This is a genomic window from Paraburkholderia sp. BL18I3N2 (assembly GCF_003001875.1).
Lineage (GTDB): Bacteria > Pseudomonadota > Gammaproteobacteria > Burkholderiales > Burkholderiaceae > Paraburkholderia > Paraburkholderia phytofirmans.
The window spans coordinates 1-42,013 of record NZ_PVNC01000032.1; the positions used below are offsets into that span (position 1 = coordinate 1).

Sequence of the window (42,013 nt, forward strand, 5' to 3'; positions counted from 1 at the left end):
CATACACGCAACAATCCCGCGCGATCAGCCGCCTTCGCAGCCGCCTTCACTCCCCGCCCAGCCGCAACGCGTTCGCGTAGCCCGTCAGTTCCAGACAGGGCCGGCCGACATCTACACCTTCGCGGCTTACCTGCACTGCGCGTCGATTGCCAGAAACTCGTCGACGAGGTTTCCCTCGCCGCCCCACATCGAGAAATCCGGCTAAGCCCGCTTACGGACCGGAGTCTGGTACGGCACACCAGCGGTAAATCGATCGAGTCGTTCACTCGCATCAGTGATCGCCCAAAGGGGCGCGCTATGCAGCTGCCGGTCGTAATTCGTTGCGATCGTCGCAAAAAGCGCGAAGCCCGTACTGTCCAATACCCACTTGCCGGTCTCACGGCCGATGTCGAACACTGTCGACACCGCGCGCTCCGCCACGGCCAGTTGTTCACCGGTCGCCGAGCCGAACCCCGATTCCGCAAGAAAGCCGGTCAGCAGCATAATTTGCGTGAGCGTTTGCGCGTCGCTCATGCTGCCGGCGCCGCGGCGCAAGACGTCTAGCGCTAGATGGGCCCGCAGCGCGAGGTCGTCGGCGGTTTGCCGGGGAATCGGCAGCAGCATGGCCTTGGCATGCCGCGCGCGAGCAGCGCCAGTGTGGCGGGATAACGGAATAGGTTGTGCCATGAAGGTCCAATGTTTATGCCTGTGCAGATGCAATAACGGCGCGGCCCGTAAAAGATTGAGCGCCTCGTGTGCACGCCACAGGCGGACAGCCTGGAAGGCCGTCTGGCGGCCTTCGCCACCACCCTTACGCGGAGTCCGGCGCATATGTCCTTCGGACCTGAGGGCGCGATGTCTTTCAAGCTTCCCTTCATGCGGGAGGCATTTCACCCGCCAGACCCTCGAACCTCGAACCTCGAACCTCGCGGCGCCGATACTGCGACCGCGTCGCAACTTTGGCTGTATGCCATACGCATCAAACCATTTGCGTCTCTTCATCAAAGAAGATGGCCTCTATCCGCGAGGCAACACACCTACCGAAACGAAACCGCCCTCGACCCTCAACCCACGCACAGCCCCGTCACCCCCACGTCACCTCACCCAATCTCACCCCCCACCTCACCCTCATCCGAAACCGGCGCCACACTTCGCGCCCGCACCCGCCGACGAATCTCCGAATCCAAAATCAAACGTCCACGCAGCTTTCCCTTCATCCGCTTCACATAGCGCGGCGCCTCGGTCATGTGGATCACCATCAACTCCCGCACCTTCTCCACATCACGCTCACGCGCGGCCTTCGTAATCGCTTTGTGAATCTTGACGTTCGCCTGACCGAACCGCTCATGCTCCGCTTGCGGCGTGTCGTTACGAAACTCGATGAGCTGCCGGATCATTTCATTGATCAACTCGCAACTGAAGCGCAGGAACGGATTCGGATTTGCCGCCGCGAGGATGTCGTGGAAATTCACGTCTTCCTGCCGCTGCCGCACGATGTCCTTTCCGCCATGTGACGACGCCGGTTGATCACAACACGCAATGCTTGCGTCGAGCGCTTCGAAGTCCTGCTCCGTCAGGTGCGGCACGGCCCCCGCCGCGAGTTCGGGCTCCAGCAGTTTGCGCACGGTATAGATGTCGTCGATCGAAACGTCCTTGAAGAACAGATAATTCTGCAAAAGTTGCAAAGTACGATCGAGCGGCACCTCGACCACCATACCGCCGCCGCTCGGCCCGGTGGTCACTTTGATCAGCCCTTGCACCTCGAGCGATTTCAACGCCTCGCGGATCGTGCTCTTGCTCACCGAAAAGAGCTGCTGCAACTCCACCTCGCGCGGCAGCCGGTCGCCTGGCTTCAGGTCTTTCTCGGTGATGAGCCGCTTGATTTCCTCCGCGACCAGATCGCCGCGTTTCTGCTGCTTGATCTCAATCGCAGCGCCAGCCTTGGCGCGGTCCATGGCCATATTCGATGCTCCCAATTTGTCCTGCACGATCTTCGATCGATTCGTCGGCGCCGTCGCAGCCAGGAAGGCCGTTCAATGCCGCCAGGAATTTTGCCTTATTGACACCAGAATTTATTGTACCTACGATCAAGTCCAACCTATTTATCATGATAAATAGAACAAAGCCGATGAGGTGGAAAACTTCACGGCGGCCAGCAAGTTCAAGTAGTGGTTCGCGCAATGCGTGCAGTTTCGTAGTCGGTCAGTGCGTGTCTCTTTCCTAAGGAGCGTCATTTTGAATCGCCGAAATATGTTGAAGCTGGCCGCGTTGTCGGCCGTTCCGGGGACATTGGGCTCGCTGGTCGCGCGAAGCGCGTTCGCGCAGGCCGGTGCCTTGCAGTTTGCCTGTCCAGTGCCGATGTCGGGTCCATTCGCGGCGAACGGCAAATACGCCGACCTCGGCATGAAGCTCGCTATCGAGCAATACGGCAAAGTGCTGGGTCAGCCGCTCGCATACACGGTGCTCGACACGGAGGGCAAGCCCGCAACCGCTGTGCGCCGAGTGCAGGAAATCGCGCAACAGAAGAATGCGCGCTTCTTTGCCGGCGGTATTTTGTCGTCCGAAGCATTGGCAATGGGCAAGGAAGTCGAGAAAGCAGGCGGCATTTTCATCACGACGGCCGGCGCGGACGAAATCACCGGCAAGGACTGCAACGACGCCACATTCCGCTGGTCGGTGCCGACCTACGGTGCGATCGAGCAGACGGTGCGTCCGCTGATCCAGATGATGCCCAAAGCCAAACGCTGGTACACCATCACGCCGCAATACGTGTTCGGCGACGGTTTGCTCTCGGCCGCGAAGACGATCTTCAAAGAGAAGGGCATCGAACATGTAGGCAATAGCTACCACTCGCTCAATGAGAAAGAGTTCAGCGGCTATCTGATGAATGCGGTCGCCGCGAAGCCTGACGTGCTGCTGATTCTCAACTTCGGCTCGCAATCGTCCGATACATTGCGCCAGGCCGTGAGCTTCGGTATGAAGAATAATTGCACGATTCTGATGGCCTGGGCGTCGGGACTCGAGCAATTCGAATCGCTCGGTGCGGACCTGTGCGAAGGCGTCTATTTCGGCGCACAGTATTGGCACGGCATCGATTCGCCGCTGAACCGCGATCTCGTCAAACGCGCGAATACCGCATTCAAAGCAAACCCTAACTACAGCCTCGCAGGTTCGTATATCTGCACGAAGATCCTGCTCGACGGCATCGTGAAAGCAGGCAACGTCGACCCGAAGAAAGTGGTCGCCGCACTCGAAGGCTTGAAATACGATGGTTTGACCGGCCCGGAAGAAGTCCGCAAAGGCGATCATCAGGTGCTGAAGAACTATTATCTGTTGAAGGGCAAGGCGAAGAACAAGATGAAAAACGCCGACGACTACGCGGATATCGTGAGCTCCGGCCAATCGTTCCTGCCGCTCGACAAAACCGGCTGCAAGATGGCCTGACGCCCGAGTGCCGCACGCCGGCGCGGCGCGCAGATCGCAGCACTGCATCGCGATTTCCCTTCGCACCACCCTTTAGACGGACGCCATGAACGTTTATCTCCTGCAGATCGTCAACGGCATCGGAGTGGGAATGCTGTATTTCCTGCTCGCGGTCGGCTTGTCGATCGTGTTCGGCCTGCTGCGCTTCGTGAATTTCGCGCACGGCGCGTTCTATTTGCTCGGCGCGTACTTCTGCTATCAGGCGATGCAATGGTCCATGAGTTTCTGGACCGCGCTTGTAGTCGTGCCGATCGTCGTGGGCGCACTTGCGTGGGTCGTCGAGAAACTGATTCTGCGGCACGTGTATGCGCAGCAACATGAGTTTCATATTCTCGTGACCGTCGGTCTCGCGCTCGTCGTGCAGGAATGCGCGATCCTGATCTGGGGACCGCTCGGTGATAACGTGGCCGTGCCCGACGTGCTGAACGGTGTGGTGATCTGGGGCAGCTTCGTGTATCCGAAGTACCGTCTCTTCGTGATCGGCTTCACGGCGGTACTGGCCGCGCTTTTGTGGTGGGTGCTGGAAGGTACGCGGCTCGGCAGCGCGGTGCGTGCGGGCAGCGAATCGACGGAGATGGTCTCGCTGCTCGGCATCAACGTGTTGCGCGTTTTCAGCCTCGTGTTCGCGCTCGGCGCCGCAACGGCGGCGTTGGCGGGCGTGCTTGCCGCGCCGATTCGCGGCGTCGATCCGTTCATGGGCATCGAGGCGCTGAGCGTCGCATTCGTCGTAGTGGTGGTGGGCGGAATGGGTAATTTCCTTGGCGCGCTGGTGGGCGGACTGCTGGTGGGCATCGTCCAAAGCGTGATGAGCACCTTGTGGCCGGAAGGCGCGCGATTGATGATCTACGTCGCAATGGCCGCCGTGCTATTGCTGCGACCGAACGGTCTGCTCGGGAGAGCGGCATGATCGATACATCGAAACCTATCGTGCAAAGCGCCGTTTCTACGAAGACGCAAGCCGGCCTGAAGCATTCATTACATCGTTATCGCTTCCTGTTGCTGGCGCTGCTTGTCGTGTGCATTTTGCCGCTCACGTTACGCTCGGGATCGCTGGCCACTGAAGTGCTGGTGTTCGCACTCGCCGCACTCGGTTGCAATTTGCTGTTGGGCCACACAGGTTTGCTCTCGTTCGGGCAGGGCATTTTCTTCGGGTTGGGCAGCTATTGCGCGGGACTGGTCCTGACCAGGACAGGATTGCCAGTGCCCGCGGCATTGCTTGCGTCGGCTCTCATCGGCGCGGCGGCCGCGGCGCTGGTCGGCTGGTTTTCGATTCGCCAGCGCGGCACGTACTTCGTCATGTTGACGCTCGCATTCGGCCAACTGTTCTACTTCCTCGCCTACACCACGCCCGATCTGACCGGAGGCGATAACGGCTTGCTCGACATTCCACGCCCGGCGTTGGGCTTGTTCGGCAAAGCGCTCGTGCCGTTGACCTCGCCCTGGCAATACTACGGCTTCGTCGCGGTGTTGTTCCTCGTGGTGTTCTGGCTGTTGATGCGCGTCTCGCACTCCGTATTCGGCCGTACGTTGCTCGCGATTCGCGACAACGAAGCACGCGCGGCGGCGGTCGGTTACGACGTCAAGCGCTTCAAACTGATGGCGTTCGTGATCTCCGGCGCGGTCACGGGTCTCGCGGGCGCGCTGCACGCGCTGATGACCGGCATCGCGCCGCTCTCCAACATCGACTATCACACGAGCGAAATGATCCTCGTGATGACGGTAATCGGCGGCACAGGCAATCTGTTCGCCTCTGTATTGGGCGCTGCGTTCTACGTGCTGTTCGCCGACTGGCTCTCCACATTGTGGCCGCGTTGGCTCTTGCTGCTCGGTATCGTACTGATCGCGGTCAGCCTATACATGCAGCGCGGTCTGTGGGGATTGGGCGAACGCATCTGGCAATCGCTGCGCCGTAAATCATCCGCCGATGCAGGCAATGACGCAGACAAGGAGTCCGTATGAGCGAAGCCATTCTGCAAGCGAGCGGCGTGGTGAAGCGCTACGGCAAATTCACCGCGCTCTCCGACGTCACCTTGAATATCATGCCGCGCACGGTGCATTCCGTGATCGGACCGAACGGCGCGGGCAAAACCACGCTCTTTCACGTGTTGACCGGCACGCTGCCTATCACCGAAGGCAAGATTGTTTTCGACGGCCATGATGTCACGCGCGAGCCGGATCATAAACGCGTACGGCGCGGCGTCGCGCGTTCGTTCCAGGTGACGAGCCTGTTCGCCAACCTGAGCGTGCGAGAAAATCTGCGGCTTGCCGCGCAAGGTGTCGACGCAGTGCGCGCGTTGAATGCGTGGACGCCGCCGCACGGCGCGCTCACGCATGCGGACATCGTCGATAGCGTGCTCGAACGGCTCGCGTTGCAGCGTTTCAGCGAGGTATCGGCAGGCGCGCTTTCGCACGGCCAGCAGCGGCGGCTCGAAGTCGGCATGGCGCTCGCCGCGCGGCCCAAGGCGATCTTTCTCGACGAGCCGACTTCGGGCATGGGTATCGACGACCTCGACGACATGAAGCAGCTGATCCGCGGTCTGCGCGACGATTACACAGTCGTGCTTATTGAACACAACATGGGCATCGTGATGGACATCTCCGACACGATCACCGTCATGCAGCAAGGGCGCGTGCTGGTGGAAGGGCGCCCCGACGACATTCGCGGCGACGAGCGCGTACGCAGCGCCTATCTCGGCAACATGATCACCGGAGGCCGCGCATGATTCTCGACGTGCAGCAGATTCACGGTTTCTACGGCAAGAGCCACATTCTGCAAGGCGTTTCCCTACAGATCAACGATGGTGAAACGGTGACGCTATTGGGCCGCAACGGCGCCGGCAAATCGACCACGCTGAAAGCGATTGCAGGCGTCGTCACGCCGCAGCGCGGCACCGTCACGTTCAACGGCGCCAGGATCAGCGGCATGCCACCGCACAAGATCGCATCGCGGGGTGTTTGTTTCGTGCCCGAGCATCGCGGCATCTTTCGTCTGCTCACGGTCGAAGAAAACTTGCGGCTCGGTGCGCGCAAAGATTCGCCGTGGCAACTCGACGACATCCACCGCATTTTTCCGCGCTTAAAGGAACGGCGCACGAACGGGGGCGCACAGCTATCCGGCGGCGAACAGCAGATGCTTGCAATCGGCCGCGCGCTGATGAATCACCCGCGTTTGCTGATGCTCGATGAACCCGTCGAAGGCCTCGCGCCGGTGATCGTCGAAGAAATCGTCGCGCAGCTCAAGCTGATCCGCGAGGCGGGCGTGGCGATTCTGCTGGTCGAGCAAAATCTCGAAGTGTGCACGCAACTCGCGGATCGCCACTACATCATCGAGCAGGGCGTGATCGTCTATTCGGGCGACAACGCGTCGTTTGCGGCGGACGACTCGATCAAGGACCGTTATCTCGGCGTCGGCGTGGTCTGACGCGCACTCAGTCTTCAACACGAGGAAGCATCGATGCAAGTTCATGAATCAACAACCGTCGCGACGTTTGCCGATCTGCGAGTCGACGGCGCGCGGCTTTGGGACAGTCTCATGCAACTCGCGCGAATCGGCGCCACGGAGAAAGGCGGTGTGTGCCGGCTCGCACTCACGGAACTGGATCGCGAAGCACGTGACCTCTTTATCGCGTGGGCGAAGGAGATCGGCTGCAGCGTGCGGGTGGACGCAATCGGCAACATCTTCGCGCGCCGCGCCGGTTTGCGCGACGATCTGCCGCCGGTGATGACCGGCAGTCACATCGACACCCAGCCGACAGGTGGCAAATTCGATGGCAACTACGGCGTGCTCGCGGGACTCGAAGTGCTGCGCACGCTAACCGACGCCAACGTGCAGACGCTTGCACCGCTGGAAGTCGCTGCGTGGACCAATGAAGAGGGATCGCGTTTCGTGCCGGTGATGATGGGTTCCGGTGTCTTCGCCGGTGCATTTACTCTTGAGCATGCGCTCGAACAACATGATCGTGAGGGCATCACGGTACGCGACGCGCTGTCTCGGATCGGATATGCCGGTGAAATCGCAAAACCGCATGCGGTAGGCGCTTATTTCGAAGCCCATATCGAACAAGGCCCCGTGCTGGAAGCACACGACAAAACAATCGGCGTGGTGCAAGGCGCGCTAGGTCAACGCTGGTACGACGTGACGGTGCACGGCATGGAGGCGCACGCCGGCCCGACGCCGATGGAATTGCGCCGCGACGCGCTGCTCGTCGCGGCCGATCTGATTCATGCCGTCAACCGCATTGCGATGGATCACGCGCCTCACGGTCGCGGCACGGTCGGCTGGCTCGACGTGCATCCGAACTCACGCAATGTGATTCCAGGCCGCGTGACACTCACCGTCGATCTGCGCGCCGCCGACGATGCCACGCTCACGGCAATGGATAGCGCATTGCGCGCCGCATGCGCAGTGGCGAGCGAGAAAACCGGCATCACGGTGGACGTCGAACAGGTGGTGTATTTCCCACCGCAACCGTTCGCGGCTGAACTGGTCGGCGCCGTGAAGCAGGGCGCGGACACGCTCGGCTTTTCGTCGATGGACGTGATCAGCGGCGCCGGCCACGATGCCGTCTATCTCGCGAGAGTTGCGCCCGCAGCGATGATCTTCGTGCCGTGCAAAGACGGTATCAGTCACAACGAAATCGAAGACGCGCGAGCGGATCATCTCGAAGCTGGTTGCAACGTACTGCTGCAGGCCATGCTGAACGCCGCGCAGAAAGCGGGGAGCGCGGACGCATGAAGATCCTCATCGCGCGGATGAATCACGAGACCAACACGTTTTCTCCGGTGGCCACGCCGTTGGCGGCATTCGGCCGTAACGGGCCCAGCTATGGCGAAGACGCGTTCAACGACAACAAAGGCATGCAGACAGCGATGGCCGCGTTCATCGACGCAGCCGAACGTGAGCATGCCGACATCGTGACGCCTGTGTCGGCGTCGGCGAATCCGAGCGGGCCGGTCGAGGCCGCTGCTTACGATGCGATATGCGAGGCGATCGTGTCGGCCGCCGTGGGTTGCGACGCCGTCATGCTCGATCTGCACGGCGCGATGGTCGCCGAGAATTCGAACGACGGCGAGGGCGATTTGCTCGAACGCGTGCGCGCGCTGCTGCCGGATGCGCCGATCGCGGTCGCGCTCGACTTGCACGGCAACGTCACGCAAAAGATGATCGACAACGCCGACGTGATCGTCAGCTTCAAGACCTATCCGCACGTCGATATGTACGAGACCGGCGCGCACGCCGCGCGTTTGATGTTCGACCTGATTCACGGTAAGGCGAAGCCTGTGATCGCCTGGCGCCAGCCGCCGTTGCTCACGCACACGCTGCGCAGCGCGACTGCCGAAGGCGCGATGAAGCGCGCCGTCGACGCCGCGCGCGCGGCCGAGACCGACGGCATGCTGGCGGTGTCGGTGCTGTCCGGCTTCTCGCTCGCCGATATCGAGGCACCATGCATCAGCGTCGTGGTGGTGGGCGACGGCGATCCGGAGCAAGCCGAAGCGGTAGCGGAACGCATCGCGCGGCAGATCTGGAACGAGCGCGAAGATTTCGTATATCGCAGCGCGCCGCTCGTTGAATCTGTCGCGCAAGCCGCCGCGCTCGCAGTGGACGCCGACAAGCCCGTGCTCCTCCTCGATCACGGCGACAACTGCATGTCGGGCGGCACGTGCGACACGATGGATCTGCTCGAGGAAGCCTTGAAGCAGAAGCTCGAAGGCATCGTGAGTGGGCCGTTATGCGATCCGCAAGCGGTCGCGGCGTTGATGTCGGCGGGCGTCGGCAGCACGGTGACGGTGACCATCGGCAACAAGGTCGCGAGCGATGCGCTCAAGCCGCGTCCGCCGCTCTCCGTGACCGGCGTGGTGCGCGCGCTGACCGACGGCGAGTACGTGATCAGCGGCCCGACCTACACCGGCCAGCGCGCCTTCATGGGACGCGCCGCGGTCCTCGACACGGGCACCGTCAAACTCGTGATGACCGAGCGCACGCACGAGCCGTGGGACCTCGGCGTGTTCGAGAGTGTCGGCATCGATCCGCGTCGCGCGCGTTTCCTGTTGCTCAAATCGCGCATGTACTGCCGCCCGGTGTTCGTGCCGATTGCGGCGGCGCTGGTGGAATGCGATAGCCGCGGTGTGACGAGTTCGGATTACGGCCTGTTCGCTTTCAAGCAGGTGAAGCGGCCGGTTTATCCGCTGGATACGCAGACCGAGTGGACATCGGCGAATTGAATCGACAGAAGTGCCGTCAAGGGCTTGTGCTGAGCGTGCGGGTTCTCTATAATTCGCGCCTCTAAAGGCTCGTAGCTCAGTTGGTTAGAGCACCACCTTGACATGGTGGGGGTCGTTGGTTCGAATCCAATCGAGCCTACCAACGCATCCGTGACGTAGACGAAAGCGGTTTCGCTTTCGTCTACTGTCAGGTTCTCGCATCACCCGGCGCATAGTCCATCGTGCCGCTGTCCTGCCCACTTCTCTCCTCTGTATTCCCTTGCGCTAGACGAAACGTCGCGTGTTCGCCGTGAATGCCTTTGCACGTCCAGCGTCGCCGTATCGCGTCGTCATTTGCCGATGCGCGGTACAGTCAAGCCTTCCGGTTTCGCCACTGAATAAACTGCCGTCAGCGCGCGACGCAAGCGCGGGCACATCGCAGACGGCGTCGATGCATCCACGGCGTGGGCGTTCGAGTTATGTCGGCGATCGCGCGCCAGGTCACGTGGATCCTGGCGCGCATGCGGTGGCGTTGTGGCTCGCCGCGATTCGCGAAGCGCTGGCGGCGTAGGCGAGCCTCGACGCGCGGTCACGGACGAAGCAGATCAAACCCGGCCAGCGCAACCACACCGCTCACCACGATCAGCGCCACCGAATGCTGTCCGAAGTAAAGCAGGCCGGCCGCCGACCAGCACGTCAAGGCAAATGCGGCAATACGTTTCATGTGTCAAAACCCCAAGGCTACCGCCAGCAATCCGCTGATCACGCCACACACCACGACGGCCAACGCCACGACCGTCAGCACGCGCCGCGGAAACGAGCGTCCGAGCATGGCCATGGACGGTACGCTGATCAGCGGCAGCGTCATCAGCAACGCGCCTGCCGGGCCGGCCGCCATGCCGAACGAGAGCATGGCCTGGATGATCGGCACTTCGCCCGCGGTCGGAATCACGAACAGCGCGCCGGCGATGGCCAGCGCGACGATCCACAGCAGGCTGTTGTCGATCTCCGGTCCGACGTGCGGAAACAGCCACGTGCGCGCCGCGCCGAGAATCAGCACGAGCACGATGTATTCGGGAACGAGCCGCAGCGTCATCGTGCCGAGGATTTTCACCCAGCGTGCGAAAGCGGTGCCGGGCACATCGCCGGCGACCAGTTGCGCCATCGCTTCGCGCGACGCTTCGGCTTCCTTCGGCGTAACCATGCGGTTCACCAGATACCCGAGGCCGAACACCATCACGATGCCCAAGGCGAGGCGCAGGCCCGTCCACTGCCAGCCGAGCACGAAGCCCATGAAGATCAGCGTAGCCGGATTCAACGCGGTATTGCCGAGCCAGAACGCGATCGCCGCGCCCGGCGCCGCCTGACGCGCCCGCAAACCCGCTACCACCGGCGCGGCGCAGCACGTGCACATCATGCCCGGCAACGACAGCAAGCCACCCTTCACCACGCTGCTGAAATCGGTCCGGCCGAGCGCGCGCGCGACCCATTGCGGCGGAATCAGCGCCTGCACCGCGGAGCCGAGCAGCAACCCGAGCACCATGGCTTGCCAGATGGCTTTGCCGTAGGCGAGAGCGTAGTCGATGGCAGACTGCCACGACGCCGCCGGCGCGCTCGCCGACGTGCCCATCAGGATCGACTTGCCGATGGAGTGCTGGCTCGCGGCCACGAACGCCCGGTTGTAGTACGGGAACCACTTCACGTAAAAGAGGCCGACCACGGCGATCAGCAGAAAGACGATCCAGCCTAGCGCGACTCGTGGTTGTCGAAGGGTTGATTGCATAGTGGTCTTGAACGTTGGTTTTAATCAGACGACAGCGAGTGCGCTGCTGTCGAGTTCAGCAAGCAGTGCCTTCGCCTGGCCGACGACATCGGCGTCGTTGGGACGGAAATTCCATTGCAATGCGCGCGCCAGCTGGACGAAATGCTGATGGCTGCTACGCGCATACGCCGGATCGTAGTGCCGCTCGATCAACTCGTGCGCGAGGTCGGCGCGCCGGTTGTCGTCGACGAGCTGCTGCCAACCCGCGACACGTTCCCGGCTATGCAAACCGATCATTCGTTGCAACTGTCCCTTGAGTGACTCGGGATCGTCGAACAGATGGGCATAGTCGTGCAGCAGGAAGGCCGCGCGATCTTCGGGGTTCGAGATCACCTCGACGCAGCGGCCCTGATGAAACGTGTCGAGCAGCGCGAGCGGCAGCGCGATGGAGCCGATGCGCCGGCTCTCGGCTTCAACGAACACCGGCCGTGCCGGATCGAATGTGCGTAGCGCGCTCACGAGTAGCGTATCGAAACGCTTCTGCGAAGGCTGCGGCACGCCGGCCCAGGCGCCGAGCAACGAGCCGCGATGCGCTGCCAGTGCTTCGAGGTCCAGCGTCTGCGCGCCCGCGGTGTTCAGGGCCGCGAGCAGGCGCGTCTTGCCGCTGCCGGTCGGGCCGACCAGCGCGATGTAGGAGAAGGCCTTCGGCAAGGTAAGGAGCGTGTCCAGCGTGGCGCGCCGATAGGTCTTGTAGCCGCCTTCGAGTTGGCGCGCCGGCCAGCCGATCATATTGAACAGCATGGTTACCGAACCCGAGCGTTTGCCGCCGCGCCAGCAATAGATCAGCGGCCGCCAGTTGCGCGGCCGGTCGGCGAACGTCGTCTCCAGATGGTGCGCGATATTGCGCGCGACCAGCGCCGCACCGATGCGCGTGGCTTCGAACGGCGATACCTGCTTGTATGTCGTACCGACCAGCACGCGCTCTTCGTTGCTCAGCACGGGCGCGTTGAGCGCGCCTGGAATATGGTCTTCCGCAAACTCGAGAGGCGTGCGCACATCGATGATTTCGTCGAAATCACCGGCATGTTCGAGGCTGGCGAGTAGGTTTTTCAAGGACTTGGGGACACAACGTGTCGGCTGCGGCGGGATGAAATTATCGCACGCGTCGTAAATACCGATCGCATTTCCTCCTGCCGCTCGCGGCTTAGATAACCTCGACCCGCCCTTCTCCACTGACCATTTCGCCGATCACGCACGCCTCGCCGAACCCGTCGGCGCGGAACAGCGCGAGCACTTCGTCGACGGCTTGCGGTGCGCAGGAGACTAGCAGGCCGCCCGAGGTTTGCGGGTCGGTGAGCAGCGTGCGCGCCGCCGCGGAAAATGAGGATGGCAAAACGATGTTTTTACCGTATGCGTCCCAGTTGCGCCCCGAAGCACCGGTAAAAATGCCGGCTGCCGCGAGGCTCACCACGTCCGGCAGCCACGGCAGATCCGCGTAGCGCACGCGAGCGGTGAGGTTCGAGCCGCGCGCCAGTTCCAATGTATGGCCGAGCAGGCCGAAACCGGTGATATCCGTGAGCGCGTGCACGGCTTCGAGTCTGGACAGGTCCGCGCCCGGCCGGTTGAGCTTGGTCGTCGCGCCGATCATGGCGGCGTAGCCGGCCGCGTCGAGCCGGTCTTTCTTGAGGGCTGCCGAGAGAATGCCCACGCCCAGCGGCTTGCCGAGGATCAGCACATCGCCGGCTTGCGCGCCCGCGTTGCGTTTGACACGCTTCGGGTCGACCACGCCGATGGCGACGAGGCCGTAGATCGGCTCGACCGAATCGATCGAATGACCGCCGGCGAGCGGGATGCCGGCTTCGGCGCACACGGATTCGCCGCCCTTCAGCACGGCCGCGATCACATCGTGCGGCAGCACGTTGATTGGCATGCCGACGATGGCCAGCGCCATGATCGGCTTGCCGCCCATGGCATAGACGTCGGACAGCGCGTTGGTCGCGGCGATGCGGCCGAAGTCGAACGGATCGTCGACGATCGGCATGAAGAAGTCGGTCGTGGCGACGATCGCCTGATCGTCGTTGAGCTTGTAGACGGCGGCGTCGTCGGCTGTGTCGTTGCCGACCAGCAGATCGGGAAAAAACGGCAGCGGCGCGCTGCGTTTGAGCAGGTCGGCGAGCAGGCCTGGGGCGATCTTGCAGCCGCAACCGCCGCCATGCGACAGACTGGTCAGACGGGGCGACGCGCTTGCGTGGCTTGGGGTATCGGTCATTGTGGCGGGCATTTCGAGCGACAAATGACCGCCATTATGATGGTTGTTCGGGCAATGCGCAGGGCGGCGGTCGTCGAAGCGAGCCGCGCAAAGCGCCAAACACGTTGTCGATTCCTGTGAAGTTACCCATTACGTGCGGCGTGTTCGTCATGCGCCTGCAGCAATAGAGCGTGTCACGAAGCTGCGGCAATCGTTATTTGTTGCTGCCCGCGCCGGTGCCGTAGAGCCCGTTATCGAAGCCGCCCGCGCCTTGGGGCTTGTGACCCTGCCCGCCAGTCTTGCCGCGCGTGTTTGCCGAACCGCCATCCTTCGTCTGTGGCTTATGCGATTCATGAACTGCCGAGGTGGACGAATCGGGCGCCGATCCCATCGAAGAAGTGCGGTTCTCCTGCTGCGACGAACCGCCACTTTGTGTGATCTGGGCAACGCCGTGCGAGCTCAGTACGAGCATCGCACCACCCAGCGCAAGCGACACGACACGGGCCGACGCACGCCATTTCAATGCGCCGTAAATTGTGTCTGCGGAAGAAAATGTGAGAAGCGGAGCGGTCATAAGTGCGCCAAAGGTCAGAGTAAGCGTCGGTGCGCCTCCTCCTGTCAGCAATAACAGTGCCTCGACTGATGAAACCGGCTGTGGCAATTCATATTTGGTTGCACTGAGGAAGGTATAACTCCTCGCTGCAGAATTTCATACCGCTCTCTATAATCGTTATTAGTGTCCCCATAAAGAGCCGAGGCCATTCGATGACCCATATGTCCCGGCGACAATTTCTGAAGGTTTCCGCCACCACGCTAGCCGGATCGAGTCTCGCCCTCATGGGCTTCTCACCGGCGCCCGCGTTAGCGGAGGTTCGTCAGTACAAGTTGTCGCGCACAACCGAAACCCGCAATACCTGCCCGTACTGTTCGGTAGGCTGCGGCATCCTGATGTACGGGCTCGGCGACAACGCCAAGAATGCAAAGTCCAGCATCATCCATATCGAAGGCGATCCCGATCATCCGGTCAATCGCGGCACGCTGTGCCCGAAAGGCGCGAGCCTGATCGACTTCATTCATAGCGAGAGCCGTCTGAAGTATCCGGAGTACCGTGCGGCGGGTTCGAATGAATGGAAACGCATTTCATGGGAAGACGCGCTCGACCGCATTGCGAAATTGATGAAGGAAGATCGCGATGCCAACTTTGTCGAAACAACGGCAGATGGCAAGAAGGTCAACCGCTGGCTGACCACTGGCGTGCTCGCGGCGTCGGCCGGCAGCAATGAAGTGGGTTATTTGACGCACAAGACTGTCCGCAGTCTTGGCATGCTCGCATTCGACAATCAGGCGCGTGTCTGACATGGCCCGACGGTGGCAGGTCTTGCCCCGACGTTTGGCCGTGGAGCGATGACGAACCATTGGGTCGACATCAAGAACGCGGATGTGATTCTGGTAATGGGCGGCAATGCGGCCGAGGCGCACCCGTGCGGTTTCAAATGGGTCACCGAAGCCAAAGCGCATCGCAAGGCGAGGTTGATCGTGGTCGATCCGCGCTTCACGCGCACGGCATCGGTTGCGGACTATTACGCGCAGATTCGGACCGGCTCGGACATCGTGTTCCTGGGCGGGGTGATCAACTATCTGCTCACCAACGACAAGATCCAGCACGAGTATGTGAAGAACTACACGGACATGCCGTTCATCGTTCGTGAGGACTTTTCGTTTACCGACGGTCTCTATTCCGGCTACGACGCCGGCAAACGCAAGTACGACCAGAGTTCGTGGGACTACGAACGCGGCGACGACGGCTATGCCAAAGTCGATCCGACCTTGCAGCACCCGCGCTGCGTCTATCAGTTGATGAAGCAGCACTACTCGCGCTATACGCCCGAGCAGGTCGAAAGCACGTGCGGCACGCCCAGGGAAAAATTCCTCAAGGTGTGCGAGATGCTTGCATCGACGGCGGTTCCGGGGCGCGCCGGTACGATCCTGTACGCGCTCGGCTGGACGCATCACTCGATCGGCGCGCAGATCATCCGCACCGGCGCGATGGTGCAATTGCTGCTGGGCAATATCGGCATTGCGGGCGGCGGCATGAATGCGCTGCGCGGTCACTCGAACATTCAGGGTTTGACCGACCTCGGCCTGATGTCGAACCTGTTGCCGGGTTACATGACGCTACCGCTGGAAGCCGAGCAGGACTTCGACGCCTTCATCGCCAAACGCGCAAGCCAGCCGCTGCGGCCGAATCAGTTGAGCTACTGGCGCAACTATCGCGCGTTCCACGTCAGTTTCATGAAGTCATGGTGGGGCGACAACGCGACCGCCGAGAACAACTTCGGTTTCGACTATCTGCCCAAGCTCGATAAGTCGTACGACATGCTGCAGGTCTTCGAGCTGATGAATCAAGGCAAGATGAACGGCTACATCGCGCAGGGCTTCAACCCGCTTGCCGCGGCGCCGAACAAGGCGAAGATCGGCGCGAGTCTCGCCAAGCTGAAGTGGCTGGTCATCATGGATCCGCTCGCTACGGAAACGTCGGAGTTCTGGAAGAACTTCGGCGAGTTCAACGACGTCGATCCGTCGAAGATTCAAACGGAGGTGTTCCGTTTGCCGACCACCTGTTTCGCGGAAGAACGCGGCTCGCTGGTCAGTTCCAGCCGTGTGCTGCAGTGGCACTGGCAGGGCGCGGTCGGGCCGGGAGAAGCGAAGAGCGACCTCGAGATCATGTCTGGGCTGTGGCTGCGTATCCGCGCGGCTTACCGAAAGGACGGCGGTAAATATCCCGATCCGATTCTCAAGATGAGCTGGCCGTATGCCGACCCGGAAAGCCCGACGCCCGAAGAAATCGCCATGGAGTTCAATGGCAAGGCGCTCACCGACGTCACCGACCCTACCGATAAAACCAAGGTGCTCGCCAAACAGGGCGAGCAGCTGTCGAGCTTCGCGCAGTTACGCGACGACGGCAGCACCGCGAGCGGCTGCTGGATCTTTTGCGGCTCGTGGACCCAGGCGGGCAACCAGATGGGCCGCCGCGACAACTCCGACCCGACCGGCATCGGCAATACGCTGAACTGGGCGTGGGCCTGGCCGGCGAACCGGCGGATTCTGTACAACCGTGCTTCATGCGACGTCAGCGGCAAGCCGTTCGATCCGACGCGCAAGCTGGTCGCGTGGAACGGCAAGGCGTGGACGGGAGCGGACGTTGCCGACTTCAAGGCCGACGAACCGCCCGAAAACGGCATGAATCCGTTCATCATGAACGCGGAAGGCGTGGCGCGTTTCTTCTCGCGCGACGGTCTGGTTGAAGGGCCGTTCCCGGAGCACTACGAGCCGTTTGAAACGCCGCTTGGCTACAACCCGCTGCATCCGAACAACAAGACGGTTGTCAGCAGTCCGGCGGCACGCGTGTTCCCCGATGACCGGGCCGCGTTCGGTACGCACGAGAACTTCCCGCATACGGCGACCACGTATCGTTTGACGGAGCATTTCCACTACTGGACCAAGCACGCGCGCTTGAACGCGATCGTGCAGCCGCAGCAGTTCGTGGAGATCGGCGAAGATCTGGCGAAGGAGGTTGGCGTGGTGGCCGGAGATCGTATCAAGGTGTCGTCCAATCGCGGGCATATCATTGCCGTGGCGCTCGTCACCAAGCGGATCAAACCGCTGATGATCGAAGGAAAGAAAGTCCAGACAGTCGGATTGCCGTTGCATTGGGGCTTCAAGGGACTCGCGAAGCCGGGCTATCTCGTCAACACGCTGACGCCCTCCGTGGGCGATGGGAATTCGCAAACACCGGAATTCAAATCGTTCCTCGTCAAGGTCGAAAAGGCATAGGGGAGAAGAGATGGCACTGCAATCACTGGACATCAAACGCCTCTCCGCCACGACCTTGCCTGAACCGCAAGTGCGTGTGCCGGTCACGGGTACGGTCGCCAAGCTCATCGACGTGTCGAAGTGCATTGGCTGCAAGGCGTGTCAGACCGCCTGCATGGAATGGAACGATCTGCGCGATGAAATCGGCACGAATACCGGCATCTACGACAATCCGCGCGATCTGACCGAGCATTCGTGGACCGTCATGCGGTTCTCGGAATACGAGAACACCGAAGGCGATCTCGAGTGGCTGATCCGCAAGGACGGTTGCATGCACTGCGAGGATCCGGGTTGCCTGAAGGCTTGTCCGTCGCCGGGCGCGATCGTGCAGTACACGAACGGCATCGTGGATTTTCACGAGGAAAACTGCATTGGCTGCGGCTATTGCATCACCGGTTGCCCGTTCAACATACCGCGCATTTCGAAGCAGGACAACCGCGCGTACAAGTGCACGCTGTGTTCGGACCGCGTGGCGGTCGGCCAGGAACCGGCTTGCGTGAAGACGTGCCCGACCGGCGCGATCATGTTCGGCACCAAGGAGGACATGAAGCAGCAGGCCTCGGACCGGATTGAAGATCTGAAGGAGCGCGGCTTCCAGAATGCCGGTTTGTACGATCCCGCCGGCGTGGGCGGCACGCATGTGATGTACGTGCTGCATCATGCCGACAAGCCCACTCTGTATCACGGGTTGCCGCAGAATCCGAAGATCAGCGTGATGGTGACGCTGTGGAAAGGTTTGGCAAAACCGCTGGCGCTCGCAGGTATCGCGTTTGCGGCCATAGCCGGGTTCTTCCACTACACGCGCGTCGGTCCGAACGAGGTGTCGGAGGCCGATGAAGCCGAAGCCCAGCACGAAGCCGACGAAGTACGCCGTTCGCGGGAGGCATCCAATGAAGCACCCTGAGCACACCGGTCTGAAGGACGTGAGAGGCAACAGTTTGATCGTGCGCTACACGCCGAATGAGCGTACGAATCATTGGATTACCGCGATCACGTTCGTCCTTTTAGCGCTCTCCGGCCTCGCCATGTTTCATCCGGCCATGTCGTGGCTTTACGCGATCTTCGGCGGCGGGCAATGGACGCGGATTCTGCATCCATTCGTCGGCTGCGTGATGTTCCTGTCGTTTCTGATTCTTGCGCTGCGCTTCTGGCATCACAACTATCTCGACAAAGCCGACCTTCAGTGGATGAGGCAGATCGACGACGTGCTCAACAATCGCGAGGAAAAGCTCCCCGCGATCGGTAAGTACAACGCCGGTCAAAAGCTGCTATTTTTTACCATGGTGATCTGCCTGCTGCTGTTGCTGGCGAGCGGCATCGTTATCTGGCGGCGCTATTTCTCGTTCTACTTTCCGATCGGGATCATCCGGCTCGCGGCGCTCGTCCATGCCGCGGCGGCGTTCGTGCTGATCGTCGGCATCGTCGTGCATATTTATGCGGCGTTGTGGATCAAAGGGTCGATCGGCGCCATGACGCGCGGCACGGTGACCTATGGCTGGGCGCGAAAGCATCACCCGAACTGGTTCAAGGAAATCATCGGAAAATAGCGGGCCACGCATAGGTTATCAAAGACAGCGCGGCTGCCGGCGCGCCGCACCCGAGCCGCCGCTCCTGTTCAATGAACGGCGGCGGCTCTTCAGTTTTCAGAGGTCGATACTGTGGTTCAACGTATTCTCGAAGCCGGCGATATCGAATCGCTCGATCACTCGGCAATTCCGCGCATTCGCATGCCGGAACGGCTTGCGGTGTTTGCCGCGCGCGCCGCGCGGCTGCGCCAGCTTGCGGCGCTCGACAACCCGATCGCCGGCTATTTGCGCCTGATGGCAGTGCTCGCCGACGCGCAGCAAGCCGTGATCGCCAGCTTCAAGGCGCAGCCGCCCAGCGCCGAGTTGATCGCGAGTGCGCAGCAGCATTCCATGCCGTTGATTCCCGCGCTTTCCGGCGTACGCGATCCGGCTTGGCGCGACGTGTTGCGGCAGTTACTCGACAAGGTGGCAGCCGCAGGCCCGCTCACGCCGCCGCTCGAAGCGCTGATCGACCGGCTGCGCACGCTCGACGCCACCGCGCTCGAATCACAGGCCGACGCGATCTTCGCGCAGCGCTTCGAAGAAATCGATCCGGCGAGCGCGCCGTTCATCGTAGCCGCGCTGCAAGTGGTGTGGACCGACCTCGCCGCTGATATCGGCAAGCGCGAGGTGCCGTACCTCGAGACGCTCGGCCTGTGTCCCGTGTGCGGATCGCATCCGGTGGCGAGCATCGTGCGCGTGGGGGGGGCGTACGACAATTATCGCTACCTGCAATGCGGCCTGTGCTCCACCGAATGGCACATGGTTCGCACGAAGTGCTCGAATTGCGATTCGACCAAAGGCATCGCTTATCACACAATCGGCTCGCCCGATGCCGACGAAGCCGCGCGCGAAGCCGAATCGAAGAACGCCGCTTTGAAAGCGGAATCGTGCGACGAATGCCATACTTACCGGAAGATCGGCATTCAGTCGAAGGACTACGATTTCGAACCGTTCGCGGACGATCTCGCCAGTCTCACGCTGGATCTGCTGATGGGGGCGGAGGGTTACCGGCGGGCATCGCCGCATCCGTGGCTGTGGCCCGAACAGGGCGCCGGCGCGGACGAGTCTTCCGGCGAGTCCGACTAGCAGCGAGTGAATGTGACTGGAAGAGGGATTGCCTCGTGAGCGACGTGAGCGGCTCTGAATTGCGGGCGTTGATGGCGCGCGTGCCGTCGGTGGAAAAGGTGATGGCGTCGGCCGAATTCGCGGTGCTGCTCGCCGAATATGGCCGCACGCAGGTGTTGACTGCGGTGCGCGAGGCGCTCGACACCTGGCGCGCCGGCGCGCAATCGGGCGATGCGTCCATGAGCGCGCTCGACGTTGCGCAACTGAAGAGCGCGGTCGATGCCGCGCTACGCAAGCGCAACGAGTTGCGCTTGCGTAGCGTTTTCAATCTGACCGGCACGGTGCTGCATACCAATCTCGGTCGTGCATTGCTGCCCGACGAGGCGGTTCAGGCCGTCATGAAAGCGCTCACGCAACCCGCGAACCTGGAATTCGATCTTGGCACCGGTAAGCGGGGCGACCGCGACGATCTGATCGATGAGCTCATCTGCGAATTGACCGGCGCCGAAGCGGCCACCGTGGTCAACAACAACGCGGCCGCGGTGCTGCTCACGCTGTCCGCGTTGGCGTCGAAGAAAGAAGTCATCTTGTCGCGTGGCGAGCTGGTTGAAATCGGCGGCGCGTTTCGCATTCCCGACATCATGAGCCGCGCGGGCGCGAAGTTGCGTGAAGTCGGCACGACGAACCGCACACATCTGAAGGACTACGAGGAAGCCATCGGCCCGCAAACCGCGCTGCTGATGAAAGTCCACGCGAGCAACTATGCGATCAGCGGCTTTACCAAAGAGGTCGGTCTGGATGAAATCGCGCCGCTCGCCCACGCGCGCGGCCTCGCGGTTGCCGTGGATCTCGGCAGCGGCACGCTGGTCGATCTGAGCCAATGGGGCTTGCCGCGTGAGACGACGGTGCGCGAAACCATCGAGGCCGGTGCGGACCTCGTCACGTTCAGCGGCGACAAGCTGCTTGGCGGTCCGCAAGCCGGTTTGATCGTCGGGCGACGCGATCTGATCGCGAAGATCAAGAAGCATCCGCTCAAGCGCGCGTTGCGCGTCGGCAAACTGACGCTCGCGGCGCTGGAGCCTGTGTTGCAGCTTTATCGTGCGCCGGAGCGGCTCACGGAGCGGCTCACCACGTTGCGCTTATTGACCCGTGCTGCCGACGACATCCGGCTCGCCGCGGAGCGCGTGCAACACGCGTTGCAGCATGCAGTCGGCGAACGCTATGCGGTGACGGCGGAGCCGATGTTCAGCCAGATCGGCAGCGGCGCGTTGCCGGTCGACGTGCTGCCGAGTTACGGTCTGGTCGTCAGAATGGCGGACGGTAAGCGCGGTGGCCGTCAATTGCTCGCGCTCGAAAAGATGCTGCGGGAGATGGCGCGGCCCGTGATCGGCCGCATCGCGGACGACGCGTTGCGCCTCGATCTGCGCTGTCTTGAAGCCGCCGATGAAGCGCAACTGCTCGAGCAATTGAAAGGCGCGCGCGCATGATCGTCGGTACGGCGGGGCATATCGACCACGGTAAGACGAGCCTGGTGAAAGCGCTATCGGGCGTCGATACGGATCGTCTCAAGGAAGAAAAGGCGCGCGGCATTTCGATCGAACTGGGCTACGCGTACGTGCCGCTGGAGAACGGCGACGTGCTCGGCTTGATCGATGTGCCGGGTCACGAAAAGCTCGTGCATACGATGACCGCGGGCGCGAGCGGCATCGATTTCGCGCTGCTGGTGATCGCCGCCGACGACGGCGTGATGCCGCAAACGCGCGAGCATCTGGCGATTGTCGAACTGCTTGGGATTCGGCAAGGCGCCGTCGCGCTGACCAAGGTGGACCGCGTCGACGCGCAACGTCTGCGCGAAGTACATGATGAAGTACGGGCGTTTCTGAGCGGCAGCGTACTTCAGGACGCGCCCGTGTTCGATACTTGCGCAGTGCAGGCCGACGATCCCGGCGTGGCCGCGTTGAAGGCGCATCTGCACGCGGCGGCCGCGGCGTGGCAAATGAAGCGCGACGACGGCCTGTTCCGTCTCGCGGTCGATCGTGTCTTCACGCTCTCGGGCCAAGGCACGATCGTGACCGGAACTGTGGTGTCGGGCCGCGTAGCGGTGGGCGACACGATGCTGCTCGCGCCGAAGAACCAACCGGTGCGTGTGCGCAGCATCCATGCGCAAAATCGTCCGGCGCAGAGCGGACGCGCTGGCGAACGCTGTGCATTGAACCTGGCGGGCATCGAGAAGAGCGCGATCGATCGTGGCGACTGGATCGTCGATCCGCGGCTTTCGCAAGCGTCGGAGCGAATCGACGTCATGCTCACGCTGCTCGCCGATGCACCGCACGCGTTGGAGCATTGGGCGCCGCTGCATGTGCATCTGGGCACGCAGCACCAGGTTGCGCATATCGCGTTGCTCGATGGCGAAACACTCGGCGCCGGTCAGCGTGCCCGCGTTCAACTCGTATTCGAGCGACCGGTTTGCGCGCTGCCGAGCGATCGCTTCGTGGTGCGCAACGCGCAGGCCAATCGCACGGTCGGCGGCGGTCATGTGCTCGATCCGTTCGCGCCGTCACGCAAGCGTCGTTCGGCCGAGCGGCTGACGTGGCTCGACGCGCTTCAGACCATGCTCGACACCGGCACGCTCGACGCCGTCTTCGCGAGAGCACCGCATGGCTTGTCGCGCTCGCTGCTGCAGCGTTTGACGGGCATGCCGGCGGCCGCGCTCGCGTTGCCGGCCAATACGCGGGTAGTGGAGTTGCCAGGCGAGGACGCATTGCTAGTGGCCGACGCGCTTTGGCAAGCGCTCAATTCGCGATTGACGGCGACGCTCGCGCAGTACCACGAACGCTCGCCGGACGAGTTGGGCCCGGACATCTCGCGTTTGCGGCGCATCGCGGCGCCGCTGGTGGACGACGCGCTGTGGCGCGCGCTTGTCGACGATGCCGCGACGCGTGGCGAGATCGTCAAACGCGGGCCCTGGCTGCATCTGCCGGGCCATGCGGTGACGCTCGACGACGCGGATCGCGCGCTCGCGGCGACGCTGCTGCCCGCAGTGAAAGCCGGCCGTTTCGATCCGCCGTGGGTGCGCGATCTGGCCAACGCGCATGGCGTACCGGAGGAGCGTGTGCGTCAATTGATGCGCAAACTTGCGCGGCAGGGCGAGCTGTTTCAGGTCGTGCGTGATCTCTTTTACCACCCGGAGACGATTCGGGAATTGGCCTCGATTGCGGCTGCCGAGGCGCAAAAGAATGCGGGCACGGTTGCGGCCGCACCGTTTCGCGACGTCACCGGGTTGGGCCGGAAACGCGCGATCCAGCTTTTGGAGTTCTTCGACCGGGTTGGATATACTCGCTTCCACCGTGGGCTGCATTTGCTGCGCACGGATAGTCGCTGGCTCGATCTGCTTTGATTTTTTTGATCGGCAACGTGTAGGTTAATCACCGTAGGAAGGCATTCGTGTCCGGTGGCGCGGCTGGGCTTCAAACCCAGTTGAGGGCGTCAGTCGCTCTCAGGTCGGTTCGACTCCGGCTGCCTTCCGCCACGTGGGCCTTCCGCGCCATTCCGCCTTCTTTGTAGAGGTAACCATAAAACTTCCGCCTGGAAGTTAATTGGGTTAAAAATCGCCTGCCCAATTTACGTTTTGTTACGCATGACGGTAGCCGCCTGCATTCTGGCAGTCGATACGGTCGTTCCCTGCGATGGTGGCCATTGGGATCATAGAAATCAGGCGGCTTGCTCCGGCTTTAGCCTTCGCTATCTTCGTTGTGTGAAACCACGGCGCGGATTGCATGAACCATTCTTTATCGCAACGTCACAGACTCATTGCCGGCGCGTGATCCCAGAATGCCTGTATCGGTTCTCGAGCGCGCCAGCCTCGAGTATCTGGCCGGATCGGTGCAGTCAGAAATGCTGCATGAGGACAATGCCAGTCCCATCGGCACGCTGTGCAACATCCGGCTGAACGTCCGTTCAGGGATTCGCGGATCACTGGGTGCGCAGGATGTCGTCTGGGGCCTCAAGTTTCTTGGCGAAGACGAGAACTTCGCATGGGCGAAGCGGCTGGAGTGCTGAACCGCTTTTCACTATGAAAACCCACGCTCGTTTCACGTGGGGTGTGCTGCAAACATGTGGTCACCTACGGAGCGGCAACAGGCATTCACGGTTCACCTCGATACCCGCCGGAGTCGCGTCTCATCGCGCCTTGCCACGGGATGCCAGTCACCGGTCGTCCTGAATCGAAGGGCGTTATGATCGCCGTGACGGTGTCCGCTGAGGGATGCGACTTTTGGCGACATACAGGGAGCTCAAGACACAGATCGCCGCGCTCGAGGAGCAGGCGGCGACAGCGCGGGGGGGGCCGAGTTTGAGGCGGTGCTCGCAGACATCAGGATCAAGGTCGCCGATTACGGATTTACCGTGCAGGACATCTTCAGACGGGCGCGGGCTACCCGCGCTACATCTGCCCGGGGCGTTGTGCTCGCCAGATACCGTGACCCGAAAACGCAGGCGACCTAGTCGTTTGGTGGGGCCTGCTTTGTCCACTTTGGCGCCGTCGGTCTAGACGGTGCTCGAGCAACTCTTACTGCGTTCTACGACTTCCCGGCCGAACACTCGCAGCACGTGCGGACCACGAATCCGATTGAATCGACGTTCGCGACGGTGCGCCATCGCACGAGCCGCACGCGTAACTGTCTGTCGCGCGCGACCTTCTTCGCCATGGCGTTCAAGTTGATCGAGGCGGCCAAGCAGTCATGGAGAAAGATCCGCGGCGTGGACAAGATCGAGGCACTTCTGAAGGGCGTCCCCTTCAAGGATGGAACCCCGGTGATTGCAAGCACACCGGTTCCTCAAGTACTGGCCGCCTGATCATGCCGATCGACCCGTACACACCACTCTTGACGACCGCTCGTTCAAGTCCCGCGGTCGTCTTCGTCTCATTTTGGTTTGAGTGTTATCCGGCCATTCTTTGTCTGATTCGACCATCTTTTACCGGTGCCAAGACGGTCCACATGTTTTTGAAGTCCCCGAGCCCATGCAAAGTCGGCCTCACGTCCGAGGTCGCGCACGAGCCTGACAACCTTCACCCGATGGCAGTGGCTCAAAAGCTCGTCGAGCACGTCGGCGCGCAGGTTACGCAGGCTCACCATCAGATTGCTGGTTTCTTCAAGCGACTGACCTTTGCCAATGTCGCTGGCGAGTTCCATGATCGCTCGCTCGGGCACTGACACCTTGACCTCTGGGTCACCAGCGGGAAGCGGCCTTAGGCCCTTGTCGTAGGGCAGGTCGTCGTCGAATAGGGAAGTGGTCTGGAATGAATAGATCAGATGCTGGTCCACCCAGGACGGAATGCGATAGGGTTTCTGGCCCCATAGCACAACCTTTTCGCGAAACGCGATGTTGTGACGGACGCCCTGCCAGGAAAGGGCTGTCTTTCCTCCAACGTGAAGACCGGCAATGCGTCGAGTCAAGTACGCGATCGAACCGTCACGTGTCGGTGTGTCTCCGGTCAGAAGGTAGACGCCTTGTGAGAGGCGTTGCAGCCACCCGGATTTGACCATGTGCGCGGCGAGCGCAGCGCTGATTCCCATGCGCCGAAGCATGTCGGAATCGATAGGATGGCCGCGCCGGTTCTCCTGCATCAACCGCTGGACCGCTTTGTTGCTCATCGACTGTTATGGTTGCGTTATCTGGCTGCAGTATATTCTGACCTTGTTTGATTATCTGCAATTTTTTAATGCAACACGAAGGTGGAAGGTTCGTTTGCCGTGCTGTTTGTCAGGCTGATCATGCCCAGCAAAATGCGAAATCAGACACCGGTGGTCAGATAAGTTTCATTATCGTGCCAATCGCCCTCGCGTAACGCGCTCCGCGAAACGGGCGCCTGTCCCAGCCGTGCCGCTAGTCCTTTATAAGTGCCATAGTGCCCGCGAGCCGTGAAAAAAAATTTCACGGAAATTCCTTTGGTTGACTGATGAGTTTTCACGCTGAAGTTTGCGCTTACGGAAGACTACCCGGATTCAATCGATACAGCCGGTATCGTGAAATCTACGGCAGGTCGCCGGTTGCAGCGTGTGACGCAAAGAACCGTCGTTCGATAAGGTATCCATATCACTTTACGTGTGCGTGTTATTGGCGAGAACCGGCCATGTCAGCCCTTGCCTGGTTGGGGGGCGACGACACATCGGCCGTATTGATTTCTCCCCGACTCCTCCCTAAATTGCGATTATCCGCGCGGAATCATGACTTGAGAGCACCGCCCCAGGGCGGCCCAGCGCTAGCTGCGAACCCGTTCGCGGCATGTCCTCGTCGGCATGTGCTTCTTGAGCGCGTTGAAGTGCCCTGGCGTCCGCTGCACACGGTTGTTACGGGAAATGGTCGGCTGACTCAGGTCCCTGATCGCTCAAGGCTAATCGGGTGGGGTTGCTGGAGGGAAACGACCGGCCAGGCGCACGGTCGGCGTCCTGAAGCCGGCAAGGGATACGCGGCAGAGTGTCAGTCCAGCACTGTTGTACTCAGCGACGTGACGCGCCGCATCGGACGGCAAACCCGGCGCAGGGGCCGGAGGGTTGTCATGGCGGGTTCCTCATATCGGTTTTCACATTGCATTGTTAGTTACCACGCTTAATTACTGTGTTCTGGAGGACTGATGCGGAAGTTTGATTCCGAGGTCATGTTCGAGCTTTTTGAGACGCACAGTCTGCCTGCGCGAACACGGGAGCTGATCGTTGAGGGATTCAGGCAGCCCGCCCGCTGGACGACCGTGACGCCTTTTCGTGCGCCGGCCGACCTGCCGTGCCCCAAGATGGGATTTGTCATTCACGCGGCGAATCCGCTTGAGCGGAAAGCGGCGATCATGTACCAGTTTCGCAACGATGTTCTTGGCTATCTCGACAGTCCGTTTGCGTTACATGTGAAGTACGAGGGCAAGGGAAAGCGTCCCGTCCAGTTTAACTGGCCAAACGGTTTCCTTCTGATAACAGCGGGCGGCTTCATCTGGGAGGACTGGGCACCGTTCAGCTCGCTCGTCGCCCAATGCAAATCCAAACCCGGACGATTTGTCCGGGATGGTGACGTGGTACGCAGCCCGCCCCTGGAAGAGGCCGCCCGGCGGCTTGGCCTTGAATATCGGCTGCGCTCGGATCTGGACCTTGATCCGCTGGCCTGCCGCAACCGGGAGTTCTTGCGCAGCTATCTCGTCGACGCGGTCAGCACACCCGCATGGTTCCGGTCCGAGTTGCGCGAGTATTTCAGGATCAACGCCTACGGGACGCTCGAGGAACTTCGGCAGGACCTGCCACATCGCACGGTGGATGACTTCCTCGCGGCGATTGCCAATGGCGAACTGACGGCTGACCTGTCGCGCGCGTTTGTGCTGGATGCCGATATTTTCATGGTTTTCCGGGACGCGCAGAGCATGGACGCCTATCGGCAGTCGGGGCTATGGGCGGAAGCGCACGCCGCCAGTTACCGCTGGGAGCCCGACGACTTTTCCAGTGGGACGCGCGTCTTTATTTCTGGTAACCCGTTCACGATTGTGAGTCGGGGCAACCTCGAGCTAATTCTGCAGCCGGATCAGGGCGGCCAGTTGATCCGCATGCGTCATGCAGTGGTCGAGGCCGCGGTTCGCAAGGGAACGCTGATCGTGGAACAGCAGCCCGCGAGCGCGCGCGATCCACTGCGACTGGATTCACCCCTGCGGTTCGCCAGCACAAAGGATGTCGATGAGGCAAACGCGAAGCTTGCGCTGCTTGAAAAATGGGAGGTCGGGACGCGGACCACCGAGGTGATGCAATACTCGGACCGGAGTTATCGGACCTGGCGGCGGCTGCGTGAGGATGCCATTGCGCATGGCATTGACCCAACCATCGCGCTCCTTTCAGGCCGGCACGACCGCGGGAACCGTACGCCGCGCCTCGATGCGCAAGTTGAAAAGATCGTTTGCCGGATCATCAAAACGCGTTTTGATGATCTCAAGGGCCGCGGCAAATGGTCCGTTTTCGGCGACCTCAAGAATGAACTGAAAGACAATGGCCTGGAGGAGATCTCAAAACAGACGTTTCTGAGACGAGTCTTGAAGGCAGCCTCCGTCAGGACCGTCGCGCTGCGGGAGGGTCGCAAGGCCGCCTATCAGGCCCAACCGTTCTACTGGTGGCTGGAGCGGGACACGCCGGTTCACGGTGACTTCCCCATGCAATGGGTGCACATCGATCACACGCCGCTTGAGATCGAAGTTATTTCCGAGGAAACGGGAGAGGGACTCGGTCGTCCCACGCTGACCCTCGTGGTCTGTGCATTCAGCCGTCGGGTCATTGGCTTTTACCTGGCGCTACTGAGTCCGCGGTATATCAGCTGCATGGCCGCTGTCCTGGATATGATCCGCCGGACTGGCAGGGTTCCCGACGGCATTATCTACGACGGCGGGGCAGAATTTTTTTCGGTCGATTTTGAAGGAATACTAAGCTTTTTGAGGGTGGAGCGTCACCCCCGCAAGTGCTCTGCACCGCGTGATGGCGCGTTGCTCGAAAGGATGTTTGGATTCACACAGACGATGCTGATTCATCAACTGGATGGCAATACCAAGGCGCGCCGGAATATCCGGCAAATGACCAGGGAAACGGATCCGTCCGGCCATGCGAAATATACCCTTGCGGAACTGTATGACGGACTGGAGGAGATATTTTGTGACATCTATGAAAAGCGCCGGCATGGCACATTGCTGATGTCGCCGGCAGCGAAATTCGAAGCAGGACTGGAACGCTCGGGCCAGCGACTGAATCGCCTGAAAAGATTTGAAGACTGTATCCCGCATGCGTTTCCCTCCGTGAGGGGGCACACTCGCACGATCGACGCACAGCGCGGTGTACGGGCCAACTACGGCCAGTACCACAACGCCCGGCTCGAGTCCCCGATGTTTCACGGTCTCGTTGTGCCAACGAAGTACCACCCGTTAGATCCGAAAGTGATTTACGTGTTCGTGGATAACGAATGGATTCCCACGATATTGGGCAAGGACGACGGCACTTGGCAAGCGTCCACCTTCTTCAATATGGCCCATCTGGAAGAGCGGCGGATGCTTGAAAGCCTCACGCGTGACTCCCAGAGCGACGCGAACATGCGCGTTTCCCGACTGATCGCGCAGATGGAATCATCGGCGAATGACGACGTCGACCTCGACCAGGTAACGCCCGAACCCGCACTACCCCACCACGCTGGCGCGGATAATCCTCCTGCGGCTCCAGTCGGGGAGGAAGGAGCGGGCGCCCGCGACAGCCGCGACTCGGCGCTGGTTGAAACGATGAAGGGATTACTCGCCGGAGGGTACCGTGGCGCACGTTACTAGACAGCAGCCTGCACTCTATCCGCCAGGGCTTGAGCACGCAACCACCAAGGAGAAGCTGGAATTCTTCGAGGGGGTGATCATTGAGCATGATCTGTTTGACGACACGCTTGAACAGATTGACGATCATGCGAAAAGCGGACTGAGGGGAAGCATGGTCGTGCTGGTTGGTCCGGCGGGGGCCGGAAAGAGTTCCATCGGAGATACCGCCTGCAGCAGGATGAACAGGGAGTTCTTCGAACAGTATCCGGGTGACCTGCACACGATCCCGGCGGCCCTTGTTGAAGCCTGGGCGCCCGAATCCGACAGGTTTGACTGGGAGGACTTCTACCAAATGATACTCAAGGTCCTGCAGGTGCCACTGATCGGAGACACGCTGCCGGAGGTCAGGCGCATCATCGCCGGACGCGAACTCGTGCTGCCGCTATTTTCAGTTGCGGGTCGACCAACCCTCCGGATGCTGCGCCAGCGGCTTCGTCGCGGGGTCGCAGACCGTCAGCCATCCATGATCTTTGTCGACGAAGCCTCCAGTGTATTCGTGTCTCCGCGGCAGGGAGTCAGGCGGCAGGCCAATACCCTGCGCTCGATCGTCAACAAGGTGCATACGCTGCTTGTCCTGAGCGGTGCCTATGACCTCTACGATCTCGTTCTGGAAACTGGACAACTGGCTCGCCGTGGGCAGGTCGTGCATATGCGGGGCTACTTTAAATCGGAAGAAGAATCGTTCGGCAAGGCCGTGATCGCCTTGCAGAACTGCATGCCTGTGGATCCCCCCTGCAATCTGCAGAATCATATTGACCGGCTGGCCGAGCAGTCGCTCAGGACCATAGGTCACCTCAAGTACATTCTGTTGCGGGCTTTAGGCGAACACTGCAGGACGAAACAACCCATTGATGGGGACGTGCTGAAGCGCGCCTTCTACAAGCCGGCGCAGCTCGAAACAATGAGGATAGAGATGTATAACGGGTATCAGAAGGTCGAACAACGTCGCCATCCCGACGATGACCGGGTCGGCAATGACCACGAACCAGCGGCCAGCAAAACGGCTGATGACAAGGTGCCCAAAACAGGCAAGAAGGCGCACATAGGCAAGCCTAAGCCAAGCCGCAAGCCAATCGGGCAATGATCCACACGGACACGCTGTTCGTTGTCCCTCCGCGTGCGCCGTTCAAGGCTGAGCCGCGGGGGCTGGGGACATGGCAACGGCAGCGTCTGAGCAGCTATCTGCTGGACGTCGCCGCCGCAGCGCGCGTACGGCCTCAGGCTATCCTGGACAGCTATGTGGATTGGCGGGCGCACAAGAGAACCGGGCGTTTCGGCAAATGCATGCGACTCGACCTGATCAATGGCAGCGGACCCTCCGCGCGGCTGTGGGTGTCGGCGGTGTCGCCGCTTGTGGGTCGAGAAGACCTCGACGACTTGACCCTGTTACCGTTGGCGCATGCCTTTGGCGAGACACCTGGCGTGATGTCAAAACGGCGGCGCTGGTGTCCGCAATGCCTGTACGGCGACGTTGCCGAAGGTGGGTACCCGTATGAGCGCCTGTTGTGGTCTATTTCGTACGTCCCCGTTTGCCCACTGCATCTGACGAGACTCGAAACCGCCTGCCCGAAGTGCGGTATCTCGCAGCTCAGCGAACTAAGCCGGCACACGCAGTCGGGTTTTTGCGGCGCCTGCAAAAGTTGGCTGGGCCGCAAGCAGTCGGAACCTAACGCGGTCGACAGCCAGACGGCGTTAGGAGCATACGAGATATGGGTGGCCAGGGATTTCGCCAACCTGCTGGCGCTGGATCGGGAAAGCGCTGCCTTGCTGTCAAGAGACCGAGCGGTCGGATTGCTGCCAGGCGTGATTGCGACAGCCTATCGTGGCAACAGGATGGAGCTCTGCAGGCATGCGCGATTTCCGAAAATCACGGTGGATGTCTGGCTGCAGGGGCGTTCGCTGCCGACACTGAGTGCCTTGGTCCGCCTTTCATGGGTGCTTCAGATGCCGTTGCGTTCATTGCTGGCGGGAGATAAAGACGTGGCTGCGACAACCCCAAGAAGCGAAGTATCCGTGGAGTTCCTGCCATCAAAATCTCGTCGCAAACCGCTGCGCGGCTGCGACTGGGCACGGATCGAGCGCAACCTGAAGGGATCGATTGACAGTGATCAACCTTATGAAAGCTGGCACGCTGCGGCGCAAGCGCAAGGGATTCGTCCTTCGCTTCTGCGAGCACGCTTTCCTGACCTAGCAGCCCGGATTCGTGACGCGGGCCTGCAGCGCAGGCGCGAAGCGGCAGACGCCCGGCAGCGGGCGCGGGCGCTGGCCTTTGAAGAAGCCACGGTTCAGTGCATGCAAGAACTCATCAGTCGCCAGATCTATCCAGATCAGCTGAAAGTGCGACAGGCCTTACGTGAACTGGGATTTTGCATCGACTGGTTCGCAGCCACCAAGGTGTTCGCGTCCGTTCGCAGCAGGCTCGCAGGCGAACTTTCGACGCTCGGACGTCGTGCCGCCGTGCACGGGAGAGGGACGAACCGGAACGGGAACGCCCGGTGAGTGCATTGCTCCTCATCGATGCGCAAGTACCTCCTCGGGCGAGCTTCCGGAGCGAGCCGGCCGTCGCGCACGGCTCCGGGCGGCAGAAGCTGAGCAACTTCGTCGTGAGAATGGCCAATGAATCCATGGTGCCGGTGGATCGCGTGATCCGGGACCTTCTGGTCTGGCCCGAACGGACCGGGCCCGGAGGCAGTCGGGAACGGCGGCCTTTCGCTACCGGACAGTGCCCTGAACTGGTCAACGCGACCGGCGACATGGCCCGGTACTGGAGTGACAGGGTCAATCATCTGGCAGGTCGGACGGACATGGCGGGGCTGACGCTGCTCCCGTTCGCGCCGGTACTGAACGATCCCGCCGGTCTGATGACACGCCAACGCCGCTGGTGCAGCGCGTGCCTGCAAGACGATCTCGAACGCGGTTCGCCCATCTATGAACGCTTGCTGTGGTCGCTCAGACTGGTGACCCATTGCCCGGTCCACGAGGTCGAGCTGCGGTCGCAATGCGTCACGTGCGGCTACGTGCACCAGCGTGAGCTGACCCGAAGGGCCGTGTCCGGCATGTATGGCCGATGCCATGGCTGGCTGGGCGCGAGGGCAAAGCGGGAACTCTTCCAGCAAAATCCGTCGCCAGATAACTGGCGCGAGGGATGGACCTCCCGGCAGCTGTCGGACCTGCTCGACCTGTCGCCGGAGCAGACGGGGACCGTGTCGCAGGCCTCGGTGACAACGATGATCAATGCCGGCATCGATGCGCTGTGTGACGGCAGCGCAAAGGAATTCGCGAAGCTTTGCGAGAAGGCAACGTCCAGTCTTTCTGAATGGCGCAACGCTGTCAACTTGCCGTCGCTCCCCGCCCTGATCCAGCTCAGCTGGAACTGCGGGATACCGCTCGCGGCATGGTTCACTGGCGACCCGAACGTTTGGCACATGGCGAAGCCACCGTCGCGCTCGGTGTCTATGGCGTCGGCGAGCAAAGGGCGAGTCGTCGTTGGCAGGGACTGGGGTGCCATTGCAGCGTACCTCGATGCGTGCGTCGGGCGCTCTGACTATAACCAGAGCTGGGCTGCTACGGCACGGAAGGTCGGGGTTGATCCGAGCGAGTTACGCAGGCGGTTTCCGGTCAGGGCGGCGCGCATTAGTGAGCGCGCACGTAAAGCGAAGAGCGAGGCGGCCGAGGCCCGTCGGGTGCAAAGACATCAGCGCATCGAAGCGCTGGTCCATGAAGCCGTCAGGGAACTGGAGGCAGTCGGTCAAAAGCCCACCCGCCGCCTGTTGGATGCCACGCTTCGCGCACGGGGTCTTACCGTCCGCCACGCCGAGTATTGCTGGGTGAAGAGGGTCCTTGCTGCCAGGGCGTGAGTTGCGTTGCCTGCAGTACTCGCACGGTGTCCCGCAAGGCAAAAGATTCTGGTCGCGGGATTCGCAATCTGCTCGCCCAAACATCGATCTACCGTCGTTCGACGGCGCTTTCGCAGCTGCACCTTCCTTGTTGACATTCATCAACTGATGGCGGCGAATTCCCACAGCTCCCGCTAACCTGAAGTTATCAACTGACAATCATTGGTTACTGGCCAAAGTTCAATGCGATTCGCGGCCGAGCTTACTAGATACCTTTAGATCGATCGCCCCCAGACCATGGAATTTATGAACTACCATACGCGAAACCAGCACTTCAAATGCTAACTCGGGGGATAAATGAAGTTGCGCCGTGCCCAGATAAAGAACTTCCGCCTTCTCTCGGACGTCGACCTTGCTTTGGAAGACCTTACTACCGTCGTTGTCGGCCGCAACAACAGCGGCAAGACATCTCTTTCTGAAGTCATCCGACGGCTACTCGCCGATGGCAGCGCGCAGTTTCAGCTTGAAGATTTTTCCAGCTCCTGCTATGAGGACTTTCGTCAGGCCTGGGAGGCCCGGAGTAACGGCGAACACGACGATACCGTCCGGGCGCTCATCCCCTACATCGAGCTGCGACTGACTTTCCAGTACGACCCGAATACGCCGCAACTGGGTCCGCTGAGTCCTTTTGTCATCGACCTCGACCCTGACTGTACCGAGGCGCTTGTTGTGGTCCGCTACGAGCTGAAAGACGGTCAGCTTTCGCAGTTTTTCGATGGCCTGCCAGCGACACCGTTGTCCGCCGAAACCCGACTAACGTTTTTTCGTACGTTGCGGGACCGGATACCCGGGAACTATGCAACGCGCATATGGGCGGAAGACCCCAATGATGCTGGAAACCAGCGACATCTCCTTCCGGGCGCAGTGAAGGGTCTGGTCAAGACGGGTTTCATCAACGCGCAGCGTGGTCTGGATGACATCACGTCACGGGAGTCGGACGTACTTGCCAAGACTGTCGAGCTTCTATTCGCAACGGCGTCATCGGCTTCGGCAGATGCGGCCGACAAACAGATCGCAGATTCCCTGACGGAAGCCGTCCAGGGTATTCAGTCGCAGATTGATACCAACTTCGGTGGCCAACTGAAGGGATTGATCCCTGCCCTTAAGAGCTTCGGGTACCCCGGATTAGGCAATCAGGAGCTGCATACGGAGACCCTTCTTGACGTACGAAAACTGCTGTCCAATTTCACGAAAGTTCGCTACGCCGGCTATAGCGGTGTCGCGTTGCCTGAATCGTACAACGGCCTCGGTGCGCGCAATCTGATCTTCATCCTCCTGCAATTGGCGGGCTTCTACAAAGCCTATCGCGCCGAGGCGACGGCCCCTGGTGTCCATCTCATTTTCATCGAGGAGCCCGAGGCGCATCTGCACCCCCAGATGCAGGAGGTATTCATCCGGCAACTCGCCAAAACGGCCCAGTTGCTGGTGGACAGTACAGAAGACAAGACACCCTGGCCGGTCCAGTTCGTCGTTTCTACGCATTCGTCACACGTCGCAAACGAAGCGGGTTTCGAAAGTATCCGTTACTTCCTCGGAAGGGACGTGCCTGGAGCGCAAGCCGGCGTCCGGCAGACGAGGATCAAGGATCTGCGCAGGGGGCTGGATGGCGTTTCCGAGCCTGACAGGAAGTTCCTACACCAGTACATGACACTGACGCGTTGTGATCTCTTTTTTGCAGACAAGGCCATTCTGGTTGAAGGCTTGAGCGAACGTCTTCTTTTGCCGGTCGTTATCGGGAAACTCGAAGAAGCTGAGCCCGACTCCCCGAAATTGTCCAGCCAGTACGTCACCACGATAGAAGTGGGAGGCGCGTATGCACATTTGTTCTTCAAGCTTCTGCACTTCCTCGAACTCCGCAGCTTGATTATCACCGACCTGGACGCTGTGGAAAAAGCGGGCGGTTCGGCGTGCGAGGTCCACAAGGGAACCTATTCAAGCAACGCCTGCCTGAAGGCGTGGTTTTCGGATGACGATCCATTCACCCTCGGGGGACTGTTGGCCAAGGGCGAGGCCGACAAAATAAAAGAGGGCAATCGCATCACCTATCAATGTGCGGAAGTGGAAAGCGGTCCATGTGGGCGGACGTTCGAGGACGCCTTCATCCTCGCAAATCAGGCGTTGTTTGGGCTGACGGGCAATACAAGGGAAGAGTTGGAGCTCGCGGCCCGTGGCAAGGCAGGCGAATTCAAGAAATCGGATTTCGCGCTCAAGTATGCCATCGAGGAGAAAGGGTGGCGTGCTCCGAGGTATCTTGTTGACGGCGTGCGATGGCTGGCAGCCGGCATCGAACCCGATCTGTCCGATCCTGCGCTGGCTTTGGCAGCAGACGCTATCGTTGCGAAGGCGGAGGCCGCTCCTCATGGCTGATGTCCAATCGCCCGCCGAGTTGGCGAGTCGACGTGCCCTCTTTGCAATGTTTCAATGTCTGGATGAAGGACGCAGTTTCCGGCTCGAAGCCGGGGCGGGTGCCGGCAAGACCTATTCCCTGATCAAGGCGTTGCAGTATCTCATCGAGCGAAACCAGCATAGTTTCCCGAAGAAGAATCAGCAGATTGCGTGTATTACATTCACGAATGTTGCTAGAGACGAGATTGCTGCTCGTACTGACAAGAGCCCGTTGGTGTATTGCGAGACCAACCACGCCTTCTGCTGGTCCCTGATTAGCGGTTTCCAGAAGCAGTTGCGGTCCCTGGTGGAGGCAATGCCGCATTGGCAGGAGCGACTTGCAGAGGTCGGCGGCACTCTCGGCAGCCGCGTGGTCGAGTACAGCCTGGGGCACCGCGCAATTCGCGAGGACCGTGTATCGATCCACCATGACGATGTGCTGCCTCTCACGATTTCCCTGATGGAGTACTTGAAATTCCGTCGGATGGTTGCGGATCGCTTTCCCATCATACTGGTGGACGAATATCAGGACACTGACAAAGATTGGGTCGAGGCGATCAAGCGGCTCTTTTTAAGCAATCCGGATGGGCCGCCGTTCGGCTTCTTCGGAGATCACTGGCAGAAAATCTATGGTGATGGCTGCGGCCGGCTTGAGCACGAGTCCGTAACGGAGATTGGAAAGGAAGCCAACTTCCGGTCGGTCAAGACGATCGTGGATTGCCTTAACCGGATGCGGCCTGAGTTGCGCCAGGAAGTCAGGGACCCGGATTCCGTGGGCCAGGTGAGCGTTTTCCATACCAACGGCTGGGTGGGGCAACGCCGAACGGGTGGACATTGGTCCGGTGACCTTCCCGCGGAAGTTGGTCACGAGGCGCTTGAGCGCGTCAAGGGGGTCCTGACGCAGCACGGATGGAACGTGGCACCTGGGAGCACGAAGATCCTGATGTTGACGCACAGGCTGCTCGCAACCGAGCAGGGCTACACGAACCTGCCAACCGTATTTCGCTACAACGACGCTTTCACCAAGAAGGAGCATCCGCATATCGCCTATCTCGTGGATGAACTCGAACCAGCCTGTGACGCGTTCGCGGCAAACCGGTTCGGGGCGATGTTCGAGGCGCTCGGCGGCACGACTCCACTTCTTCATAGCCATGCAGACAAGGCGGCCTGGCATAATGCAATGACCCGCGTCCTGGAGCTTCGGGCGACGGGCACTGTTGGAGACGTCATTGATCATCTTCTCGATCGACGCAAGCCCCGGCTTCCTGACGCGATTGAAAAGCGTGAGCGTGAACTGCGCGGCTTCGATCGGGCGGCCGGCGAGGAGATGCCGGAAAGGCTTGCCGAAGTCGAGCGGCTGCGCGCTGTCCCATACGCGGAGATATCGGCATTGCGGGCGTACCTGGACGGTCATTCTCCCTTTGAGACCAAGCATGGGGTGAAGGGTGCCGAATTCGACAACGTCCTGGTTGTTATCGGTCGGGGATGGAACCAGTATAACTTTGGCGAAATGCTCGGGCTTGCGGCTGGCGAAGCGATTCCGGCAGCGAGGGTGGAGTTTTTCGAGCGAAACCGCAATCTTTTCTATGTTGCGTGTTCTCGCCCCAAGCGACGCCTCGCATTGCTATTCACACAGCTGCTGTCGCCGGTCGCGATGGGCACGCTGGAACAATGGTTTTCGCCTGAGAGCATTCACGCTGTCGCACTCTGAAAAGAGGTCCATCGATGATATCCCGTACGCTTTACGTGATCGGTAATGGCTTCGATCTCTGGCACGGAATTCCGTCGAGCTATTCGTGCTTCAGGGATTACGTTCGGTTGCATGGTCGTGACGTGTTCGACGCCGTGGAAAGCTATCTGCCTGCAGGGGAGAACTGGAGCGATCTGGAGGCGGCATTCGGAGAGATTGATGTTGACCACGTCATTGAAAGCCTTGGGCAATTTATGGGGGGCTATGGAGACGATGACTGGAGTGATTCCGGCCATCATGATTTTCAATACGAAGTCGAACGTGTCGTTGAGCGTCTTTCCGGCGGGCTACGGTTTCTTTTCGGCGAGTGGATACGGCAATTGCCCATTCCAACGACAACAACTGTTCGGCGGCGTTTGCATTCTCTGGACAAGGAAGCGATCTTCCTGACGTTCAACTACACGAAGACGTTGCGCGAAATATACGGCGTGGCCGACGCCAACGTCCTCCACATTCACGGCAATGCAGATTTGCCTGATAGCGAGTTAATTCTCGGGCATGCGTGGCATCCCGAACGCCGTCGATCGCTCAATGACCGGCCAGACATCGAGGAGATCGACGTCCGCCTGGCAGAAGCGCACGACATCCTCGATGACTATTTTTCGCAGACCTTTAAGCCTTCGGCCCAAATAGTCCAGGCTCATTGCGATTTCTTCGCGTTGATGCGTGAAGTCGAGGAGGTTGTCGTGCTAGGTCATTCGCTGTCCGACGTCGATGAACCGTATTTCGAAGCAATGCTTGCTGTACCAGCGCTGCGTAGGGCACGCTGGACGTTGGCCTGCCGCGAAGATGCTGAAGAAAAGTCCAGGCGCATACATAGATTTGGCGTAACGGCTGCCTCCGTGCGTACCGTCTCCTGGGATGCTCTCTAACTAGCGCGGCTCATGCAGCATGAATAAGGCTAACCTTGTCATGCGTTGCACTATCCCTCAGTTTAAGCACCCGGTCGGGCTCCACCGTCGCTTCGTACGCTTCGAACGAAGCCATTCAGGGTGATTGAAAGCCGGGTGGTGTCTTCTGGCGGGTCAAGGCGCTCGCCGAGAATCAAGATGGTGCGGCGGACATGTGTTGAACATGTTCAGCGCTGGTTCGCACCCCGCCATTGTGCTCGACATACGTCGACTAGCCGGATTCGGTCGGGAAGACTCATACCCCGATATCGCAAATTCCTTGTTCGTGCGTCGGGTCCCGGCTGTTGTGTGGGCCACGTGCATCGGTTTCACGCCGTCTGGCGCTGCGTTCGCTTTCGCTGGATGGCCGTCGTCGAAGCGGGATGACGTGACGCGCCGCCCCTCCCGGAGTGATTGTGACGGTAATGTCGTCTGCGGCGGGATGTATTACGCGCGGTTTGGGCCGCTTTCCCCGGTTCCCGCCGCGCAATCGGGATTCCTGGTCGTTCCCTGCCTGTTTTGCGGGCAACCGTTCAGCACACATCCCTGATATCACCCAGCCACTGGGCGACTGTTACGAAAATGCTGTGGGCTGATCCCCGGCCACACCACCTAACCTTGGCAGGTTTGTGTAGAGCGTTTAAAAATTGCAGATAATCAACGAGGCTGCCCCATATACTGCAGGCAGATAACGCAGCTTCTAGGAACCCATGAGCAACAGGACCGTCCAGCGGCTGATGCTGGAGAGCCGGCGCGGCCATCCGATCGATTCCGGCATGCTCCGGGCGATGGGAATCAGCGCTGCGCTCGCGTCGCACATGGTCAAGTCCGGGCGGCTGAAACGGCTTTCACAGGGCGTCTACCTCCTGACCGGAGATACCCTGACACGGGACGGGACGATCGTTTTCTTGACCCGTCGCATTGCCGGTCTCCATGTAGGGGGAAAAACCGCCTCTCCTGGCAGGGAGTGCGTCACAACATCGCGTTTCGCGAAAAGGTGGTGCTCTGGCGCCAGCAGCCCTGTCGCATCCCGTCCTGGGTGGGCCAGCATCTGCCTATGCATTCCAGACCACTACCTTGTTCGACGACGATATGCCCTACGAAAAGGGCCTCAAGCCACTTCCCGCTGGAGATCCAGAGGTCAAGGTCTCGGTGCCCGAGCGTGCCATTCTGGAACTCGCCAGCAATGTCAGGCAAAGGTCAGTCGCTTAAGGAAGCTGGAAACCTGATGGTGAGCCTGCGTGCCGACGTGCTGGACGAATATTCGAGGCACTGCCACCGCGCGAAGGTCGTCAGGCTTGTGCGTGACCTTGGGCGTGAGGCCGATTTTGCGTGGTCCCGGGAAGTCCAGAACCATGTAGACCGTCTCGACGCCGGGAAAAGATGGTCGAATAAGACAAAGAACGGTCGGAAACACTCAAACCAGAATGATTGGAAGCACCGACCGGCTGATGCACGAGCGTCTCGCACGACTTCATCGAAGCGACTATTTCCGATACGTTCATGTAACATCTGCCGACCATGAGCCTATGGCTCGCAAATAGCAAGTATCGAGGAATACATGTATCTCGTTGATCTAGAGCTGACGAATATCCGGGCGATACGACACATGTCTCTCGACTTTCGGAGCACCAACGGGCATAAGAAGACCCGGCGCTGGACTGTACTTCTGGGTGAAAACGGATGTGGAAAGAGCACAGTCCTCAAGTCAATCGGACTGCTGCTTGCGGGTTCAGAGGCGCTGCCGGACCTTCTTGGATCGACTGATCAGTGGATTCACAACGATGCGAAGCAAGCCACCATTAGCGCGACCATCTGCACCGCAGAGGGTGATGAGCGCAAGCTCACATTGGTGCTCAACCGCGGGGATGGGCGTGACACCGTCATAATAGGAAACGAATACGGGCTTCGACAACTAGACGTCGCCCTTCGCAAGGCCGATCGCAACTATTTCATCGCTGGCTATGGCGCATTCCGCCGGCCGCCGGACTTGACTCGACGGAGCAACTTCAGCGCCAGCAATGTGCGCGGCAGGGCAGCGCAACTGGCTACCCTGTTCTCCTTCGGCGACGGGCTGGTCAGCCTTGAGGAATGGGCGATGGATCTCGACTACGTCGAAGGCACCAAAGGTCGCAACATCATCGCGGATGCGCTCGGCAAGCTCCTACCTGGCATGCACTTTAAGGGCATCGACAAATCCAATCGGACCGTCGTGATGAAAACGGTCGATGGCGATGTTCCTTTGCGACAACTGTCTGAAGGCTATCAGGCAATGGCAGCCTGGGCTGGGGATCTGCTTTTCCGGATGACGGACTCGTTCAGAAACTTTAAGGCCCCCCTAGCTGCGCGCGGCGTCATGCTTATCGATGAGATGGATCTGCACCTGCATCCCGTGTGGAAGCGCAATCTCGTTGATTTTCTCGACAGTGCGTTCCCGAATCTCCAGATCATCGCGACAACGCACTCTCCCTTGTCCGTGCAGCAGTGCGGAGAGGGAGAGCTTTTCGTGGTGCGCCGTGAGGCTGCAGGCCCGACGCTCGTACCCTTCGTCGGCGACCCAAGTCGCTTGCGTCTCTCTGAACTGTTTCTGTCACCGCTTATCGGTCTGCAGACGCTTGACTCCCCGAAGGTCGCTGCTCTACGCGAGAAGGCACGAGAGATTGAGCTCAAATCTGGTCGCAGGTCTGCGAAAGAACTCGCCAAGCTTCGCTCTATCCAGAGGCAACTTGACGGCACGACGCCGCTCACCGCAAAAGAGGCCCCCGCTTTTGCCGAGCTCATTGCGTATCAGCGGTCTCAGCCGAGCGCCGACGCCGAAGCAAGAATAAAGGCGGCGCAACAACTCTTCGGAACCAAACGTGTGACCGTCCCCCCGTCGACGCCCGCCGCCGAGGAGAGGCCGACGAATCGTTTGCGCCGAGTGCCTCGATCTGCCGTGGGGTCCCGACACGTGGGCGACAGTAGGGCGAGGGCAACGGCAACGGCGGGTCGCCTCGTCGCTAACCAGTCTGCGTCAACCGAGAAAGCCGTAGCAACGAAGCCACAGGTGAAGAAGGCTGTGGTCAAGAGCACGCCCCTGACAGAAGTGGCTAGAAAGTCCGCGGCAAAGAAAGCGCCGGTTAAAAAAATGGCGGTAAAGAAGGTGGCGGTAAAGAAGGTGGCGGTAAAGAAGGTGGCGGCAAAGAAGGTGGCGGCAAAGAAGGTGGCGGCAAAGAAGGTGGCGGTAAAGAAGATGGCGGTAAAGAAGGTAGCGGCAAAGAAGGTAGCGGCAAAGAAGGTAGCGGCAAAGAAGGTAGCGGCAAAGAAGGTGGCGGCAAAGAAGGTGGCGGCAAAGAAGGTGGCGGCAAAGAAGGTGGCGGCAAAGAAGGCGGCGATTTAGAGGACACGGGCAAAGAAAGTGCCGGTGAAGAAGGCCACGTCTAGGCCGAAAGCGCCTAAGAGCGCAAAGTTTGGAGGTGTCAGAAATTTCGTGTGCTGAGGCCGGTTAAAAATCTCAGCTGATGGCGGCGGTGAATCGCTCACCGAACAGAATGGCGAACTGATTGA

Annotated in this window: 34 protein-coding genes, 2 tRNA genes and 2 pseudogenes; 29 read left to right on the forward strand and 9 right to left on the reverse strand. The window is 60.6% G+C overall.

What is annotated here, in order from left to right:
* Nucleotides 1-205: hypothetical protein (locus B0G75_RS41095; RefSeq protein ID WP_219908324.1), on the forward strand; the 205-nt coding region annotated here is incomplete at its 5' end.
* Here the strand turns inward: B0G75_RS41095 and B0G75_RS37630 are convergent.
* From B0G75_RS37630 to B0G75_RS40950, 3 genes are all read right to left on the reverse strand, one after another.
* Entirely contained in the window at nucleotides 202-666 is a 465-nt protein-coding gene (locus B0G75_RS37630) for a hypothetical protein (RefSeq protein ID WP_106314726.1), read from the reverse strand. The two genes, B0G75_RS41095 and B0G75_RS37630, sit on opposite strands and share 4 nt — an antisense overlap.
* Nucleotides 667-1,079: 413 nt before the next feature.
* Nucleotides 1,080-1,940 carry a FadR/GntR family transcriptional regulator gene (locus B0G75_RS37635; protein ID WP_106314727.1) on the reverse strand — a complete coding sequence of 287 codons (861 nt, stop codon included), beginning with the start codon at nucleotides 1,938-1,940 and terminating at the stop codon, nucleotides 1,080-1,082.
* Nucleotides 1,903-2,160 (reverse strand): hypothetical protein, encoded by a 258-nt coding sequence (locus B0G75_RS40950; protein WP_181309437.1) that lies wholly within the window; start codon nucleotides 2,158-2,160, stop codon nucleotides 1,903-1,905. The genes B0G75_RS37635 and B0G75_RS40950 overlap by 38 nt, the downstream gene beginning before the upstream one ends.
* Before the next feature lie 54 nt (nucleotides 2,161-2,214).
* On the opposite strand from B0G75_RS40950, the gene B0G75_RS37640 reads away from it, so the two are divergent.
* The 9 genes from B0G75_RS37640 to B0G75_RS41745 all read left to right on the forward strand — a co-directional run bounded on the left by B0G75_RS37640 (nucleotide 2,215) and on the right by B0G75_RS41745 (nucleotide 10,234).
* Nucleotides 2,215-3,423, forward strand: coding sequence for an ABC transporter substrate-binding protein (locus B0G75_RS37640; protein WP_106314728.1), 1,209 nt, complete (start codon nucleotides 2,215-2,217; stop codon nucleotides 3,421-3,423).
* 85 nt (nucleotides 3,424-3,508) lie between these two features.
* A complete protein-coding gene (locus tag B0G75_RS37645) occupies nucleotides 3,509-4,369 on the forward strand; it encodes a branched-chain amino acid ABC transporter permease (RefSeq protein ID WP_106314729.1) in 861 nt (286 codons plus the stop codon).
* Complete coding sequence (locus B0G75_RS37650; RefSeq protein WP_106314730.1) at nucleotides 4,366-5,421, forward strand: branched-chain amino acid ABC transporter permease; 1,056 nt, start codon at nucleotides 4,366-4,368, stop codon at nucleotides 5,419-5,421. Before B0G75_RS37645 ends, B0G75_RS37650 begins: the two co-directional genes overlap by 4 nt.
* On the forward strand, nucleotides 5,418-6,185 hold the full coding sequence (locus B0G75_RS37655) for an ABC transporter ATP-binding protein (protein ID WP_012428374.1): 768 nt from the start codon (nucleotides 5,418-5,420) through the stop codon (nucleotides 6,183-6,185). The genes B0G75_RS37650 and B0G75_RS37655 overlap by 4 nt, the downstream gene beginning before the upstream one ends.
* Nucleotides 6,182-6,883, forward strand: coding sequence for an ABC transporter ATP-binding protein (locus B0G75_RS37660; protein WP_106314731.1), 702 nt, complete (start codon nucleotides 6,182-6,184; stop codon nucleotides 6,881-6,883). Before B0G75_RS37655 ends, B0G75_RS37660 begins: the two co-directional genes overlap by 4 nt.
* Before the next feature lie 33 nt (nucleotides 6,884-6,916).
* A complete protein-coding gene (locus B0G75_RS37665) occupies nucleotides 6,917-8,197 on the forward strand; it encodes a Zn-dependent hydrolase (RefSeq protein ID WP_106314732.1) in 1,281 nt (426 codons plus the stop codon).
* Nucleotides 8,194-9,684 carry a M81 family metallopeptidase gene (locus B0G75_RS37670; RefSeq protein WP_106314733.1) on the forward strand — a complete coding sequence of 497 codons (1,491 nt, stop codon included), beginning with the start codon at nucleotides 8,194-8,196 and terminating at the stop codon, nucleotides 9,682-9,684. The genes B0G75_RS37665 and B0G75_RS37670 overlap by 4 nt, the downstream gene beginning before the upstream one ends.
* Before the next feature lie 65 nt (nucleotides 9,685-9,749).
* Nucleotides 9,750-9,826 (forward strand) — tRNA-Val (locus tag B0G75_RS37675).
* Between the two features lie 147 nt (nucleotides 9,827-9,973).
* Nucleotides 9,974-10,234, forward strand: coding sequence for a DAK2 domain-containing protein (locus B0G75_RS41745; RefSeq protein WP_258194919.1), 261 nt, complete (start codon nucleotides 9,974-9,976; stop codon nucleotides 10,232-10,234).
* An 18-nt stretch (nucleotides 10,235-10,252) separates the two neighbouring features.
* Here B0G75_RS41745 and B0G75_RS41750 read toward each other — a convergent pair whose 3' ends face one another.
* The 5 genes from B0G75_RS41750 to B0G75_RS37700 form a co-directional block, all read right to left on the reverse strand.
* Nucleotides 10,253-10,387 (reverse strand): hypothetical protein, encoded by a 135-nt coding sequence (locus B0G75_RS41750; RefSeq protein WP_258194915.1) that lies wholly within the window; start codon nucleotides 10,385-10,387, stop codon nucleotides 10,253-10,255.
* A gap of 3 nt (nucleotides 10,388-10,390) precedes the next feature.
* Nucleotides 10,391-11,446, reverse strand: a complete 1,056-nt coding sequence (locus B0G75_RS37685; protein ID WP_106314734.1) for a permease — start codon at nucleotides 11,444-11,446, stop codon at nucleotides 10,391-10,393.
* Between the two features lie 24 nt (nucleotides 11,447-11,470).
* On the reverse strand, nucleotides 11,471-12,538 hold the full coding sequence (gene mnmH / locus B0G75_RS37690) for a tRNA 2-selenouridine(34) synthase MnmH (protein WP_106314735.1): 1,068 nt from the start codon (nucleotides 12,536-12,538) through the stop codon (nucleotides 11,471-11,473).
* 91 nt (nucleotides 12,539-12,629) lie between these two features.
* On the reverse strand, nucleotides 12,630-13,694 hold the full coding sequence (selD, locus tag B0G75_RS37695; RefSeq protein ID WP_106314753.1) for a selenide, water dikinase SelD: 1,065 nt from the start codon (nucleotides 13,692-13,694) through the stop codon (nucleotides 12,630-12,632).
* 193 nt (nucleotides 13,695-13,887) lie between these two features.
* The gene (locus B0G75_RS37700; protein ID WP_106314736.1) at nucleotides 13,888-14,247 is read right to left on the reverse strand and encodes a beta-xylosidase; all 360 of its coding nucleotides are present in this window, start codon (nucleotides 14,245-14,247) and stop codon (nucleotides 13,888-13,890) included.
* 191 nt (nucleotides 14,248-14,438) lie between these two features.
* On the opposite strand from B0G75_RS37700, the gene fdnG reads away from it, so the two are divergent.
* From fdnG to B0G75_RS37750, 9 genes and pseudogenes are all read left to right on the forward strand, one after another.
* Nucleotides 14,439-17,507, forward strand: coding sequence for a formate dehydrogenase-N subunit alpha (fdnG, locus tag B0G75_RS37710; protein WP_146142588.1), 3,069 nt, complete (start codon nucleotides 14,439-14,441; stop codon nucleotides 17,505-17,507).
* Between the two features lie 10 nt (nucleotides 17,508-17,517).
* Nucleotides 17,518-18,450, forward strand: a complete 933-nt coding sequence (gene fdxH, locus B0G75_RS37715) for a formate dehydrogenase subunit beta (RefSeq protein WP_106314738.1) — start codon at nucleotides 17,518-17,520, stop codon at nucleotides 18,448-18,450.
* The gene (locus tag B0G75_RS37720) at nucleotides 18,437-19,093 is read left to right on the forward strand and encodes a formate dehydrogenase subunit gamma (RefSeq protein ID WP_106314739.1); all 657 of its coding nucleotides are present in this window, start codon (nucleotides 18,437-18,439) and stop codon (nucleotides 19,091-19,093) included. Before fdxH ends, B0G75_RS37720 begins: the two co-directional genes overlap by 14 nt.
* 111 nt (nucleotides 19,094-19,204) lie before the next feature.
* Nucleotides 19,205-20,200 carry a formate dehydrogenase accessory protein FdhE gene (gene fdhE, locus B0G75_RS37725; RefSeq protein WP_106314740.1) on the forward strand — a complete coding sequence of 332 codons (996 nt, stop codon included), beginning with the start codon at nucleotides 19,205-19,207 and terminating at the stop codon, nucleotides 20,198-20,200.
* Nucleotides 20,201-20,235: 35 nt separating this feature from the next.
* Nucleotides 20,236-21,666, forward strand: a complete 1,431-nt coding sequence (gene selA, locus B0G75_RS37730) for an L-seryl-tRNA(Sec) selenium transferase (protein ID WP_106314741.1) — start codon at nucleotides 20,236-20,238, stop codon at nucleotides 21,664-21,666.
* Nucleotides 21,663-23,576 carry a selenocysteine-specific translation elongation factor gene (selB, locus tag B0G75_RS37735; RefSeq protein ID WP_106314742.1) on the forward strand — a complete coding sequence of 638 codons (1,914 nt, stop codon included), beginning with the start codon at nucleotides 21,663-21,665 and terminating at the stop codon, nucleotides 23,574-23,576. Before selA ends, selB begins: the two co-directional genes overlap by 4 nt.
* Before the next feature lie 36 nt (nucleotides 23,577-23,612).
* Nucleotides 23,613-23,708 (forward strand) — tRNA-Sec (locus B0G75_RS40955).
* 302 nt (nucleotides 23,709-24,010) lie between these two features.
* Entirely contained in the window at nucleotides 24,011-24,238 is a 228-nt protein-coding gene (locus tag B0G75_RS37740; RefSeq protein WP_106314743.1) for a hypothetical protein, read from the forward strand.
* Between the two features lie 498 nt (nucleotides 24,239-24,736).
* Nucleotides 24,737-25,033 (forward strand): annotated as a pseudogene (locus B0G75_RS37750) (IS256 family transposase); the annotation flags it as partial.
* Nucleotides 25,034-25,101: 68 nt separating this feature from the next.
* On the opposite strand, the gene B0G75_RS37755 reads toward B0G75_RS37750, so the two are convergent.
* Nucleotides 25,102-25,833: a type IV toxin-antitoxin system AbiEi family antitoxin domain-containing protein gene (locus tag B0G75_RS37755; protein ID WP_106314744.1), complete on the reverse strand. Its 732-nt coding sequence runs from the start codon at nucleotides 25,831-25,833 to the stop codon at nucleotides 25,102-25,104.
* 980 nt (nucleotides 25,834-26,813) lie between these two features.
* Between B0G75_RS37755 and B0G75_RS37760 the strand changes: the two genes are divergently transcribed.
* The 10 genes and pseudogenes from B0G75_RS37760 to B0G75_RS37800 all read left to right on the forward strand — a co-directional run bounded on the left by B0G75_RS37760 (nucleotide 26,814) and on the right by B0G75_RS37800 (nucleotide 41,846).
* On the forward strand, nucleotides 26,814-29,507 hold the full coding sequence (locus B0G75_RS37760; protein ID WP_106314745.1) for a DDE-type integrase/transposase/recombinase: 2,694 nt from the start codon (nucleotides 26,814-26,816) through the stop codon (nucleotides 29,505-29,507).
* Nucleotides 29,491-30,630, forward strand: a complete 1,140-nt coding sequence (locus B0G75_RS37765) for an ATP-binding protein (RefSeq protein ID WP_106314746.1) — start codon at nucleotides 29,491-29,493, stop codon at nucleotides 30,628-30,630. The genes B0G75_RS37760 and B0G75_RS37765 overlap by 17 nt, the downstream gene beginning before the upstream one ends.
* Nucleotides 30,627-32,045, forward strand: a complete 1,419-nt coding sequence (locus tag B0G75_RS37770) for a TniQ family protein (protein ID WP_106314747.1) — start codon at nucleotides 30,627-30,629, stop codon at nucleotides 32,043-32,045. The genes B0G75_RS37765 and B0G75_RS37770 overlap by 4 nt, the downstream gene beginning before the upstream one ends.
* Nucleotides 32,042-33,403 (forward strand): TniQ family protein, encoded by a 1,362-nt coding sequence (locus tag B0G75_RS37775; RefSeq protein WP_106314748.1) that lies wholly within the window; start codon nucleotides 32,042-32,044, stop codon nucleotides 33,401-33,403. Before B0G75_RS37770 ends, B0G75_RS37775 begins: the two co-directional genes overlap by 4 nt.
* 336 nt (nucleotides 33,404-33,739) lie before the next feature.
* A complete protein-coding gene (locus B0G75_RS37780) occupies nucleotides 33,740-35,809 on the forward strand; it encodes an ATP-dependent endonuclease (RefSeq protein WP_106314749.1) in 2,070 nt (689 codons plus the stop codon).
* Nucleotides 35,802-37,538, forward strand: a complete 1,737-nt coding sequence (locus B0G75_RS37785) for a UvrD-helicase domain-containing protein (protein WP_106314750.1) — start codon at nucleotides 35,802-35,804, stop codon at nucleotides 37,536-37,538. The genes B0G75_RS37780 and B0G75_RS37785 overlap by 8 nt, the downstream gene beginning before the upstream one ends.
* 14 nt (nucleotides 37,539-37,552) lie before the next feature.
* The gene (locus tag B0G75_RS37790; RefSeq protein ID WP_106314751.1) at nucleotides 37,553-38,449 is read left to right on the forward strand and encodes a bacteriophage abortive infection AbiH family protein; all 897 of its coding nucleotides are present in this window, start codon (nucleotides 37,553-37,555) and stop codon (nucleotides 38,447-38,449) included.
* Nucleotides 38,450-39,243: 794 nt separating this feature from the next.
* A pseudogene (locus B0G75_RS42150) lies at nucleotides 39,244-39,360 on the forward strand (AbiEi antitoxin N-terminal domain-containing protein); the annotation flags it as partial.
* A gap of 146 nt (nucleotides 39,361-39,506) precedes the next feature.
* Nucleotides 39,507-39,992 carry a type IV toxin-antitoxin system AbiEi family antitoxin domain-containing protein gene (locus tag B0G75_RS42155; protein WP_374956952.1) on the forward strand — a complete coding sequence of 162 codons (486 nt, stop codon included), beginning with the start codon at nucleotides 39,507-39,509 and terminating at the stop codon, nucleotides 39,990-39,992.
* A 36-nt stretch (nucleotides 39,993-40,028) separates the two neighbouring features.
* A complete protein-coding gene (locus B0G75_RS37800; RefSeq protein WP_106314752.1) occupies nucleotides 40,029-41,846 on the forward strand; it encodes an AAA family ATPase in 1,818 nt (605 codons plus the stop codon).
* Nucleotides 41,847-42,013 lie beyond the last annotated feature (167 nt).

Excerpts from the sequence above, each read along its gene's own strand:
- B0G75_RS37630 (WP_106314726.1), bottom strand. The coding sequence starts at position 666 with ATGGCACAACCTATTCCGTTATCCCGCCACACTGGCGCTGCTCGCGCG.
- B0G75_RS37635 (WP_106314727.1), bottom strand. The coding sequence starts at position 1,940 with ATGGCCATGGACCGCGCCAAGGCTGGCGCTGCGATTGAGATCAAGCAG.
- B0G75_RS37645 (WP_106314729.1), top strand. The coding sequence starts at position 3,509 with ATGAACGTTTATCTCCTGCAGATCGTCAACGGCATCGGAGTGGGAATG.
- B0G75_RS37650 (WP_106314730.1), top strand. The coding sequence starts at position 4,366 with ATGATCGATACATCGAAACCTATCGTGCAAAGCGCCGTTTCTACGAAG.
- B0G75_RS37655 (WP_012428374.1), top strand. The coding sequence starts at position 5,418 with ATGAGCGAAGCCATTCTGCAAGCGAGCGGCGTGGTGAAGCGCTACGGC.
- B0G75_RS37660 (WP_106314731.1), top strand. The coding sequence starts at position 6,182 with ATGATTCTCGACGTGCAGCAGATTCACGGTTTCTACGGCAAGAGCCAC.
- B0G75_RS37665 (WP_106314732.1), top strand. The coding sequence starts at position 6,917 with ATGCAAGTTCATGAATCAACAACCGTCGCGACGTTTGCCGATCTGCGA.
- B0G75_RS37670 (WP_106314733.1), top strand. The coding sequence starts at position 8,194 with ATGAAGATCCTCATCGCGCGGATGAATCACGAGACCAACACGTTTTCT.
- B0G75_RS41750 (WP_258194915.1), bottom strand. The coding sequence starts at position 10,387 with ATGAAACGTATTGCCGCATTTGCCTTGACGTGCTGGTCGGCGGCCGGC.
- B0G75_RS37685 (WP_106314734.1), bottom strand. The coding sequence starts at position 11,446 with ATGCAATCAACCCTTCGACAACCACGAGTCGCGCTAGGCTGGATCGTC.
- selD (WP_106314753.1), bottom strand. The coding sequence starts at position 13,694 with ATGACCGATACCCCAAGCCACGCAAGCGCGTCGCCCCGTCTGACCAGT.
- B0G75_RS37700 (WP_106314736.1), bottom strand. The coding sequence starts at position 14,247 with ATGACCGCTCCGCTTCTCACATTTTCTTCCGCAGACACAATTTACGGC.
- fdxH (WP_106314738.1), top strand. The coding sequence starts at position 17,518 with ATGGCACTGCAATCACTGGACATCAAACGCCTCTCCGCCACGACCTTG.
- B0G75_RS37720 (WP_106314739.1), top strand. The coding sequence starts at position 18,437 with ATGAAGCACCCTGAGCACACCGGTCTGAAGGACGTGAGAGGCAACAGT.
- selB (WP_106314742.1), top strand. The coding sequence starts at position 21,663 with ATGATCGTCGGTACGGCGGGGCATATCGACCACGGTAAGACGAGCCTG.
- B0G75_RS37740 (WP_106314743.1), top strand. The coding sequence starts at position 24,011 with ATGCCTGTATCGGTTCTCGAGCGCGCCAGCCTCGAGTATCTGGCCGGA.
- B0G75_RS37755 (WP_106314744.1), bottom strand. The coding sequence starts at position 25,833 with ATGAGCAACAAAGCGGTCCAGCGGTTGATGCAGGAGAACCGGCGCGGC.
- B0G75_RS37760 (WP_106314745.1), top strand. The coding sequence starts at position 26,814 with ATGCGGAAGTTTGATTCCGAGGTCATGTTCGAGCTTTTTGAGACGCAC.
- B0G75_RS37770 (WP_106314747.1), top strand. The coding sequence starts at position 30,627 with ATGATCCACACGGACACGCTGTTCGTTGTCCCTCCGCGTGCGCCGTTC.
- B0G75_RS37780 (WP_106314749.1), top strand. The coding sequence starts at position 33,740 with ATGAAGTTGCGCCGTGCCCAGATAAAGAACTTCCGCCTTCTCTCGGAC.
- B0G75_RS37785 (WP_106314750.1), top strand. The coding sequence starts at position 35,802 with ATGGCTGATGTCCAATCGCCCGCCGAGTTGGCGAGTCGACGTGCCCTC.
- B0G75_RS37790 (WP_106314751.1), top strand. The coding sequence starts at position 37,553 with ATGATATCCCGTACGCTTTACGTGATCGGTAATGGCTTCGATCTCTGG.
- B0G75_RS37800 (WP_106314752.1), top strand. The coding sequence starts at position 40,029 with ATGTATCTCGTTGATCTAGAGCTGACGAATATCCGGGCGATACGACAC.